Origin of the sequence: Pseudoclavibacter endophyticus, from assembly GCF_008831085.1 — a bacterium.
Taxonomy (GTDB): Bacteria; Actinomycetota; Actinomycetes; order Actinomycetales; family Microbacteriaceae; genus Pseudoclavibacter; species Pseudoclavibacter endophyticus.
The window spans coordinates 2,003,276-2,060,050 of record NZ_WBJY01000001.1 but is presented as its reverse complement, the minus strand read 5'-3'; the positions used below and the strand labels follow the sequence as shown (position 1 = coordinate 2,060,050).

The window sequence follows — 56,775 nt, the reverse complement described above, 5'->3', positions numbered from 1 at the left end:
GCGGGACGCCCCTTTCGCCGCCCGAGCGCGCCTCGGTCCACGGCATCCGGGCGCAGGTGCACCACCATCGCGAGCGGTACGCCGAGGCCGCGGCCGAGCGAGAACGCCAGCTCGAACTGCTCATCGCGAGCGAGGCGTCCCCAGCGCGCGTGGCCGACATCCGCGCTTCGGTTGCATGGGCCCGGTTCAAGTGCGGCGACGCCGAGGCGGCGGCCGCGGCCGCCGGCATTGCCTACATCGAGCGCGAGGTCGAGCTCGGGCGCGACGACCCGAAGACGCTGAGCACCCTGAGCGTCTGGATCTACAGCCTCAATCGCCTCGAGCGGTACGACGAGATGGTTGACCTGGCCGAGGAGCTCTATCAGCGCAGAGTAGCGACGATGCCGGCCGACTCGGCCGAGGTCGTCGACGCCGCGAAGTGGCTCGCGTACGCGCGGGCGAAGGCCGGTGACGCCTGACGCGCGGTCGTGGCCGCGACCGACCTGCGCTACGACCCCTTGATGAGCCGCATCGTCTGGTGTGACAGCAGGCGGCGCACGGCCGGGAGGCGTGAGAGCGTGTCGAGCGTGAGGCGCTCGTAGTCCTCAGTGTCGACCACCTGCACGCGAAGGTAGTAGTCGGGCTGTCCGAGCATGCGCCGTGCCTCGATGATCTCCGGCACCGCGATGACCGCCGCCTCGAACGCCTCGATGGTCTCACGATCGTTGCGCGACAGATCGACGTCGACGATGACCTCGAATCCGCGCCCCGCGAGCCGCTCGTCGACGCGGGCGTGATAACCGCGGATCACGCCGTCCCGCTCGAGGCGCTGCACGCGTCGCAGGCACGGGGCCGCCGTGAGGCCGACCCGGCGCGCGAGTTCCGTGTTGCTCAGCCGGGCGTCGTTCGCGAGTTCAGCAAGAATTTCACGGTCGAGCGCATCTAGCGTTCGTTCGTTGCGCATATCGTCACGATAGCAGTGCGAGAGCGCAATCCCCGCGGGCATCGACCTCTCTATTCTTGCGTCATGACCGATTCCACCGGACCGCAGGCCGTCGTGAACGCTCCGGATGCTCCGACGGGAGCATCCGCTCATGCCACCGGCGCACCGGGGGGCGTCTGGCGCGAGGTCGGGGCCGGCATCCGCGTCGTGCTGCCCGCCTGCGTCGGCGTGATTCCGCTCGGACTGGCGTTCGGCGTGCTCGTGGTCCACACGGGGTTCGACTGGTGGTGGGGGCCGGTCACGGCCGCCTTCGTCTTCGCCGGTTCGCTCGAGTTCCTGCTGATCGGGCTGATCGCGGCGACCGCGCCGCTCGCGCAGATCGCCGTCACGGCGGCGATGGTGAACTTCCGCCACGCCTTCTATGCCCTGACCTTCCCGCTCCATCGCGTGCGGGGCGCGGGCTGGAAGGCCTACAGCACCTTCGCGCTCACCGACGAGGCCTACGCGCTCACCGCGACTCCCGACGCGGCCGGATGGTCGCGCGCGAAGATCCTCGGCATCCAAGCCGGGTTCCATGTTGGCTGGGTCGGCACGGTCGCGGCCGGCGGCCTCGTCGGCACCGTCATTCCCGACTGGATCATCGGCCTTGACTTCGCCGTTACCGCCCTGTTCACGGTGCTGGCGATCGAAGCGTTCAAGGTCCGCCGCTCGCTGCCCCTGCCGGTGCTCGCGCTCATGTGCGCCGTCGTGGCGGCGCTGATCTCACGAGAGAACATGCTCATGATCGGCCTGGCGATGTTCACCGCGGCGCTCGTGGTGTCGTACGTCGTCGGAAAGGCGCGGCGGTCGCGGACGGGCGCGCCCGTTGATGCGGCCGGAGGCCCCGGCGAGGCCGGCGGGCCCGACCGCGGGGAGGATGCTCGTGCCTGAGCTCGGCCCCTCGACGTGGTACATCGTCGCGAGCATCGCCGTCGCGGCGTCGATCACGTGGACGATGCGGGCGGCGCCGTTCGCCATCCTGCGCACCATGCGCAACGGCCAGCTGCTCGCCTACCTCGGCGAGCGCATGCCCGTCGGCGTCATGGTGATCCTCGCGGCGTACACGGTGCGCGACATCGAGCTGGCGGCCGGGCCCTCGGCCGTTCCGGCCGTCGTCGGCCTGGCCGCGACGATCGGGTTGCACCTGTGGCGCGGCAACATGACCCTGAGTATGTTCGGCGGCACGGCCCTCTACGTGGCGCTCGCGTCGGCCCTGGCCGGCATCGGCTGAGCGCGCCGGGCGTCTCGCGCGGTCCCCGTTCGCCGTGACTCACCACGGTTGAGATTCACTGACCGGTTACCTCGGTCGGGCAGTTTGGCGTATCGTTATTCCTTGCTCACTTTCTTGAGCACGGTTTTTCGCGCATCCGCCGAGCCTCTTCGCCGGCGCCTCGCGACTCTTTCCTCGGGAGGCCTCATGACGTCCAGCCACACCGCCGCAATTCCCGTGCAGGGTGCAGACGGCAACACGCGGCCGACCTCGGCGACGCCGGCATCCGGCGGCGAGGCGCGGCACGCGAGTTCAGGCAAGGGCGGCGCCGGCTCCGGGCCGCCCGCGCGGCTCGACACGCGCGACCTCGTGGTCGTCGTCCTGCTGATCATCTCGGCCTTCGTCGCGATCCTCAACGAGACGACCATGGGCATTGCGATCCCGCACCTCAACGCGGATCTCGGCCTGCCGCCCGAGCTCGGACAGTGGCTCACGAGTGCGTTCATGCTCTCGATGGCGGTCATCATCCCGATCACGGGCATCCTGCTTCAGCGCTTCACCACGCGCCAGGTCTACCTGGCGGCGATGATCGCCTTCACGGTCGGCACGCTGATTTGCGCCATCGCCCCCGGGTTCGTGGTGCTGCTCGCGGGCCGCGTCGTCCAGGCGCTTGGCACCGGCATCATGTTGCCGCTGCTGATGACCACGCTCATGAACGTGGTGCCCGAAAAGAACCGCGGGCTCATGATGGGCTTCGTCGGCATGGTCATCTCGCTCGCGCCGGCGGTGGGTCCGACGGTCTCCGGCATTATTCTCGACAACCTGCACTGGCGTTGGGTGTTCGGCCTCGTGCTCCCGCTCGCGATCATCGCGCTCGTCGTGGGCGCGATCTTCATGCGCAACCTCGGCGAGACGCGCAAGGCGCCGATCGACGTGCTGTCGATCTTCCTCTCCGCGCTTGGTTTCGGTGGCGCCGTCTTCGGCCTCAGCCAGTTCGGCAGCCACGGTGGCGCGGCCGAGGGCGGCGACAGCATCGGAGTCTCGCCGGTCGTGCTCGGGGTGACGTCGCTCGTGATCGGCGTCGCGATGCTCGGCCTCTTCGTGTGGCGGCAGCTCGCGCTGCAGAAACGCGAGCGGGCGCTGCTCGACCTGCGCACGTTCCGTTCGCGCAACTTCTCGATCGCCGTCGTCATCATGGCGATCGTCGCGCTGTCGATGTTCGGCACCCTCACGTTGCTGCCGCAGTACCTGCAGAACGTCGTGCAGCTCGACTCCACCACGTCGGGTCTCGTGCTCATGCCGGGCGCGCTGCTCATGGGCGTGCTCGGCCCGGTCATCGGCGCGATCTACGACCGCGTCGGGGCTCGCGTGCTGCTCGTTCCCGGAACGATCATCATCGCCGGCTCGCTGTTCTGCTATTCGATGGCCGGCGCGCACACGCCGGTGTGGATGCTGTTCGCCATCCAGACGGTCATGTCGCTCGGTCTCGCGCTCGCGTTCACGCCGCTCTTCTCGTCGTCGCTCGGCTCGCTCGAGCCGCGTCTCTACTCGCACGGCTCCGCGTCGCTGAACACGCTGCAGCAGGTGGGCGGCGCGGCCGGCGTCGCGGTGCTGCTCGCGGCCTACTCCGGCATCCTGCACGCCGGCGAGGCGGAGGGGCTCGCCACGCCCGAGGCCGGCGAGCCGGCGGCGCAGGCGGCGTTCTTCACCGCCTTCTGCATCGCGCTCGTTCCGGTGGTGCTCGCCTGGTTCGTGCGCAAGCCCGAGGGCACCGCGCCCATCGCGCACGGCGGGCACTAGGAGCGGTCGGCGCCTGGCGTTCGGGGCGCGAGCCGGGGCGGCCCCGGTGCGCCCGGGCGCCTCAGCGCGTGTCCGCGGGTGGTGCCGGCCTGCGGCGCTCCCACCACGAGCCGGCCGCGCCCGCGAGCAGGCTCGCCGCGAAGCACGCGCACATGGCAACCGCCATCGGCACGGCGGTGTGCGGGCCGGCGACGCCGCCGACGGGCGAGATGAGCGAACCGAGCGCGAACTGCGTGAAGCCCATCAGGGCGGCTCCGCTGCCGGCCGCGAACGCGGCCCGGCCGACGGCCAGCGTCGTCGCGTTCGCGAGGATGGCCGAGCCCGCGCCAGAGGCGAGCACGATCGAGATGACGAAGTTCGCGGGGTTGAGGGCACCCGTCGCCGCGAACACGACGAGGGCCGCCGTCGAGGCGATGGCGATGGCCTGGGCGACGACGAGCATCCGCCGCGCGCCGAACCGGGTTGACAGCGGCGCGTTGGCCCAGCTGCCGAGCATGACCGCGGCCGCGTAGCAGATGTAGAGGAGCGAGAAGCCCCACTCATCGGTGCCGAGCACATCCTGCGCGATGAACGAGGAGGCGCTCACGTGCACCGACATCGCGGCGAAGCCGAGGGCCATCGCGAGGGCGTTGCCGACGTAGGCGCCGTCGCCTGCGAGTCGCCGGTAATTGCCGAGGAGCCGGGTGAACCGCACCGGCGTGCGCCGCTCGGGGCGCAGCGTCTCGGGCACCGTCCGCCACGCGACGAACAGGTAGAGCGAGCTGATGACGACGAGCCCGACGAAGATGGGCCGCCAGCCGCCGGCCTGCATGAGCAGTGTGCCGAGGAGCGGGGCGATGAGCGGACCGACCGCGAGCATCCCCATCAAAAGGCTGAACGCGCTGGCCTTCTGGGCTTCGGTCGCGATGTCGGCGACGATGGCGCGGGCGACGACGACGGAGGCCGCGGCACCGAGTCCCTGGACGACCCGGCCGGCGACGAGCAGTTCGATGGATGGGGCGAGGGCGACTTCGATGCTCGCCAGCGTGAGCAGGGTGAGCCCGGCGAGGAGCACCCGGCGGCGGCCCAGACTGTCGGCGAGGGCGCCAACGATGAGTTGGCCGAAGGCGACACCGAGCAGGAAGCCAGTGAGCGCGAACTGGGCGCCCGCGATGGTGGTGCCGAGGTCGGCGGCCATGAGCCCGAGCGCGGCCAGGTACATGTTTGCGGCGACGGGGTTGACCGTCATCAGGAGGCCCAGTACGAGCAGCAAGCCGCGGCCGAGGCCGGGATTCTCGCCGTTCCCCTTCGCTGCGGCCACTGCGGTGCTCCCCGTGTTCGACGCCGCGTCGGCGCGGCCTCCCCAGATCCTACGCACAGCGTTCACGTGAACACACTGCGTACGAAGGAGATGCGGATGCGCTCATCGGTTGCGAGGCGCGCCCGAGCCATACCGCTCGCGCGGGTGATGCCGAGTGTCGGCGGGTGTTGGCACACTGACGTTATGGAGCGGGTGAGGGGCGATGCGGGTGGCGCCACTGCGCCATGGGGCTCGGCGTCCGCGCTGAACACGTCGCGGCGCGTGGGCTTCCCCGTCGACATCGTCTCGGGCATTGCCCTCGCCGCCTTCACGCTTCCCATCACGGTGGCGAGCGTGCTGCAGGCCGCGCGCGACGTCGAAGGCTGGGTGCCTCCGCTCACCATCGGCGTCGCGACGCTGCTGCATGTGGCGTCGCTCGTCGCCTGGCGACACCCGCGCGCCGCGCTCGCCGCCGGAGCGGCCCTCATGCTCATCCTCACGGCGCTGCCGTTCGACGCGGCGGCCTCAGCGGCGATGCTGCCGTCGAGCCTCGCGTTCCTCCTCATCGTCATCGGCGCGGCGCGAGCCACCGATGCCCGACTCGGCCGCGCCGCGCTCGCGGTCGGCCTGCTCGGCGCCGTCGGCATCGTGGCGGCGCACGCGGTCGTCGCACGCGAGGGGCCATTGCGCGACGACCTCGGCATCCGGGCGATCGCCGCCGGCAGCCTCGCGGCCGGCGTCATCGCGGCGTGGGCGCTCGGCAGGCTCGCCCGATTGCGCGAGCAGCGCGAGCGCGAGCGCGAGTCGGCACGCGTGCGTGAGGCGATCGGCGACGAGCGGCGCCGCATCTCACGGGACCTTCACGACGTGATCGCGCACTCGATGACGGTCATGATCGCTCGGGCCGAGGCGGGGGGCGTGGTCGGCCGACGCGATCCCGCTGCTGCGGTGACCGCGCTCGACGACATCGCCGAGCAGGGGCGTGCGAGCATGAGCGACCTGCGGGCCATGCTGCGGGTGCTCGAGTCGCCGGACGACGCGGTATCGCTCGCGCCGGCACCCGGCATCGACGGCATCGCGAGCCTCGTCGAGGGCGCGCGCGGCCCCGAGAGCGAGGGGCCCGCGGTCTCGTACGAGGAGCGGGGGCAGCGGCGGCACATCGCCCGAGATGCAGAGCTCGCGGCCCATCGAACGGTGCAAGAGGCTTTGACGAACGCCATTCGTCACCGGCGCCCGCCACTGCGCGTCGAGGTCATCGTCGACTGGCGGCCGGGCGAGCTCGTGGTCGCGGTGGCCGACGACGGGGGCGGCGGCCCATCCGGCAGCCCTGGCGGCGGTCGCGGCCTGATCGGCATGCGCGAACGGGTGGCTCGCGCCGGCGGCCGCCTCGAGATCGACCGTGGCGCGGGATGGTCGGTGCGAGCGGTCTTGCCCCTCGCCGACGCGACGGAGTCGCGCTCGCGGCAGGCGGACCCGTCGGTGCCGGAAAGGCCTGTGCCATCGTGACGGTGCGGGTACTGATCGCCGACGATCAGGAGCTGCTCCGCGCGTCGCTCGAGACCGTGCTCGGCGCCGACGAGCGCATCGACGTCATCGCGAACGTCGACGACGGCGACGCCGCGATCGAGGCGTGCCGTGCGCACCGCGTCGACGTCGCGCTCATGGATGTGCGCATGCCGCGGGTCAACGGCATCGAGGCGACGCGCGAGATCGTCGCCCTGGCCGCCGAGGGGCGGCTCCGCACGCGCGTGCTCGTGCTCACGACCTTTGATCTCGACGAGTACGTGTTCGCCGCGATCGAGGCGGGCGCCTCCGGCTTCCTCACGAAAGACGCCCGCCCCGCCGAGCTCGTCGACGCCATCTGCCGCGTCCACGACGGCGATGCCGTCGTCGCACCGCGCGCCACGGCGGCACTCCTGCAGCACGTTCGTCGCGCGCACGCCGCGAGCGGCGGCGGGCCCGCGTGTCCGGGCGCACCCGGCGGACCCACCGCCCTGGCCCCGCTCTCGCCGCGTGAGCGCGACGTCGTCTCGCTGCTTGCCGCTGGGGCCTCGAACGACGAGATCGGCGAGCGGCTTTACCTCACGACCAACACGGTCAAGACCCACGTGAAGTCGATCCTCGCCAAGTTGGGGCTTCCCGATCGCATCCACGTCGTCATCTGGGCCTACGAGCACGGCGTCGTCCGGCCGGGTGAGGGCGTGGGGCCGAGCTAGCCGGTCGCTCCACGACGGCGCTCGCGTCCGGGCCACGCGCCGCTCACCCGCGCGAGCGATCCGAGCCGCCCGATCGAGTGAGGCGCGGGCGGTCGAGGCGCGGCCAGCATGTCGCACATGCCCAACACACCCGCCCGTGCCACCGCCCTCGCAGCTCTCGTCGCAAGCGCTCTGCTCGCGGCCCTCGCCGTCATCTGGCTCATGCTTCCCGATCTGAACCCGCTCGCAGCGGCGTCGCCGCCCCTCGTGCGGCTGACGGGGGCATCAACTGGCGCCATCGCGCAGCTCGTACTCGGTGCCGCCGGCCTCGTGCTCGCGGCCATTCGCCTCGCTCACCCGGCGCGTTCGGCCCGCACCCCGGTTGTCGGCGATCGAGTGCTGGGAGACGCTCGCCCCGCGGGCGAATTCCGGTCATCTGCCGGCACTGGATCGGTGACGACCACATCGCTCGCCGCAGACGACGGCGCGGGGCCGGCCCCGCGGTTCCGGCCGTGGTTGCGCGGCTCGGCCTTCGCGATCGCGGTGCTCGCGGGAGTCGGCCTGCTCGGGTTTTCCGGCATCGCCGTCAGCGGCTACACCATGGTGCTGCTCCTGCCACTCGGCGCCGGCGTCGCGCTGGTGCTGTTCGGGACGCGCCGCCCGCTCGCCGCGCTCGGTATCGCAGGCGGAGCATCCGCCCTCGTCGTCCTGGGCGAGACCACCGGGGATGCGCCCGTGGCGCGGCTCTACGGCTCGATGCTCATCTCGATGGGACAGACGCTTCCGCATGCGGTCGAAGCGCTCGTCACGATTGCGTTCGCCGGCGCCTGGCTCCTGGTGGCCGTCGGCGGCACACGAGAGGGACGCCTCGCCGGTGCCGTGCGGCGCGCTCGCGTGCCGATCACGATCGCGGCCGCGGCGTGCAGCCTGCCCTACGTCGTGGCCCGCGTCAGCTGGCTCACGCCGTGGCCACTCTTCGGGTCGCCGGGCCTGATCTCCGAGGATCCGGTCGTGACCGCGATGGGGCTCGCCCTCGGCGCGGCGATGGCCCTCGGCGGCGTGCTCACGCTCGGGCTCGTGTTGCCCTGGGGCGAACGGCTTCCGCGATGGATGGGCCGTCTCGGCGACCGCGAGGTTCCCGTGGGCGCGGCGGTCGTGCCCGCACTCGTCGTCGCGGCGCTCTTCACCTTCGGTGGGGCCGGCCTCGCCATCGACGGCGTGCTCGGCGCAGGCCCGCTCGGCGACCTGACCTGGACGATGGGCCTCGTGTTGCCGTTCTGGCTCTGGGGGCCGCTCCTCGCGCTGGCCGCGTGGGGCTATCGCCTGCACCGACTGCGCGGCGTGGCGGCGGTGAACGCGTCGTCGGCGCGGGAATGCGGCACGATAGGGGTGCCCGCGGGCACGAGGGGATGACGCCCGCCCGGGGCCCGGAACCGTCCGCACCGAAGGAGTTGTGCACGTGCCACTAAGCTCACTGCGTCTCGAAGGCGATCACCTCGATCTCGATTTCGGCGTGTTCGATTGGCTCGACGCCCAGCCCGGGGTGACGCTCCGTGACACGTACGACGCCCGGCTGCGCCTGGTGCGGGAGGCCGAACGGCTCGGATTCGCCCGCTATCACCTCGCCGAGCATCACGCGACGCCCCTCGGCCTGGCGCCATCACCCGCCGTGTTCCTCGCGGCCGCGGCGCGCGAGACGTCGACGATACGCCTCGCCGCAACGACGTTCATCACGCCGTTGTACGACCCGCTGCGGCTCGTCGAAGAGATCGCCATGCTCGACCAGCTGTCGGGCGGACGGCTCGAGATCGGCGTCGGGCGCGGGTCGTCGCCGATCGAGGCCGGCATGTTCGGGCTCGACGCCGAAGCGGCGAAAGCACGCTTTCTCCGCGATTGGCCAGCGATGCTCGACGCGCTCCGCAGCGGCAGGTTCGTGCGCCCTCGCGAGGGGACGGGCGTCGCGGACGGCGGTTCCACCGCCGCGTCGCCGCCGGTCGACCTGTTCGTCCGCCCGCTGCAGACGCCGCATCCGCCCCTCTGGTACCCGACCTCGAACGCGGAGTCGATTCCGCGCCTCGTGACCGAGGGTTATCACGTGCTGTTCGGCTTCGGCTTCTCGTCGCCGCCGCTCGAGGTGATGCGCGAGCACGCGACCGTGTTCCTCCGCGAGAGTGCCGAGGTGGATGCCTCGGTCGCCGCCGCGGGTCCGCGGCGGTTCGGCATGGTCCGCCACGTGTATGTGGGCAGGGACGACGCCGAGGCCGTCGAGACCGCGAGGGAGGCCCTCGCCGTGCATTACGACAGCTTCACGCACCTGTGGCGGGCCGCGGGGAGCGAGCGGTTCACCGGGCCCCTGGACGACCTGGAGGATCTCGTCGATCGCCATCTGCTCTTCGTCGGCTCGGCACCGACCGTCGCCGAGCAGGTCACGCACGCTGTGCGGGAGTCGGGCGTGAACTACGTCGCCGGTGCCTTCGCATGGGGCAGCCTGAGCGAGCAGCAGTCGGCACGCTCGATGCAGCGGTTCGCCCGCGAGGTCATGCCGATCGTGCATGCCGGCCTCGAGCATCCCAAGGTCGATTGACCGGCCTCGAACCTAGTCGGGGAAGATCTGGCCGACCGGAGCTTGTTTCTCGGCCTGGAAGGCCTCCTCTTCGCGGCCGTACGCCCAATACGCCGAGAGCGAGAGCCGTTTGCGATCGATGCCGCGCTCGTCGCCGAGGGTGCGTCGCAGGCGCTTCATGACCTCCCGCTCGCCGTGGGCGAAAACCTGCACATCGCCCTCACGCCAGTCGGGGGACTCGTCGGCGGCCACGGCTGCGACCGCCTCGGCGAGCTGCGTCCTGTCGGGCGTGAAGGGGCCGCCGCGGTGCATCCAGCGCACCTCGATGCCGTCCGGGGCGCGCAGTGCAAGCTCGTCGCCGGGACCGGCGACCTCGACGATCGCGAGGCCGACGGCATCCGGCGCCATGGCTTCGAGTGTCGCCGCGATCGCCGGGATCGCCGACTCGTCTCCCGCGAAGAAGTACCAGTCGGCGTCCGGATCGGGCTCGAACATGCCGCCTGGTCCGTTGAAGCAGAGGCGGTCGCCGGGTTTCGCCGTCGCGGCCCACGGGCCGGCAACGCCCTCGTCTCCGTGCACCACGAACTCGATCTGCAGCGTGCCGGCCTCGGCGTCGACGGACCGCACGGTGTAGGTGCGGCGGACGGGAAGCTGCTTGGGCGCGAGGGTCTCGCGCAGCGCGTTGAGGTCGTACGGCGGCGTGAGGCCGAGTGCCGGGTCGGCGAACAGGATCTTTACGTACTTGTCGGTCGCGGCCTTGTCGACGTAGTCGGCGAAGCCGTCGCCACCGAGTGTGAGGCGCACGAGGTGATCGCTGATCCGCTCGTTGGAGATGACGTCGAGGACGACCTGAGGCCGCGCCTGGCGACCCGGACGCGGTGCCCGGTCGGTCCGGGGGAGAGGGGCGGTCATTGCGGATGGCTCCTTACAGCGCCGGGGACGTCTGGCACTCGAGACACCGCTGCCTGGCGGTGTTAGGGCAACCTTACCTGCATGCAGGGATCGGTCACCTGAGCTGCAGGTGTTTCGCGGCGCCGATGAACTCGCGGATGAGGCCCGGGTCCTTGACGGCTCGGCTCGACTCGACGCCGGACGACACGTCGACGCCCCACGGGTTCGCGACCTCGATCGCTGCTGCCACGTTGGCGGGGGTGAGGCCGCCGGCCAGCAGCCACGGCCCGTCGATGGCCGAGCCGTCGAGCGCGGCCACATCCCAGGTCTCGCCCGAGCCGGGCGTGGCGGCGTCCAACAGCAGGGCCTCCTCGCCGTGCGCTCCGACCTGCAGACTGGGAGCGTCGGCGAGCGACGTCGCGCGCCACACCCGCGGCATGACGTGCAGGGCCTCTCGATACGACGCCTCGCTGTACGCCGGGCCGTGGAGCTGGAGCACGGTGACGCCGAGCCGAGAGGCGACCTCGGCGGCCTCGCGAGCGCCGAGATCGTTCGTGACGAGGACGGTGTCGGCGGCGTCGCCGACGGCGTCGACGATCCGGCGGGCCCGTGCCGCGTCGAGGCCGCGGCTGCTCGAGGCGCTCATGACCACGCCGATCGCGTCAGCGCCCGCCTCGACAGCGACCCGAGCGTTGTCGGCCGTATCGAGCCCGCAGATCTTGACGTACACGCCACCTGCCTGTGATCGTGCGTCGAGTCGACGGTCGGCGAGGGCGGTGTTCATTCGTGCTCCATTCGGCGGTGGCAACTACGTCCGGATGCTGTCGGTACGTCGTCCCGGCCGCGCGACGTTGCGCGGCGATACCCTTCCACGGTACCCCGGGTCACTGGGTGACGCCCGATGCGGGGCGCTCGCGGGCCCCAGGTTACGCGCGGCGACGTCACACCGCGCGGGAGGGGTCGACGTAGGTGCCTCCTTGCGGCGCTGGCGGGTGCGACGCCTGCCCGTGCTGACTCAGGGCGAGGTCGACGAACGCCGCGGCGCGGGGCGAGAGCCGGTGCTCCCGAGACCACGCGAGCACGACGGGGACCACCGGCATCGGGGGATCGACCTCCTTCTCCACCACGGGCAGTCCCTCGTAGCTGCGCTTGTTGTGCGGGCGCTGGACGAGGATGCCGTAGGTGGTGCCGCGTGCGACGAGCGCACGCGTCGTCTCGTACGAGCTCGTGCGGTGCCGGAACGTCGGCACGAGCCCGTGGGCGCCGAACGCCGCCATGACGTAGTCGACGCTCGGCGGGCGGTCGAACAGCACGAGGGGCTCGCGTGCCAGATCGGCGAGCTTGACCGTATCGCGTGACGCGAACGGATGGTCCTCCGCGAAGAACGCGTAGCCGCGAGAGCGGAAGAGCGTGATCCGCTCGAACTCATCGAGCCCGCCGAGGTCATAGAGGATGGCGACATCGACTTCTCCGTCGCGCAGCGAGGCCGTGAGCGAGTCTTGAGCGCTTTCGACGAAGTTGACGGTCACGCCCGGATGCAGGGCCTCGTACTCGTGCAGGAGTCCGGGAAGCAGCGTCGGGGCGAGGGTGAGATAGCAGCCGATCTCGAGCGGGCCGACGATCGCCTCGACTCCCCCCTCGACGAAGTAGCGCAGCTCAGCGGCCTCGCCGAGCAGGGCCCGGGCACGGGTGAGCACCAGCCTGCCCGACGGGGTCAGCAGCACGCCTTGTGCACGTCGGCGGATGCAGAGATCGGTGCCGAGGATGCGCTCGAGCTCCGTGATCGACGCGGCAACCGCGGATGGTGACATGAACAATCGCTCCGCCGCAGCGTTGATCGCCCCCTCCTCCGCGACCGCGACGAAGTGGGAGAGCTGGCGGAGCGAGAACTCGACGCCGTCTCGCTGTCGCCCTCGCTCCATCGCCGGGGCGTCGGCGTCCGGGTTCGATTGCACGAGCGCGCCTCCTCACTGACCGGCATCGGAGTAAAACGACCCAATCGTTCTAGTTCAGCAATTACACGCGTTTGACGGTGGTTTGTCGAGTGCAGAGACTTACTTGCACCGTGAACAACGAGGTACACGGCGGACGGGCCCGACGCCGCACCCCTCCCGAGCGCACAGCAAGCGCGAAAGCGAGTATTTCTATGTCTACCGTGACTCCCGTGGCCCGGCCGACGACCGAGGACGTCGTCCGGATCGCCGAAAACCTGATCCCTGTCCTGCGCGAGCGCGCCGTTCTCGTGGATCGCGAGCGTCGCATCCCCGATGAGACGTACCGCGAGCTCATCGACGCCGGCCTCTGGCGCATCCTCAAGCCGACGAGGTACGGCGGCTACGAGATGAGCGAGGCCGATCACGCCAAGGTGGCCGTCACGCTCGCCGAAGGCTGTGCATCGACGGCGTGGGTGTGGTCGATCCTGAGCTCCGACAACATGGCCATCTGCTCGTTCCCCGAGCAGGCGCAGGAAGACATCTGGGGTCAGAACCCCGATGCCACGCTCGCGGGCAACACAACGCTGAACCTCAAGGCCGCGGCGGAGAAGGTGGACGGCGGCTATCGCGTGACGGGGAAGTGGGGTTTCTGCAGCGGCTCAGACTTTTCCGAGTGGCTGATCTTCCACGCGCCCCTCGGCCCCGAACGGGAGGGGTACATGTTCCTCGTACCCCGCGAAGAGGTCACCACGATCGATGACTGGCATCCGACCGGGCTGCGGGGAACCGGTAGTCGGAGCCAGGCGATCGACCGTGTCTTCGTGCCAGAGCACCGGGCGCAGCGGACGAGTGAGACGGTCGACAAGCTGGCCGAGCGCCGTACCCTGCACCCGACGTTCGACGCGATGTACGCGCCGTACCCGTCGTACGGACGCTTCACGTTCTCGTCGGTCGGCGTCGGCGCCGTCTATGGCGCCGCGAAGTACTTCCTCGACACCGCTTCGACGGCCACTCGCGTTGCGAGCGCCGTCGGTGGGCAGGTGCGGCTCATCGACCAGGACTACGTCGCGACCGAGATCACCGACATCATGGCGCAGCTCGAGACGGCCAAGCTCGTGATCGAGCGTCGCAGTGAGGAGGCATCTGAGCGGGCGAGGCAGCATCGCGAGTCGAGCGAACAAGACCTCGCGCGCGAGAACCGCGACAATGCGTTCGTGGCCCGAGTCGCCCTGCGCAGCGCGCAGCGGCTCTCGTCACTCGTCGGGTCGAAGTCGGGGTTTCCCGACCACCCCGTCTCGCGCGCACTGCGCGATGCGGAACTCGTGTCGCACCACGTCACGCTCAATTGGCGCCAGGCAGGCGTGCGCTATCTCGCATCGCGAGCGGCCGTGTAGATCGCATCCACCGGGGCCGGATGCGCGAGCCGCAAGGCAGCGGTCATGCATCCGGCCCGCACCCCCGCGGGTCTGCAACGTGCGCGACCCGCGCACACCGACGGCGGCAACGCCGAAACCGATGCTCAATGAGGAGAATCGACATGTCACACGAACCCCCCGTGGTCACGAGATCGATGCAGCGCAGGGTCGCCTTCACCAGCACCCTCGGCACGACGATCGAGTGGTACGACTACTTCATTTACGCCGCCGCGGCAGCGCTCGTCTTCGCGCCGCAGTTCTTCCCGTCGGAGGACCCCGTTACGGGCCTGCTCGCCTCGTTCGCGACCTTCGCCGTCGGGTTCATCGCCCGGCCGATCGGCGGTCTCGTCATGGGGCACTTCGGTGACCGGGTCGGCCGCAAGTCGATGCTCGTCCTGTCGGTGCTCCTGATGGGCGTCGGCACCGTCGGCATCGGCCTGCTACCGAACTATGAGGCCATCGGCGTGCTCGCGCCGATTCTGCTCGTCTTTCTCCGCCTCGTGCAGGGCTTCGGCGTCGGCGGGGAGTGGGGCGGGGCGGTGCTGATGACCGTCGAGCACGCGCCACGAGCCAAGCGCACCTTCTACGGGTCGCTCGTGCAGATGGGGGTGCCGCTCGGCATCATCCTGTCGAACCTGGCCTTCATCCTGGTGCTCAACGTCATCGAGCCGGACGCCTTCGCCGCGTGGGGCTGGCGACTGCCGTTCCTCGTGAGCGCGCTGCTCGTCGTCGTCGGGCTCGTGATCCGGCTCAGGGTGACGGAGAGCCCGACGTTCGCCAAGCTGCGGGACACGCAGGCGGTCAAGCGCTTCCCGTTGCTGGAGATGCTGGCGCGTCACTGGAAGCCGCTGATTCTTGCCTCGTTCGCCTCGATTGCGGCCCCGGCGCTCGGCTACCTCGTGCTCGTGTACATGATCACCTACGGCACGACGCAGCTCGAGCTGCCGCAACTGACCATGCTGTGGCTGGTCGTCGGCGGCGCCGCGTGGTGGACGATCGTGATCGGGCTTTCGGCGCAACTCGCCGACAAGATCGGCCGGAAACCGGTCTTCGCGGGTGGCGCCCTCCTCGTGATCGTCACGGCCTTCCCCTTCTTCTGGCTCGTCGACACGGGGAGCCCTGGCCTCATCCTGGTCGCGTTCCTGCTGGCGACGACGGCCGTCGGCGGCATGGCGGGGCCCCAGGCCGCGCTGGTCGCGTCGCTCTTCCCGTCGAGCGTGCGCTACAGCGGGGCATCGACCGCGTACCAGGTCGGATCGATCCTTGGCGGGGCCATCGCGCCGCTCGTCGCCACGGCGCTCCTCGAGTGGTCGGGAACGTCCATGTCGATCGCGACGTACATGGCGGTGATCGGGCTGGTGAGCTTCGTGGCGATCCTCTTCGTCCGGAACGGAGCGATGCGCAGCTTCGATGACGACGAGGTGGCGGTGCCGGCGATGACCGACGCGCGCGCGTAGGTGGTGCGCGGGCCGGTCGGCGCCCAGCGCTCGGCCGCGCCCCGCATCCGTTACCGTGCGTCGGGCCGGGCGAGGCCAGGAAAACCCCACGCGATCAGGCCCGTGATCGCGCAGACGACCACGCCCGTGAAGAGGGTGGGAGATCCGCGCGAGCGTGGGCATGTTGACGGCGTGAGTCGCGGGGTCGAGACCGGCCAGGTTGCCGCCCAGGCGGGGCCCGATTCCCGCAAACGCGACGCCCCACAGCACTCGATGTACGGTCAGGCACCGTCAACAGGGCCAGGCCGAACCCGCGGCCTCAGCGTGGCGGCTGGGCTGGCAACGGGGGAAGCGCGTCACGGCCGGGCTCTCCGGGGACCCGGGCGCTCGTACTGAACGACGATGCAGTGCGGGTCGTCGCGGAGGCTCGCACGGGCCGCGAAGCGGTCGCGCCAGCCGGGAAACATCGTCCCGACGTCGTGCTCATGGACCTCCGGATGCCGGACGACAGCGGTATCGAGGCGACCCACGCGATCAGAGCGGATGCAACGCTCGCCGCCACGCGCATCCTGGTGCTGACGGCCTTCGGCGATCTCCGCGCATCGGGCCGACCTCCGCGGCTAGCGCAGCTGGGCCGACATGGGACATGCCCACGGATCGCGGGCGGAGAGCCCCACCTCGTTGAGGTAGCGGATCACGATGGCGTATGACTGCAGCACCGTCGTCTCGGTGTACGGCACGTTGTTGCTCTGGCAGTAGTCGCGCACAATCTCTCTGGCGCGCGCGAGGTGAGGCCGGGCCATAGCCGGGAAGAGGTGATGCTCGACCTGGTGATTGAGCCCGCCGTACATTGCGGTGGCCCACCAGCCTCCCGAGATGTTGCGCGACGTGCGCACCTGCTTCGAGAAGAAGTCGAGCTTGGCGTCGGGCGCGATGATGGGCATGCCCTTGTGGTTGGGGGCGAATGAGGCGCCCATGTACACGCCGAACACGGCCATCTGCACGCCGATGAAGGCGAAGGCCATGCCGAGCGGCAGCATGAGGAAGACGGGGATGAGCAGGATCGCGAAGTGCGCGGCGATGAGCCCGAGCTCGATCCACCGGCCGGGCCGCGGCTCACGGGACACGAGGTGCTTGATGCTCAGGAAGTGCAGGTTGAGCCCCTCGAACATCAACAGAGGGAAGAACAGCCAGCCCTGGCGCCGCGTGATCACGGCGAGCAGGCCCTTCGAGCGCGCCGCGTCTTCGGCGAGGAACGAGATCGTGTCGACCTCGATATCGGGGTCGCGGCCAACGCGGTTCGGATTGCGGTGGTGCGCGTTGTGCTTGTCGTCCCACCACGACATGCTCATGCCGATCACGCCGCCGAGGATTCGCGCGAGTCGCTTGTTGGCAGGCCCTGTGGCCATGATCTGCCCGTGCGACGCCTCGTGCGCCAGAAACGCGGCCTGCGTGAAGACGATGCCGAGCGCGGCGGCCATGAGAAGTTGCAGCCAGCTGTCGCCCAGCAGCACGAAGCCGGCGCCGATGCCGCCCAGCGCGAGCGTGAGCACGATGCCGACCCCGAGGTAGAAGCCACGGGCGCGACGCATGAGGCCGGATTCGCGCACGACCTGCGCGACGGATGTGTACGCATTGGCCAAACGAGGAATCTCGTCGGTGCCGGCGTAGGTGGTCCGCACGGGTCCGAGGCCGGACGGAGCCGTGCCTCGGCGATCGTTGCGGGTCGAGAGCGCTTCGCGTTCCGAGCGCTCGTGGTTATTCGAGATCGAGGGGGCGTTCGAAGAAGTAATGAGTACTGCCCTTGTGTGTTCATCGGCAGTGGCGAATCCGTACGCTTCGGCGTCCTGGAGATTGTTGCCTACTACCTGGTCAAGCTCGAGGCAAGTCGCCGTTCGCTGCGTTCAGGTTAGCCGCCCCGGCTGAGTGAAGTCCTTAGGAGACCTGTCAAACGAGGCGAAGGCATGACCGACCCGGAAGAGCCGGGGCAAAACGGCGAACGCCGGCGCGGCGACGTCGACGATTGTCGTCGCGTCGCGGCACCGGCGTAGTTCGCGGGGCCGTCTTGGGGCGCCCGCGAGGCCGAGGGCTGCTTAGATCGCGCGAATGTTCGCGGCCTGCAGGCCCTTCTGTCCGCGCTCGGTGTCGAACTCGACGCGCTGGTTCTCTTCGAGATTGCGGTGCCCCGAGCCGTCGATCGCGCTGAAGTGCGCGAACACGTCGTCAGAGCCGTCATCGGGTGCGATGAAGCCGTAGCCTTTTTCGGAGTTGAACCATTTGACGGTGCCAGTGGCCATATCGTCATTCCTTCGGTGTTGTGGACCACGGGCGTGATCCGGGTGACCGCATCGGCGACGCCGACGCGGGGTCTTGAGGCGCGGCTGCTGCTCGCGGAGAGCAGGAGCCGGGCGCGTGGTCGCCGCGCACACGCAGCCGGGCAGCGACGACGGGCCCGCGTCGGTCGACGCGAACGCAGCGGCTGAGCTCGCGGCGACGTGGTGGCGCAGCAGTTCGTCGCGGGACGCGTCGAGCTCGGCGAAGCTGCCGAGGCGCTGTCCCTGCGGGCCGAATGCGGCGAAGCGGCGAGTGTCGGCGGGGCCGACGACATGGCCGGCGAATTCGCCGTCGATGGTGGCGACGTGCACGTCTGGGGCGGCTTGGCGCCACGAGAGAGGGCCGCACGGTCGATAATCGGCCGGGCGGGCGGTGGTTTTCGGTCGTGCTGGGGATTTCGGCCGTACAGCGGGAAGTGCGAGAAAGATCAGTCTTCGTTTCGTTCGTCTCGACCGCCGCCGTCATCGGCGGTCGGTCGGAATGTCGTGAGGCGCGAAGTGTCGCGCTGGCCTATCGGGCGACGAGCGGCAGCAGAGGTGCTGCCTGTCGCGTGCGGTTCGTTTGGCCGGCGTTAGACGCGGCCGTCGAGTTTGGAATCTCTCGAAGCCTAACGCATCGCGCTCGAATATGTACACATGAATCGCGGTGCCTCCGCGCGTCACCGGACTGCGCTGCCGTTCCGACACGGTGAAGCCACCGATCGCGGACGGATACTGACCGTATTGCGGAAGAATCTGGTGCCATGTCCGATACGACGGCCCGTGCGCTCGAATTGCTGAACCTGCTGCAGACCCACCGACACTGGCCGGGTCCGGAGCTCGCGGAGCGGCTCAGGGTGACCGAGCGAACTGTGCGTCGCGATGTCGAGCGGCTGCGTGAGCTCGGGTATCGCATCGAGTCGTCACCCGGCTCGGCCGGTGGCTACCGCCTCGAAGCGGGCGCGGCCGTGCCGCCACTGCTCCTCACCGATGAGGAGGCCATCGCGATGGCGATCGGGCTGCGCATCGCCGCATCCGGTCGGCTCGTCAGTGGTGCCGAGACGACGCTCACCGCACTCGCGAAGCTCGAGCGAGTCCTCCCCTCGCCCCTGCGACGCCGCGTGAACGCGCTGGCCGACGCGGTCCTGCCCGCCGGCATCCAGGCCGGCGCAGCGGTCTCGAGTGAGGTGATCGGCGAACTCGCGCTCGCGTGTCGTGATCATGAGCGTGTCCGTTTCGCCTACACGGCGGCGTCCGGAGCGGCGACGCGGCGCCGGGTCGATCCCCACGCGCTCGTGCCCGCCGATCGACACTGGTATCTCCTGGCGTGGGATCTCGATCGCGCCGACTGGCGCACCTTCCGCGTTGACCGGCTCGAGCGCGTGGAGCACACGCGCGTGCTGTTCGAGCCGCGCCCCATCAGCCCCGAGGAGATCGAGGCGCGCGTGCTCGCCGCGCGCGGCTACTTGCGTACTCCCGCGGCGGCCGAGATCGTGATCGATCTGCCGCTCGACCGGGTGCGCGAGGCGTTCGGGCCGTGGGCGCAGGGGGCGGTCGCTGAGGGTGAGCAGCGCACGCGGTGGCGGGCCGGCGGGCACGACTGGCGCGACGTCATGTACGCGTGCTCCTGGGTGCCGGAGGGGGTCACCTACAGGGTCGAGTTCGGCGCGGGCGGCCCGGATGAGATGCGTGAGGCGCTCGAGCGGATGCTCGCCGCCGTTTCGTGACCCGTTCGGTGTCCCGCTGCATCCCGGGAATAACCGGCGTCTTCGAGCGTTCACTATCTATGCATACGCATGAACGTGATACCGTCCCTGCGAACGCCCTCAGCACGCTCGCCGCAGCACCCGCACGTTAGGAAGCAGCCCATGCAGTTCGGCCTCATGTCCGTGAGCGACGTCACCCGCAACCCCGTCACCGGCGAGACGCCGAGCGAGGCGGAGCGCATCGACGCCGTCATCCAGATCGCCAAGAAGACGGAAGAGGTCGGCCTCGACGTCTTCGCGATCGGCGAGCACCACAACCCGCCGTTCTTCTCGTCATCACCCACGACCCTGCTTGCGGCGATCGCCGCGAGCACGTCGCGGCTCATTGTGACGACCTCGACGACCCTCATCACGACCAACGACCCGGTACGCATCGCGGAGGAGTACGCGATGCTGCAGCACGTGTCGAAGGGGCGCATGGACCTCATGCTCGGCCGCGGCAACACGGCGCCCGTCTACCCCTGGTTCGGGCAGGACATCCGCCAGGGTCTGCCGCTCGCGATCGAGAATTACGACCTGCTGCACCGGCTCTGGCGTGAGGACGTCGTCGACTGGGAGGGGAGGTTCCGCTCGCCACTGCAGGGATTCACCTCGACGCCGCGCCCGCTCGACGACGTGCCGCCGTTCGTGTGGCACGGGTCGATCCGCACGCCCGAGATCGCCGAGCAGGCCGCCTACTACGGCAACGGGTTCTTCGCCAACCACATCTTCTGGCCCACGCAGCACTCCCTGCGCCTGATCGAGTTCTACCGGCAGCGGTTCGAGCACCACGGTCACGGCACCGCGAAACAGGCGATCGTCGGGCTCGGCGGGCAGACCCACATCGCGCGCAACTCGCAGGACGCCTACCGGGAGTTCCGCCCCTACTTCGACGAGGCCCCCGTGTACGGCCACGGGCCGTCGCTCGAGCAGTTCAGCAGCCAGACGCCCCTCGCCGTCGGCAGCGTGCAAGAGGTGATCGACAAGATCCTGACCTACCACGATGCGTTCGGCGACTACCAGCGCCAGCTGTTCCTGCAAGACCACGCGGGCCTGCCCCTCGGCATCGTGCTCGATCAGCTCGAACTGCTCGGCGGCGAGGTGGTGCCGGTCGTGCGCAAGGAGCTCGAGTCGCGGCGCGACCCCGAGTCGGCGCCCGCGCCGACGCACGAGCGCCTCGTGCGCGCCAAGTACGGCGACACGACTCCCCGCCAGCCGCGGCCGCAGGCCAACCGCGGCGACAACGTGACGGGCGGCTCGCCCTACCTCGACACCGACGAGGTGCGGGCGGCGCGCGAGGCGGAGTCGGCGGGAGCTGCGCGGACGGGCGCTGAGGGCGCCGACCCGGAGGCGGGCGCTGCGAGCGCCGGGGACTGAGCGGACGAGCGAGAATGACCACCGTCGCATCCGCCGAGCCCGTGCGGCGCGCCGTCGTCATCGGCGCCGGCCAGGCGGGGCTCGCCGCGGCGCACCACCTGCGGCGCCGCGGTTTCACACCCGGTGTCGACCTCGAGATCCTCGACGCCAACCCGACACCGGGCGGTGCATGGAGCCACCGGTGGGACGCGCTCACCTTCGATGACGCGCACGGCATCCACGATCTGCCGGGTTTCCCGGTCGGCGAGGTCGATCCGTCCGAGCCCGCGCGCGAGGTCGTCAAGCGCTACTACGGCGACTACGAGGCGCGCGAGGGACTCCGCGTCCGCCGGCCCGTGCGCGTGACGGCCGTCGAACGGCGTGAGGGCGGCGGTTTTCTCGTCCGGGGCGTGTCCCGCGGCGAGGGCGGAGCCGTGTCCGGGGGGTCGACCGCCGACGGCGCCGGGGGAGTGACGCTCGGGTCGGAGCGGGACGCCGTGATCGTCATCTCGACCGACGTGGTCATCAGTGCGACCGGGACGTGGGACAGCCCGTTCGTCCCGTCGCACCCAGGACGATTCGAGGGGCGTCAGCTCACGACGCGAGACTTCGTCTCGCCCGACGAGCTCATGGGCGAGCGGGTGCTCGTGGTCGGTGGAGGCGCGTCGGCCGTGCAGTTCGTGCTCCTGCTCGAAGCGCACGGCGTCGACACCGTGTGGTCGACGCGCCGGCCGCCCCAGTGGATCGACGCGTCGTTCAATCCGGAGTGGGGCCGTGGCGTCGAGGAGCGCGTGCGGGTTAAGACGCATCGCGGCCTGCCGTCGGGTTCGGTCGTCTCGAACACCGGGCTCGCGCTGTTGCCGCGTTACCGCGCGGGCATCGAGCGGGGCGTGCTCGTCTCGCGCGGGCCGATCCGGCAGCTCACCTCGGGCGGGGTCGACTTCGCCGACGGCTCGCACGAGGAGGTCGGCGCGATCCTCTGGGCGACGGGCTTCCGCCCATCGCTCGGCCATCTCGCCCCGCTCCGCGTGCGCGAGCCGGGCGGCGGCCTCCTCGTCGGGGAAGACGATGTCACGGTCGTGCGCGAGCCCGGCCTCTTCGTGGTCGGCTACGGTGCGAGCGCGTCGACGCTCGGCGCGACACGAGCCGGGCGCCGGGCGGCGCTCGCGGCGGGCCGCATCACGGCGCCCGCCGCCGCGTGACCGATCTCGGTGGGCGTCGCGCACACGAGTCCGAGGAGTGGGCCGTGGGGCAATCGTCCACGGGATCGGTCAGCTCGTCGCCGCCGCCTGTGACCGCGTCGCGCCCGTGCTAACGTGTCCGGCACTGCACGGGAGCCCGGTGAGCTGGGCTGAGAGGGAGTACTCGAACTCCGACCGTTGAACCTGATCCGGGTCATGCCGGCGAAGGAAGCGAGCTCAGGCGCGTCCACGACCCTCGTGGCGTCCTTCCGTGTAGCGGGTGCACCGGCACCGCCGACACACGGGAGGAACCATGACCGACACCGCCACAACCGCCGCGGCGGCCGATCCGACGCCGGAGCAGCTTCAGGCCGACCCGCTGCGATTCGGCGTCGGGGCGCGCATCACCGTGGCCGTCATGACCGACGCGTATATCGAGACCATCACCGATGCGCTCGGCGCACTGGACACGCAGGGCCTCGTCGTCGAGACCGGCGACGTGAGCACGTATCTGGGCGGCGATGAGGCGAGGCTGTTGCGCGCCGTGACCGATCTTGCCGAGTCCATCGCCGCATCCGGCCATCACGCCTCGGTCGCCCTGCACCTCTCGCGCGGCTGCCCCGGCGAGGCCGTGTGCGAGGCGCCGGGCGGGGCCGGAGCCAGGTCCGTCGAGGCTCCGGCGCCCCGGGAGACGGGGCGGTATGCCGCGGCGGAGTGGGCGCTGTACCCACTCGCCGATCAACCGGTCGCCGACGGCGTCGAGCCGGACCACATGCGAGACATCTCCGCCGCGATCGAGCTCGCGCGCGACAACGGCACGTTCCGCGGCTCGGCGCACTTCGTCACCCGTCTCGAAGGCGACCTGGGCACCGTGCTCGGCACGATCTTCGCGGGATGGACGATGGTGGGTCGCACGGTGCAGCACGTCACCTGCCACGCCACCATCTCGCTCAACAGCCCGAGCCACACGGAGGCGTCGGCATGACCCGCCTCGCGGGACGCGCGCCCCGCCTGCAGCTGCGCGATATCGTGCTCATGGTCATGCTCGGCGCCGTCTTCGGCTTCCTGTACTGGGCGCTCGTGCAGGCGTGGAACGCGCTCGCGGTCGCCATGGGGCCGGCCGGCGACCTCGCCCAGCACGTCGTCTTCGGCGGATGGTTGCTCGTCGCCCCGATCGCCGTGGCGATCATTCGCCGCCCTTTCGTCGGTGTCATCGCCGAGGTGATCGCCTCGATCATCGAGGTGGTCTTCCTCGGATCGCCCGTCGGCGCTCCCCTCCTGCTCGCCGCTCTCCTGCAGGGCGTCGGCAGCGAGCTTCCGTTCGCGGTCACACGGTACCGGCGCTTCTCGTGGCTCCTGTTCGCGATCTCGGGAGCCCTCGGCGCGTTGCTGGTCTTCGGGTACTCCGCGGCGCGCTACGACTGGTGGGGACAGGACATCCTGCTGCTGCGCCTCGGCATGCAGATCGTTTCGGGCATCGTGCTCGGCGGGCTGCTCGCCAAGGTCATCGTCGACGCGCTTGCCCGCACGGGGGTGCTCGACGAGTTCGCCATTGGCCGGGCCGGCCACACGCCCCGCACCACCGCCCGGCGCGGCGGCCAGGCGAGCGCGAGCTCGAGGCGCGCCGAGGCCGCGGCCGAGGTCGCTGAGGCCGAGACCGCGATCGGCGCGGAGGCGGAATCGGGCGACTCGGCGGCCCCGCCCCGCCCCGTGGGCCCCGCCGCGAGCGCGGACGATGCGGCGGACCGGACCCTGCGTGATGGGCGATAGCTCGGTGCCCGTCTCGGCGCCGACGCAGCGCGAAGCGGTGGCAATCGAGGGGCGCGAGCCGCCCGTCGCGGCGATCGACACCCGCGGTGCATGGGCCGAGTTTGCGTCGGGCGACGGCGTCGGCCCCGTTTCGTTCTCACTCGCACCGGGTGAACGGATGCTTGTGCTCGGTCCGTCGGGATCGGGCAAATCGACGCTGCTCCGGATGCTCCACGGCGCCGTCCCGCATGCGATCGCGGCGGAGACGGGTGGGTCGGTTCGCCTCGTGGGGCGCGACGTGGGCGCGGTGACGGTCGCCGGGCTCGCCGACGTGCTCGGCGTCGTCGCGCAGGATCCCGAGTCGGGCGTCTGCCTGCCCGACGTCGACGACGAAGTCGCCTTCCCACTCGAGAACCTCTCGGTCGACCCGGCGAGCATCGGGCCGTCCGTTGACGCGGCGCTCGAGATGGCGGGCGCGCGCCACCTCGCCGGCCGTCGTACGGGGGAGTTGTCGGGGGGCGAGCTCCAACGCATCGCGCTCGCGGCCGCGGTCGCGGCGACGCCCGAGGTGCTGCTCCTCGACGAACCCACCTCGATGCTCGACGCCGAGGGCATCGATGCGGTCCGCGCCGCCATCGATTCGGCCTGCGTCACGACGGGTGCGAGCTGTGTGCTGGTCGAGCATCGCCTCGATGAGCTGGCGGGCGACGCCGGCATCGAGGCGCTGCCGAATCGCTGGCTCGTCATCGGCCGCGACGGGCGCGTGCGCTTCGACGGGCCGGCTCGCGAGCTGAAGGCCGAGACGGCCCGCGAGCTCATCCGTGACGGATGCTGGGTTCCCCTCGAGCTCGAGCTGCCGGCGCTGCTCGGCGCGTCGGATGCGGCGGGGCTCGCCGATCGGCTCAGGTCCCTCGCCTCGACTGAGGCCGCGGCTGGCGATTCGGGCGAGGACGTCGGTGGCGCGTCTCGCGCCGGTGCCGCCGCGGGCGTTGCCGCTGGTGGCACGTTCCGCCGCCCGACCGCGGCACTGCGGGCAGCATCCGTGTCAGTCGCCCGTGGCCCGCGCCGGGCACGTGCAACGGTGGTGGCGGGCGTGGACCTCGAGCTGCGGACCGGCGAGGTCGTCGCGCTCGTCGGCGCGAACGGCACGGGCAAGTCGAGCCTGCTGGCCTGCCTCGCGGGGCTCGAACGCCCCGCGGCCGGCACGGTCACTGGACCCCGGGCCGGAATGGTGTTCCAGCATCCGGAGCACCAGTTCGCCGCCACGACGGTGCGCGCCGAGCTCGCCCACGGCCTGCCGACCGGTCAGCACACCGATGCGCGCGTCGACGAGCAGCTGCGCCGATTCGATCTCGATGACCTCGCCGACCGTCAGCCGCACCGTCTCTCGGGCGGGCAGCAGCGGCGCGTGAGCCTCGCCGCGATGCTGCTGCACGACCGCGCGTTCCTGCTCGCTGACGAGCCGACGTTCGGGCTCGATCGTCGGGCGCAGATCGGGGCGATGCGCGCCCTCGTCGCCGCGGCCGAGGAGGGGAGGGGCGTGTGCTTCTCGAGTCACGATCTGCGTGCGGTCGCGGCCTACGCCGACCGCGTCGTCGTGCTCGGCGAGGGGCGGGTGCTCGCCGATACGACGCCGGCTCGACTGGTGCGCGACCACCGGCTGCTCGAGCGCGCCCGGCTGCGGTTGCCGCGGCTGCTTCGCTGGCTCGCGGAGCCCGGCGGGGTCCTGGGGGAGCGCGACCCGGACGCATCGAACGGGGTACCCCGGATTCTGAGGGCGCTCGACGACCTCGCCCTCGCGCTCGCGGGAGATGCCGCGTGACCGCCGAGCGGGCGGCGACGCGGGTCCGTTCGCGCGGTCTCGCCGCCGAGCCCGCATCGGCCCTTCCCGCGGGCGCGGTACGGCGGGATCGCGAGCCGAGCCGGGGGTCCTGGCTCGCGTGCTGCAACCCGACCGTGAAGTTCGCGGTGCTCTTCGTCGCGTCGATCGCGGTCATGGTGCTCTTCGATCCGGTTCCCGTGCTCGTGCTCTACGCGGCGGCACTCGTCGCGGCACTCGCGTCCGCCCGCGTCTCGCCGCGGACGCTCGCGGTCGGGCAGCTGCCGTTCGTCGCGTTCGCGGTCGGCATCGTGTCGGTCAACGCACTCAGCAGGCCGGGCACCGAGCTGTGGCCCGACCTCCCGGTGCGCATCACGGTTGAGGGGGTCACCATCGGGCTCGCGCTCGCGCTTCGCGCGATGTTCATCGGCGTGCTGGCGATCTCGTTCCTCGCGACCACGCCGCCGCGCGACCTTCTGGTCAGCCTCATGCTGCACGCCCGCCTGAGCCCGCGCTACGCGCACGCCCTGCTCGCGGGGCACCGGATGCTCGAGGCCATGCCGCAGCGATGGGCCACGATCAGGGCCGCCCAATCGGTTCGCGCTCCGCTGCGCCGAAACGGCAGGCCCCGCTTCGGGCCCGTGGATGCCGCGCGCGCCGCCTTCGCGCTGCTCGTCGCTCAGGTGCGTGCGTCTGAGCGCATTGCGCTCGCGCTCGAGTCGCGCGGCCTCGGCGACGGGCCGCGCACCGTCTGGCGACCGGTACCGCTCGGCGCGCGCGACATCGTGCTCGTGGTCGTCGTCGTCGCCGCGCTCGCGGTGGTACTCGTGGCGTCCGCGACCGGATGGCTCACGATCGCCGCGCTCGTCGAGCCCTCCGTCTTCATTCACGGCGGCCGCCGTGCGTGACGCACCAAGATCGGTCACGCTGGTCGGCATGGCAACGCCGCCCACGGGGCAGTACGCCGCGAGCTGGATGCACCCGGAGGCGCGAAGCGACTGGCTCGATGCGACGTACTGGATCGACACGGCGCGCGCCCTCGAGGTGGGCGGCTTCGACCTCATGTTCTTGCCGGACGCGCTCGCGGTGCCCGAAGATCGGGAGGGCAGCTTCGAGACGACCCTCGAGACGGGCGGCAAGGGGGCCGTGTACCTCGACCCCGTCGTCACCCTCGCGACCGTGGCCGGCGCGACCAGCACGATCGGGCTCGGGGCGACGGTGTCGACGAGCTTCGCGCCGCCGTATCTGATCGCGCGCTCGCTCCTCACGCTCGATCACCTCTCGGGTGGGCGTTGCGCCTGGAACATCGTGACCTCGACGACCGACGCCGAGGCCCGCAACATGGGTGGCGAGCGCATCGCGCCGAAGGCGGAGCGCTACGATCGCGCCGATCGCGTGGTCGACGAGGTCGTGGAGCTCATGCGCTCGTGGGAGCCGGGCGCGCTGCTGCTCGACGCCGATGGGGGCCGGTTCGCCGATCCGTGCCGCGTGCACCGAGCGGCTCGAGGCGGCGAGACAACCGACGGTCGCGGACACCGACGCGCCATGGGCCCGTTGACGGTTCCGCGCAGCCGCCAGGACCATCCGGTGCTGATGCAGGCGGGCGCCTCCGATCGTGGCCTCGAGTTCGCGGCGCGGTGGGCCGAGATCGCCTTCATCTGGGCGGAGGATCGCGAGACCGCCGCCGCGGCCCGCGCCGACCTGCGTCACCGCGCCGCCGCGATCGGGCGAGACCCGGACGGATTACGCGTCTGCGTCGGCGTCCAGCCCATCGCCGCCGCGAGCGACGAGGCGGCGCGGATGCTCGTCCGCGATCTCGAGGATCGACTCGATCCCGAGCTGACGATGCGGGCGCTGGCGCGCATCTTCCACGCGGATGCGACGGTCATCGATCCGGCGGAACCGGCGACGGAGTTCCTCGACCGGCATCGCGGCGCGACCGGCGCCGAGGGCTTCGAGCGGATGCTGCGCCGCCGTTGCGAGCGCGAACGGCTCACGGTCGGTCGCTTCGCCACACTGCAGTCGATGACTCAGCTCGCGCCGCAGTTCGTCGGTGCCGGCGCGAGCATCGCCGATGAGCTCTGCGAGTGGGTTGACTCGGGCGCGTGCGACGGGTTCGTCGTCACTGCGGCCGTGCACAACGCGAGCCTGCTGGCGTTCGCTGAGCACGTCGGTCCGGAGCTTCGGCGGCGCGGTCGTCTGCGCGGGGCCAGGAGACCGGAACCCGATCACCCGCACCGCGAGACGCTGCGCGAGCGGCTCGGCATGGTGCCTTCCGAGACGCCGGGGGCGATCTCGCGCGTCGTGTGAGCGCTTCGGCTCAGTGATTGCGGAGCTTGTCGATGAGCTCTGACTTGCGGAGCCGCGAATAGCCCGTCAGGCCGAGCTCCTTCGCCCGCTCACGCAGCTCGGCGACGGTGCGGTCGTCGTAGCTCTCCGCCTCGCCGCCTTTGCGCCCAACGTTCGTGCGGCCACGGGCGGCCGAGGCGTTCGCGATACGCGCGGCCTTCTCCTTCGACGCGCCGTCCTCGCGAAGCTCCTCGTAGAGTTCGTCGTCCTTGACGCTGGGGCCGGGGTCGCCCTTCGAGCGCTTCGAAGACGACTTCGATTTCGACGTTGCCATCGTCGTTTCCTCCACTGCTTGCTGGTTCGTGGCGTGCCGATGCCTGCGAGCCGGCACGTGGGCGGATGCGCGCTGGCTGCATCCGCCCGCCAACCCTCTCGCAGACCCCGACGGGCCCGCGAGCATTCGCACGATATCGTCGGGTTCGTTTCGGCCGCGCCTAGGATGGGAATTGCCAAACTGCAACACGAGTTGCGCGAGCGCGCGAGTCGGCTGAAGCATGACGGCATGACCAACGACGCAGCCGTTTCGCACTCGAACCATGCCCTCCGGCACGGCACCGCCGGCCCCCGACCATTCGGGGAAGGGTGGCCGACGGAACCCCGCGAGTTCTGGGAGCACGCCTACGTGAACGCGGACAACGGCCGGCAATGGTCGGGGCGCGCCAACCTCGTCCTCACGCAGGTCGCGGCCGGACTCGCGCCCGGCACGGCGCTCGACCTGGGCTGCGGTGAGGGCGCCGATGTCATCTGGCTCGCGCTGCGAGGTTGGCGGGCGAGCGGCGTCGACATCTCGCCGACCGCGGTAGCACGGGCGCAGCGCGCCGCTGCGTCGGCCGGCGCGGCGACCGCGCGGTTCATCGCGGGTGACATCGCCGAGGCAATCAGCTCAGCCCGTGTTGGCGCGCTCGCGGTGGGCCGCCACGCCGACGCTGCCGGCACCGGCACCGGCACCGGCACCGACGCGGCCGTCGCCGATTCCGACGTCGCCTTCGACCTCGTGTCCGCTTCCTTCTTTCATGCGCCACCGACCGTGGAACTGCCACGAACGCTGCTCCTGCGGCGGGCGGCCGAACTCGTGACCCCGGGCGGCCTGCTGCTCATCACGAGCCACGCCGCGCCGGCGCCGTGGGCGGACGGAGTTCCAGAGGGGTACCGATTTCTCACTCCCCAGGAGGAGCTCGCCGAGCTCGCCCTCGACGAACGCGAGTGGACCATCGAGGCGTGCGAGCTGCGGCAGCGCGAGGTGAACGACCCCGACGGTGGACCCGCCCCGCTCGACGACGGTGTCGTGCTTGCGCGCCGACGCGACTGAGGCATCGCCATCACGGACCCGGTGACCGTTGCGGACGGTCGCCCCGAGCGACGCACGTGAACCGTCCTTGACCTTGACGTAACGTCAACTCGTACCGTCGTTCTCGAGCGGCACGGCACCCGAACCGCGGGGCCGGTCGTCAGGTGAGGGAGGAATCGTGGAGCACGCCGATCGGTCCGACTCCGAGTGGTCGATCACGCAGGTCGCGAAGGCCGTCGGAACGACGAGCCGCACGCTGCGCCACTACGGCCAGCTCGGCTTGCTCGAGCCGTCGCGCATCGGGCCGAACGGATACCGCTTCTACGGCCGCCACGCACTCGTGCGGCTGCAGCGGATCCTGCTGCTGCGCGAGCTCGGGCTCGGGCTCGGCGTGATCGCCGAGGTGCTCGAGCGCGAGACCAACGAGCAGCGTGCCCTGCGCGATCACGTGCGCTGGCTCGAGGCCGAGCGCGATCGGCTCGGCCGGCAGCTCGTCGCCGTGCGCTCCACCCTCACCGCCCTGGAGAGCGAAGAGGAGATCACCATGAACGACATGCTCGATGGATTCGACCACTCGCAGTACGAGCACGAGGTCGCCGAGCGCTGGGGTGCCGATGCGGCGAAGCGCGGCTCCGACTGGTGGGCGGCCCAGTCGCCAGACGAACGTGCGGCCTTCGCGCGCGAGGTCGAGGCGCTGAATCGCGCGTGGGGCGACCTGCACGCCGCCGGCGCTGACCCCGCGGGCCTCGACGCCCGGGCGGTGGCGGAGCGTCACGTCGCGTGGCTTGGCCGCGTGCCCGCGACGCCCCGCGGCCACGCCTCCGGCGAGGCCTCGCACGAGTACGTGCTCGGCCTTGCCGACATGTACGTCGCCGATGAGCGCTTCGCCGCCAACTACGGCGGGACCGAGGGAGCAGCCTTCGTCCGCGAGGCCCTCAGGGTGCACCTCGGTGCGGGCGGCACCGCCGCCTCATAGCCCGCGGAGTCGATGGAAGTCCGACGCGGGCCTGAGTGGTGCCGAGCAGGGTGCCGATGGAGGGGGTGGGCTACCGACCACGCTGCTCGCGGGTCACGGTGGGCCCTCCCCCTCACAAGGCGGCGATCGAGGTCGCCGTTACTCCGCGGTGCCCCGCTCGGCGTCGGGGGACGCCCCGGTCGTCGCGTCGGCGTTGCCGGTGTGTGGGCGGCGCCGCACCGCGAACACGATCGCCGCTGCCACGACGATCACGGCGACGACGATCAGCACGATGATCCACGGGCTGAGGCCGGCTCCGGCATCGCTCGCCGCGTCATCGGTCGAGACATCGTCACCGCTGAGACCGGCGGTCGCTGCGGGCGTCGCCGTCGCGCCGGCGAGGCCGTCCGCGCCGGCCGTGTCGGGCTCGGCGTCGCCGTTCGTCGCGCCCGGCGTCTCGGCCGAGGCGTCGTCGACGGTAAAGGGGATGACGCCGCTGACCGGGTGGCCGTCGGCCGACACGACCTGCCAGTGCACCTCGTAGCTGCCGGCGGGCATGTCCGCCGAAAGCCCGACAGTGACGGTCGGGCCCGTGAACGTGAGCTCGCCGTCGCTCCAGTCGGTCTCGTCGGCGTCGACGACCTCGATCGCGCCGCCGTAGTCGATGAGGTCTTCGTTGAAGGTGAGCGAAACCTCGGACGGCGGCGTGTCGAGGGAGTCGTCGCTCGCGGGGCTCGATGACACGAGCTGCGAGTGCGCGCTCGCGGGCGAGGCGCCGAGGGTGGTAAATGCGGCGATCACCGCGGCCAGGAGTGCGGCCGCGAGGGTGATCGCCAGGCGTGCGAGCCGCGACGAGGGGGCTGCTGCCACGTGGATCGATCGCGCGGTCGCGCTCGCGCCGGCGGTTGGTGCTGTGATGATGCGCATGGATGCGCCTTTCTGCTGACGTGCATGGTCGCGGCTGGTGGTGCCGCGGAAAAGGGGCGGACCGCTCTGCGGGCCGGGTTGTGCGATGCAGCTGGGTGGCCGGTCAGGCCACGGCGGGCAGCGGCGGCCCGCGCCTGGTTCCCGGCCAGGCGCGCAGCAGTTCGTCGGGTTTCGCGGGCGACGCCCACGCGTGCGCGATCCGCGTCGCGGGCGCCGGGGTTGGGAGGTCGCCGACGATGCCGACGAGCACGCGGAGACCGCGCCAGGCGCTCCGCGCGGCCTCGGCGAGGCGCTCCACGATGCGCTCGCCGCAGTGCAGCGCGAGGAGCGTGAGCGCGCCGGCGATCGCGTGCGCCGCGACCATCGGCGGGGTCACGTGGAGACCATGCGAGATCTCGCCGGCGAGGGCGACGACCGCGTGACCCTCGTGGCCGGGTGCGGGTACGAGGACCAGCGCGGCCCCGGTCGGCTCGGCGAGGAGGAAGAACAGGTGAAAGAGGGCCTGGCTCGCGATGACCACGCCCGTCAGGCGGAGCGGCGAGACGGCGCGGCCGCTGAGGGGCAACGCGACGAGAACGGCGAGCGCGACGGCCGCTGCGACGACGATAAGACCGGGCGCGGCGGCACCGCCGGCGACGTGTGCAACGAGCGTTCCGGCGGTCGCGACGACGGCCGTGAGGGCCGCTTTCGCCGTGCGATCGCCGCTTGCGAGCGGCTCGAGGGCGTGAGATGCGGGTGCGGCGGCCCGTTGCGCCCGGCGTCCACCGCCTGCGTCCACGCGCGCCTCCCTGGTCCGTTTGCCTCGCCGGCAACGGGTACAGGATAAGCCGTCACGCCTCCGGGCCGACGCCATGGCCGTTCTCGGAATGCTCCCCGCGGTTCGCCGGGCGGGGCGGTGGCGGGTCCACGGGCGAGCTGCCGCGACGCACGACCTCGCGCTCGTCCGCCGTGTCCCACGGCACGGTCCATCCGGCGGCGTCGAAGAGCCGGTCGAGCAGCATCGCGGTGAACCCCCACACGACCAGGCCGTCGATGTCGAAGGCAGGGCCCCTGAAGGCGCGGGTTCCGAAGCGTACGACCGTCGTGAAGCGAGCCCCGGGGTTGAGCAGTTGTGCGACGGGCACGCGCAGCACTTCGACCGTTTCGGCGTGGTCGACGGCGGCGACGCGTGTCGGAGCCGTCCACCAACCGAGCACGGGCGTGACGCGGTGATTGCTCGCGAGCAGCGGTGCATCCGGGAGCGTCGCGAGCACCTCCACGCTCGTCGGGTCGAGCCCGGTCTCCTCTTCGGCCTCGCGCAGTGCGGTGGCGGCGGCATTCGCGTCAGTGGGCTCCCGCCGGCCGCCCGGAAACGAGATCTCCCCCGGATGCGAGGCGAGCGTCGGTGCCCGTCGCTGCAGCAGGACGTCGAGGTCGCGGGCCACGGCCGCGTCGGGCGTCATGGCGGGTACGCGGTCGAGCACGCCGAACAGCATGAGCACGGCGGCCTCGCGGGCGGCCTCGACGTCGGGGAGCTCCGGCAGCCGGCCGCGCCAATCGAGGGCGGCGGTAGCCGCGGCCAATTGCCGCCTCGCCCCCTCCGTCTGCGGTTGTGGATGCTGGTGCTCGGTCACGCCCGCGAGCGTACCGGGGGAGGGGGCGCGGTTCGTGCCGAGGGACCGGTTGCCGACTGACGTCACCGTGCCCATCGACGGCCCGGCCGACGCTCGCCAACGGTGCGCTGCGAGGCCCCGGTGAGGCACACTGGCGAAATGACCGCTCCACAGGAGAACGTGTGGCTCGCCGCCGTCCGCAACGACCCCGACCACGCCGAGAACTACGCGCGGCGCTGGCGCAGCCTCGTCGCGCAAGGCCGCGACATCCATGGCGAGGCCCGGCTGATCGACGCGATGGCCGATCGCGGCAGCAGCATCCTCGACGCGGGGTGCGGCACCGGCCGAATCGGCGGCTGGCTCGCCGAGCGCGGGCACGAGGTCGTCGGCGTCGACCTGGACGCACACCTTGTCTCGGTCGCCCGCGAGGACTACCCGAGCGTCGAGTGGATCGTCGGCGACCTCGCGGCGCTCGACCTCGCGGACGGGGCCGGCGAGCGGCGCCGGTTCGATCTGATCGTGTCGGCAGGCAACGTCATGACCTTCCTCGCGGAGTCCGAGCGGCTGCCCGCGCTGCAGCGGCTGCGCCAGCATCTCGCCCCGGCCGGCCGGCTCGTCGTCGGATTCGGCGCCGGCCGCGGCTACGACGTCGCGGCGTTCGGTGCGGATGCCGACCGAGCGGGGCTTCGCCTCGAGCAGCGCTACTCGACGTGGCAGCTGCATCCGCCCGCTGACGACTTTCTCGTCGCGGTGCTCATTTCCGCGACGCCGGGCGACGAGGCCGTGTGACGCGCCGCCTCCGGGCGCGGCAGCAGGACCCTACGGCTTGTCGACGATCCGCTTGCCGAGCGGCAGCAGGGCGACCGGCACCATCTTGAAGTTGGCGATGCCGAAGGGGATGCCGATGATCGTGACGCACAGGGCGAGACCGCTGACGATGTGCTCGATGGCGAGCCACCAGCCGGCGAGAACGACCCAGACGATGTTGCCGAGGGTGGCCCCGAGTCCGGACGTCGGCCGCTCGACGACGTCACGGCCGAAGGGCCACAGCGAGTACAGCCCGATGCGGGCGGCGGCGATGCCCCAGGGAATCGTGACGATGAGCACGAACATGATGAGCGCCGCGAACATGTAGCCGAGGAACAGCCAGAACCCCGACAGCACGACCCAGATGATGTTCAGCAGCGTCTTCACGCGACCATGATGGCAGCCGCCGTCGACAATCGCCCCGGCGACGTTCGCGGCGGCGCGCTCCGCGCCACGGCCTACCCTGGGCTCGTGCGATTCGTTGCGGCATTCAGGGCATCGAGACGAGCGCCGCTGCTGCAGGTCGGCAAGTCGGCGGTCGCCATCGGGCTGTCGTGGCTCGTCGCGTCGCTCGTGCTGCAGGTTCCGCTTCCGATCTTCGCGGCGATCGCGGCCCTCCTCGTGGTGCAGCCGAGCGTCAACCAGTCGCTGTCGAAGGGCGTCGAGCGTTCGATCGGCGTCGTCATCGGCGTCGCCGTCGCGTCACTCGTCACGATCGTCATCGGCGCCGCGTCGTGGGTCGTGCTCGTCGCCGTCGCGATCGCCCTCGCCGTCGGCTGGTTGCTCAAGATCACAGCCGGTACCTCGAATCAGGTCGCCATCAGTGCGATGCTCGTGCTCGCCCTGAGTTCGGACGATCCGAACTACTCGCTCTACCGAATCATCGAGACACTCATCGGGGCCGTGCTCGGCATCGTCGTGAACGCGCTCATCGTGCCGCCCGTGCACCTTGAGCCGGCCCGCGGCAAGCTCGCGCTGCTCGGTGGCGAGCTCGCGGCGTCGCTCGTGCGGCTCGCCGACGCGCTCGAGTCGCCGCGCTCGAGGGCGCAGCTGGAGCAGCTCATGATCGAGGCGCGGCTGCTGCGGCCGATGCGCGACGCGGCCGAGAGCGCCATCGCCGACGGCCTCGAGTCGTTGACGCTCAACCCACGCCGCTCGCGGCACCGAGACGAGCTGCTCGGCATGCAGCAGCTGCTCGAGGCCCGGCTGACGCCCATCGTCACGCAGGTCACCGGCATGACGCGCGCCTTCATCGACCGGTACGACGACTCGTTGGTCGACGAGCCCGCGGTCGCCGACATCGCCGAGCAGTTGCGGCGCGCCGCGCACGACGTCCGCCTCGCAGTGCACCTGGCCAACGTCGAGCCCGAGCCCATCACCTCTGCCATCCCGGCGCTCACGAAGCCCCTGCGCGTCGAAACGCCCGAGTCGGGCCACTGGGTGCTCATCGGCTCGCTGCTCGAAGATCTGCGGCGCATCCGGCTCGAGCTCGTGAGCGAGTTGCCGCCGCCGGAGACCGCCCACATCACAACGGTCGACCGCGTGGACGGGGGCGGCGGCCTCGGGTTGCTCGGTCGCCTTCGCCGAAGCCGTCGCCGACGCCGCGACCGCGACGAAGACCTCGAGTGAGGCGGACGCCACCGCATCCCGTCGCGCCGGGGTACCTGCCCGATCGCGCACGTGTTCACCCTCGCGACACCTGGTGCGGTGAGGCGCGTCACTTGGGCGCCCTACGGTCACGACGTTCGCCCGCCGCACTACGGAGGGGCACGTCAGCAGGGAACGGGAGCGACATGCCGAACGAGGCCGGTGGCTCAGCACTGCGCGGGCGGCGCCGATCGGCCGAAGCCGCGCCGAACGCCGATGTCAGGCGGGCCCGGCGTTCCGCGCGGGCGAGGAACTGGTCGCTGTTCGTGCTGTTCACCGGCCCGAACATCCTGCTGATCCTCGCCTTCACCTACTGGCCGCTCATCTCGAACGTCTACTACTCGACCCTGAACTGGCGTCTCGGCTCCTCGAACGCCACGTTCGCGGGCCTCGACAACTACGTGCGGTTCTTCACGTCACCAGGCGGTCTGGAGGTGTGGCGGATCACGATCACGTTCACGCTCGCGACGGTCGTGGGCTCGATGGTCATCGGCCTGCTCGTCGCACTGGTGCTCAACCGACGCCTGCCGGGGCGCACGATCGCGCGCACCGCGATCTTCGCGCCGTATGTTCTCTCCGGCGTCGGTGTCGGGCTCGTGTGGCTGTTCATCTTCGACCCCAACCTCGGCCTGCTGAGCCACGTGTTCCGCTTCTTCGGCGAGGCATCGCCGCAGTGGTTCATCGACCCGGACCTGGCCCTCGTGATGGTCATCGTCGTCTATGTCTGGAAGAACCTCGGCTATTGCGCCGTCGTGTTCCTCGCGGGGCTGCAGTCGATTCCGAACGACCTCATGGAGGCCGCAGAGCTCGACCGCGCGAAGCCGCTCACGCGGTTCTTCCGCGTCACCCTGCCGCTGCTCAGCCCCACCGTCTTCTTCTTGACCGTCACGACCATCCTGAGTTCCATGCAGGCCTTCGACCTGCTGCGCATCATGACGCCGACGGGCAACGGCACCAACATGATCATCTTCGAGGTGTGGCTGCAGTCGTTCGGCGCCTACCAGCGCGCCGGCTACTCCGCCGCCATCTCGGTCGTGCTGTTCCTCACCATGCTCGTCATCACGTCGGTGCAGATGCGCTTCGTCGAGCGGAAGGTGCACTACGCATGAGCCACGTCCGGACGAGCGAGCACGATCCTGTGCAAGGAACCCAGCACGACACCGATCGCGGGACGCAGCACGACACCCCGGAGGACACGCCGGTCGCGTCGCCGAAGCCCCGTGCCCGGTCGCGCGGGCGGAGCGACTGGGCAGAGGCCTTCGCCCCGCGCAACCTCACCGCGACGATCGTCGCCGGCTACCTCCCCATCCTGCTCGCGCTGCTCATCATCGTCCTGCCGCTGCTGTGGATGGTCATCTCGTCGTTCAAGCCGAACCCCGAGATCATCACGCTGGCGCCCACGTTCTGGCCGCAGAACCCGACCGTCGGCAATTACGAGTACGTCGCCGACCGGGTGCCGCTCGGACGGGTGCTGATGAACAGCGTCATCACGACGTCGGTGGGGGCCGCCGTCAAGGTGTTCCTCGCCATCACGACCGCGTACGCCCTCGTGTTCATCAACGTGCCGTTCAAGAACGTCATCTTCCTGGGCATCCTCGTCGCCCTCATGGTGCCGCCGGAGGTCTCGATGCTGCCGAACTACCTGACGATCGCGGGCCTCGGCGGGCTCAACACCCTGTGGGGCATCATCCTGCCCGGCCTCGGCACCGCGTTCGGCACGTTCCTCCTGCGGCAGCAGTTCAAGACCCTGCCGAGGGAGCTCATCGAAGCGGCCGAGCTCGACGGGGCCGGCCACTGGAAGCGGCTGTGGCGGATCGTCGTGCCGGTCTCGGCCCCGACGATCGCGACGGTCGCGCTCGTGACGATCGTCGGCGAGTGGAACGACTTCCTGTGGCCCATGCTCATCACCGACGACCCCAACGTGATGACCCTCCCCGTCGGGCTCAACCTCCTGCGCTCGATCGAGGGCGCGACCGGGACCTACGGCGTGCTTATGGCGGGTGCCGTGCTCGTCATCGTGCCCGTGCTCGTCATCTTCGCCGCCCTGCAGCGCTACATCGTCGCGGGCCTGACGCAGGGCGCCGTGAAGTAGCCGTCGCCGCAACCTCTCATCACCGAAGCTCCGTCGACCCGACCCGCTCCACCGAAAGGACGCACATGTTCCGTTCCAACTCCCGCCGAGCCCTCGGGGGCGTGTCGCTCGCGGCCGCCGCCGCGCTCGCCCTGACCGCCTGCGGCCCCGCCGTCGGCGGTGACGACGCCGCGGCCGACACCGCCGACCTCTCGGGCGTCGAGCCGGCCGACTCGATCACGTTCTGGACCAACCACCCCGGCGGCTCCATGGACATCGAGGCCTCGCTCATCGAGTCCTTCACGGAAGAAACTGGCATTGAGGTCGAGCACGTGACCGCCGGCTCGAACTACGAGGAGGTGGCGCAGCGCTTCCAGAACGGACAGACCTCCGGCGATGTCGGCGACGTCGTCGTGGTGTCCGACGCGACGTGGTTCCCCGCCTACCTCAACGGCTCGCTGGCACCGATCGACCCGCTGTTCGAGCAGGCCGGCGCCGACTCGGCCACGTACCAGGAGACGCTCTTCAACGACTACCTCTACGAGGGCAGCCACTACGCCGCTCCCTACGCGCGCTCGACGCCGATCTTCTATTACAACAAAGACCAGTACGAGGCGGCAGGCCTCGAGGTCGCCGGCCCCGCGACGTGGGACGACGTGAAGGCCAACAGCGAGGCGCTCGTCGCCGCCGGCGCCGCCGACACGGGCTTCGTCTTCCCCGAGGAGTCGGAGTATCCGGCCTGGACCATGGCGAACCTCGTGTGGGGCTATGGCGGCGCGTGGAGCGACGAGTGGGACTTCTCGCCACTCGACGGCGAGGGCACGGTGAACGCGCTCACGTTCGCGCAGTCCGCGGTCACCGACGGCTGGGCGCAGGTCGCCTCGGGCGACCCGGGAACGGCCTTCGCATCGGGCGCCACGTCGCAGGTGATCGCGTCGACCGGATCGCTCACGACCATCCTTGAGAACGCCGACTTCGAGGTCGGCGTCGGCTTCCTCCCCGGCGGCCCGGAGGCCGACACCGGCATCGTCCCGACCGGCGGCGCGGGGCTCGCCGTCGCTTCGGCGTCGTCGCCCGAGAAGCAGGTCGCCGCGGCCATGTTCGTCGACTTCGTCACGAACGCCGAGAACACGGCCACCTACTCGGCAGGCACCGGCTACCTCCCCGTTCGCACCGACGCCGACATGAGCGACGTTTACGCCGAGACGCCGGCCTTCGAGGTCGCCGTGCAGCAGCTCGAGGCCACGCGCAGCCAGGACTTCGCCCGCGCGTTCCTCCCGGGCGGCGACCTGCGCCTCGCGCAGACGCTCCAGCAGCTCCTCACCGGGAGCGACGACGTGCAGACAACGCTCACGTCGCTGCGCGAAGAGTTCGAGGGCGTCTACGAGACCGACGTCGCGCCAGAGCTCGAGGGCTAGCGCGACCCCCCGCCCTCCGCGCCCGAACAGGCGCGGAGGGCGGGGCCCGCGTCGCACCGACCCTGAAGCCAGCGGCACCGGGATTACCGCCCCAGGCGCATCCGGCGATTCCGATTTCGTCCCAGACCCCCCGAGGAGTACCGCAATCGTGGTAGGCATCACCCTTCGCGACGTCACGTTGACCTACGAGAAGGCCGAGCGGCCGGCGGTCGAGGGACTCGACCTCGAAATCCGCGACGGCGAGTTCCTCGTCCTCGTTGGGCCCTCCGGCTGCGGCAAGTCGACGACGCTCCGGATGCTGGCGGGCCTCGAATTGCCCGACAGCGGTCAGATCCTCTTCGGCGACCGCGACGTCACAGCCGTGCCCGGTCGGGGACGCGATGTCGCGATGGTGTTTCAGAACTACGGCCTCTACCCCCATATGACCGTCTCGGACAACATGTCGTTCGCCCTGAAGAACCTGCGCGTTCCGAAGGCGGAACGGGCGGCGCGCGTGCTCGAGGCCGCGCGCATGCTGGACATGGATCAGTACCTCGATCGCAAACCGCGTGAACTGTCGGGGGGTCAGCGGCAGCGCGTCGCCATGGGGCGGGCGATCGTGCGTCAGCCAGAGGTATTCCTCATGGACGAGCCGCTCTCCAACCTCGACGCCAAGCTGCGGGTGCAGACGCGGGCCCAGATCTCGGCGCTGCAGCGGCGCCTCGGCGTCACGACCGTGTACGTGACGCACGACCAGACCGAGGCCATGACGATGGGTGACCGCGTCGTCGTCATGAACGGCGGCAGGATCGAGCAGATCGGCACGCCGCGCGAGCTGTACGACAATCCGCGCACGCTGTTCGTCGCGGGCTTCATCGGATCGCCGATGATGAACCTGCTCGCGGCCACGGTCGAAGACCCGGGCACCGTCGTCGTGGACGGGCTTCGGCTCCCGCGCCCACGCGGCGTCGCGGATGACGCCGAGCTCATCGTCGGCATCCGGCCGGAAGACCTGCGCGTCGCACCGGGCGGCGCGGATGCTCCGGGCATCGCGCTCGAGGTCGCGGCCATCGAAGACCTCGGGGCGGACTCGTACGTGCACGCGACGCTCGTGACGACGATCCCCGCCGACGGGTCGGCGGCCGAGGTGCTCGACGACGGCGCCGACGCTACTGATGACGGGGGAGAGACGGTGACACCGACGACCAGCACGACCATGATCGTGCGATTCGACAAGGGGTCGCCGGTCGTTGTCGGCGACCGAATCGTCGTGACGGCCGATCCGTCGTCCGTTCGCTTCTTCGATGCCGCGACGGGGCTGGCGGTCGTGCCGGCGCCGGCGGACGCCGTGGGCGCCGGTCAGCCCTGATCTCGCGAGGGCTGCGCGCGGGATCGAAGCGGTGGCCGGACCGCGACGAGCTCGCCGTGCGGGCGCGCGCCGGGGTCGTGGCGTGTCGACGACCGCGTGACCTCGAGCCCGTGGGGCGCGAGTCGCTCGGCGAGCGACTCGGCACGCCACGACCACGCCGCGGCGACGGCGTGGTCGAACGGCGCAGCGGGCTCGCCGTCGACGAAGCCAAGCAGGACCGAGCCGCCCGGCGCGAGCACGCGAGCGAACTCGGCGAAGACGGCCCCGAGCTCGTCGGGGACTGTGTGGATGACCGAGTACCACGCGAGAACGCCGGCGACCGAGGCGTCGCCGACGGGGAGCGCGGCCAGGTCGCCGACGCGGACGTCCAGGTGCGGGAATCGCTCGCGCGCGGCGTCGACGAAGCGCCGCGAGGCGTCGACGCAGACGACCGCGCGTGCCGGCTGCGGGAAGGTGGCGCGCACACCCGGAGGGCGCGTCCTGCTGAGCTCGTCGGCCCAGTGCCCTGGACCGCACCCCGCGTCGAGCACGGCCCCGGGGATCCCGCCGCCCCATTCCGCGATGGTGGCACGATCGAGGGGCGAGAGCAGGGCGACATCGCCGAGCAACTCGACGTAGTCGTCGGCACGGGCATCGTAGGCGGCTCCGACGGCATGCGTGCTCACGCCGGGAGCCTAACGCCGACCGGCGCCACAGACTTCCGTGTGGTCTCGCCGCCCCCGTTCCATCGCTACGTTGGGGGCGTGCGAATCGACGTTGGCGCAGCCCTGTCCACTCCCGTTTCCGGCGTTCGCCCGTGAGCGGCCGCCGAGTACTCCTGCTCGGGTGGCCGTCCGTTCTACACGGGGAGGCCACGGCCGGGGACGTGCTGGCTATGCGCACCGTGGGCGCCGCCCTCACGGATGCCGGCATCCGGTACGAAACCGCCTGGAGCCCGGTCATGCGCCCGCCAGGGGGACTGACCCTTGACGACATCGATGCCCAGGCGTACACGCATATGGTCTTCACCTGCGGACCGGCCACTGGAACCGCCATCGCCGAGCTGCACGCCCGCTTCGCGCACTGCACCAGGATCGCCATCGGCGTGAGCGTCATCAACCCGGCCGACCCGGTGGTGGCGGGGTTCCACCGGGTCATCGCCCGAGACCACCCGCACTCCGAGCCCCGCCCCGATTTGGCCGCTGTCGCACCCCTTGCATCGGCCGACGATCTCCCTCCCGTGATCGGGGTCTTCCTGACCGCCGGCCAACAGGAGTACGGGCCCCGTCGGCGGCACGATGCGCTGATCGACACCGTCCGGCACTGGCTGACCGGGTTCGACGCCGCCCGCCTGGATCTGGACACCCGGCTCGACCCGCGAGACTGGCGCCTGCCCGCGACGCCGGAACAGCTGCAGTCGGTCATCCGTCGACTCGACGCGGTGGTCACCATGCGCATGCACGGCCTGGTCCTCGCCCTGAGATCCGGCGTGCCGGCCCTCGCGCTCGATCCCGTGGACGGCGGAGGGAAGGTGACCGCGCAGGCGCGGGCCCTGGGCTGGCCCGCCGTGCTGGCGGCCGATGCCGTCAGCGAGGCGAGCCTGCACGCGCACTTCGAGTGGTGCCTCGCGGATGGGCGAGCTGCGGCGAGCCGTGCGTCGTCACAACTGGACCCGGGTGCGCTGGTCCAGGGCGCCTTGGAGGAGCTGCTCGACTGTCTGGTGGCGCGCTGACACGTCGTGTCGCACCCTCGGATTCGTCGAGACCACCGTGTGTAAGACTGACCCGGTGCGCTACTTGGGTATCAATGCAACGTTCCATGACCCCGCCGCGGTCGTAGTGCTCGACGGCAAGGTCGTGGCCGCCTCCGAGGAGGAGCGGTTCTCGCGACGCAAGCACGGGAAGCGGCCAGTGCCCTTCTCGGCGTGGGAGCTGCCGGAGCAGTCCATGCGCTGGGCATTGGCCGAAGCCGGCGTGAGCCCCGATGAGCTCGACGGGGTCGGGTATTCCTTCGACCCGGCGATCGCGGCGGAGATCCCCGATGACCCGTACGACCACATCCGGCTGGATTACGTCCGTCGCGCCCCCGGCTTCATCGCCGAGGCACTTCCCGGTCTGGACCCGTCGAAGGTGTCCTACGTCGAGCACCACGTCGCGCACGCCGCCTCGGCCGGTCTGGCCGGCCCGTACCGCACCGGCGCGGTTCTCGTCTCCGATGGGCGCGGTGAGCGGCACTCGCACCTTGCCGGCCAGTACGTGGACGGGGAATTGACCATCCTCGCGCGCCAGGAGCTTCCGGATTCCCTCGGACTCGTCTACGAGTCGCTCACCGACCACCTCGGCTTCCTCCGCTCGTCAGACGAGTTCAAGGTCATGGCCCTGGCCTCCTACGGCACCCCCCGTTTCGTGGACGAGCTGCGCCAGTTCGTGCACGCCACCGGAGACGGCGGCTTCACGGCACGTGCGCCCGAGTGGGAGCGGTTCGCCCCCCGGCGCATCGACGACGGGACCTGGGGCGGTGCCCACGCCGACCTCGCCGCCTCCGTCCAGTGCGTCGTCGAAGAGACCCTGGTTGAGCTCGCCCGGTGGCTGCGCGAGCAGACCGGCCAGCGCGTCCTCACGATGGCCGGCGGGACGGCACTGAACTGCGTCGCCAATTCCCGCATCTGGCGCGAGGCCGGCTTCGACGACGTCTGGGTGCAGCCCGCGTCAGGAGACTCCGGGACCGCATTGGGCGCCGCCCTGACCCTCGCTCAACGGGACGGCGATCTCGCCGATCCTGAGCCGACGGCGGCCCTCGGGCGCAGCTGGACCGACGACGAGCTGGCCAGGTGGCTCACCACGGCGCAAGTTCCCTTCACGACGCCCGGATCCCGGGAGGCGCTCGCCAGCGAGGTCGCCGAGGTCCTCGAAGAGAACGGCGTCGTCGCCTGGTTCGACGGCCGCAGCGAGTTCGGCCCCCGGGCCCTCGGCCACCGCTCCCTGATCGCGAATCCAATGCTCGCCGAGAACCTCGAGCGGCTGAATGACGTCAAGGGCCGGGAGCAGTTCCGACCCGTGGCCCCCATGGTGCTCGAGGAGCGCGCCGCGGAGATCTTCCGCGGAGGCCCAATCCCGAGCCCCTACATGCTCTTCACGCACGAGGTGCTCCCGGAGTGGCGGGAGCGCATTCCCGCCGTCACGCACGTGGACGGCTCTGCCCGGATTCAGACGGTCAGCGATGAGGGGAATGCGGGCATCGCGGCCCTGCTCCGGGCGTTCGGCGAGCGCACCGGGGTGCCCGTGGTCGTCAACACCAGCCTCAACACGGCGGGACGGCCCATGGTGGACGACCCCCGTGACGCCCTTGAACTGTTCGGCTCGGCACCCGTGGCCGCGCTGGTGCTCGGACCGCACCTTGTCCGCCGGGCGGGATTCTTCGCGCGATGAGGACGCAACACTCGTTCGCCATCGTCATCCCATCCGTCGGCCGGCCCTCACTGGACCGTCTCCTCGACACGATTGCCGCGCTGGCGACCGACGAATGGCATCCGGGACCGGTCGACATCGTCATCGTGGATGATCGACGTGCGCCCGCGGAGGGCGAAGCGCCACTCGCCGCGTTGACGCCAGCCGTGGGCGGCGCGCCCGTGCGCGTCGTGCGCGGCTACGGTCGCGGGCCGGCCGCCGCCCGGAACCGCGGCTGGCGCGCCATCGACCCGTCGGTGGAGTGGATCGCGTTCCTCGACGACGACGTCGAGCTCCCCGCCACGTGGGCACGGGAACTCGCGGCTGATCTGGCGGCGTGCCCGCCCGAGGCCGGAGCCAGCCAGGGCCGGATCGTGGTTCCCCTGCCCGAGGGCCGCCGGCCAACCGACTGGGAACGCAATACGGCCTCGCTGCAGGACGCCGAGTGGGCCACGGCAGACATGGCCTACCGCAGGTCCGCGCTCGACAGGGTCGGGGGATTCGACGAGCGGTTCCCGCGGGCCTACCGCGAGGACGCCGACCTGGCCGTCCGCGTGCGTCGCGCCGGATACCGGCTCGAACGCGGCAACCGGCACATCCTCCATCCCGTTCGCCCGGCGGACGACTGGGTGAGCCATCGCGTTCAGGCCGGCAACGCCGACAACGCACTGATGCGCCGGCTCCACGGCCCGCAGTGGCGCGAACTGGCCCGGGCGCCGGGAGGAGCATTCGGATGGCACGTGGCCACGACGGTGGCCGCCGCCGTCGCGGTGGCGGGCACCCTGGGCGGGCTGGCCGGACGGCGCGGTGCCGGTCGCCTGGCCGGCGCCGGCGCGCTCGCGTGGGCCGGGCTGTACGGACGGTTCCTGCGCCTGCGGATGGCACCGGGCCCCCAGCCCGGCGACCCGGAGTTCCGCCCGGAACTGCGCCGCATGTCGATGACCAGCGCGACCATTCCGCCGGTCGCGGTGTGGCACCGTCTGCGCGGTTGGCTTCGGCACCGGGCGACCGGCCCGTGGCCGGTGCGCCCGCGGGCCGTGCTCTTCGACCGAGACGGCACGATCGTCCACGACGTCCCCTACAACGGCGATCCCCAACAGGTGCGGCCCGTCGACGGCGCGGGCGAGCTGGTGCAGCGCGTGCGGGCGGCGGGCTTGCGCACCGCCGTCATCACGAATCAGTCCGGAGTGGCGCGCGGAATCGTCACGCGCGATCAGGTGGACGCCGTGAACGCACGGGTGGATGACCTCCTCGGGCCCTTCGACTCGTGGCAGATCTGCCCGCACGGGCCGGCGGAGCACTGCGCCTGCCGCAAACCGCAGCCCGGCATGGTGCTCGCCGCCGCCCACGCCCTGGGCGTGCGACCGGAGGAGTGCGTGGTCATCGGCGACATCGGTGCGGACGTCGAGGCCGCGCAATCGGCCGGCGCCCGCTCGGTGCTGGTGCCGACGCCCGTGACCCGCCAGGAAGAGATCGCGGACGCCCCGGTCACCGCGCCCGACCTGGCGACGGCCGTGGAGCTCGTTCTCTCGTGGGCGAGCGGCGTCGCCCAGCCACCGTCCCGCCCCCGGGACGGTGATCGGTCATCCATATGACGCGCATCCTGGCGGTACGACTCGATTCCGACGGCGACGTTCTGCTGACCGGCCCCGCCATCCGCGCACTGTCGCGGATCGGCACCGTGGACCTCCTCGCCTCACCCTCCGGCGCGGCCGCCGCGCGGCTGCTGCCGGGCGTCGACGCTGTCCTCGAGTTCGACGCACCCTGGTCTGGCCTCCGGCCGCCGTCGGTGGACACCCGAGCCGTACATTCGCTGATCGAACGACTGCGTGATGGGGGCTACGACCAGGCCGTGATCTTCACGTCCTTCCACCAGAGCCCGCTGCCGGTGGCCCTGCTGGCGAGAATGGCCGGCATCCCGCACGTCGTGGGCACGAGCGTCGACTACCCCGGATCGTTGCTCGACGTACGGCTGAAGCGATCCGACCCTCCCGGCGGCGGCCACGAGGTCGAGGCCGCCCTGGAAGCGGCCGTCGCTGCGGGTGCCCCGCGACCGGATCGACCTCGCCTGGACGTGCGGCGCCCACTGCCGCCCCTGCCTGATCGCGTGCCCGTCGAGGTGCGGTCGCGGGGATACGTGGTGTTGCACCCCGGCGCCTCAGTTCCGGCGCGGGGCCTCCGGGCCGAGCACGCCGGCTCGCTCGCCTCGGCGCTGGCCGCCGCCGGGCATGCCGTCGTCCTGACGGGAGGTTCGTCCGAACGCGAGCTGGTCGCCGCGACCGTGGAGCGCGCTCGCCGTGAATGCCCGGACGCGACGGTGCTCGACCTGGCCGGGAGCACGGACCTCGCCGGCCTCGCCGCCGTACTGGAGGCCGCGGACTGCACGGTCGTGGGCAACACCGGACCGGCGCACCTTTCGGCCGCCGTCGGAACGCCCGTCGTGTCGTTGTTCTCGCCAGTGGTCCCGGCGGAACGCTGGCGGCCGTACGGGGTCCCGGTTCGCCTGCTCGGCGACCAGGGCGCGCCGTGCCGGGACAGCCGCGCCCGGGAATGTCCGGTGCCCGGCCATCCGTGCCTGAGCGAGATCAGCGGGGCCGCGGTGGTCGCCGCGGTCGCCGAGCTCGCCGGCCGAACCGTCGCCGCCCGATCCACCGACGACGACGTCGTCAGACACCTGCACACACCCGGAGGGGACAGATGAGAATCCTGATGTGGCATGTCCACGGGTCCTGGATGACGGCCTTCGTGCAGGGTCGGCACGAGTATCTGCTGCCGATGGACGACGAGCGAGGACCCGACGGCCGCGGCCGGGCCCAGACGTGGGACTGGCCCGCGTCGGCGCGCGAGCTGACCGCCGGCGAATTGGCCGGAGAACGCCCCGACCTGGTGATCCTGCAGCGGCCCCACGAGGCACAGCTCCTGGAGACGTGGACCGGGCTGCGGGCCGGCATCGACGTGCCCGCCGTGTATCTGGAGCACAACGCGCCGACCGGAACGGCATCCGCCTCCCGCCATCCGTACGCCGACCAGACCGCGATTCCGGTCGTGCACGTCACGCACTTCAACCGGATGATGTGGGACACCGGTACGGCTCCCACCGACGTCATCGAGCACGGCATCTGCGACCCCGGCCACCTGTACACGGGGGAGCGGCCCTCGCTCGCCGTCGTCGTGAACGAGCCGGTGCGCCGCACCCGCGTCGCCGGCACCGACGTGATGCTGAAGCTCTCCCGCGAACTACCCGTCGACGTCTACGGCATGGGCATGGACCAGCTGGCGGATGCGGCGCCCTGGCTGGACGGGCGCCTGCACGAGAACTTCCGGCAATCCGAGCTGCACCGGGCGATGGCCGCGCACCGTGCGTACTTCCACCCGTACCGGTGGACAAGCCTCGGATTGGCGCTGCTTGAGGCGATGACCCTCGGGATGCCCGTGCTCGCACTGTCGACCACGGAGGCCCCCCGTGCCGTGCCCGCCTCGGCCGGGCTGCTCAGCAACGATCCCGCCGAGTTGCAGCACCGCGGCCGGCAGTGGCTCGACGACCCGGGCCTGGCCGCCGACGCCGGCGCGGCCGCGCGCGCCCACGCCCTTGATCGGTACGGCCTCGAACGCTTCCTCGCCGACTGGGACGCCTTGACCGAGCGGGTGGTCGCATGACGGGACCGATGGATATCGCTCTGGTCTCGGAGCACGCCTCGCCCCTCGCCGCGCTCGGCGGGGTCGATGCGGGCGGGCAGAACGTCTTCGTGGCATCCCTGGCCACGCAGCTGGGGCGCCGCGGCCACCGGGTGCGGGTCTACACCAGGAGGGACGACGCAGCACTGCCGGAGACCGTCGAGGCGGCGCCCGGCGTGACCGTCGTGCACGTGTCGGCCGGGCCTCCGACGACCCTGCCGAAGGATGAGCTCGAGCCGTACATGGGCGAGTTCGCACGGTGGATGTCGGCGGACTGGCGCCGGAACGGCGTCCCGGACCTCGTGCACGGTCATTTCTGGATGTCGGGAATGGCGGCGACGGCCGCCGCGAGGGCCGCGCGCATCCCTGCCGTCCAGACCTTCCACGCCCTCGGCTCGGTCAAGCGCCGATACCAGGGCTCGGCCGACACGAGCCCGGCGAGCCGCCTCGCGACCGAAGCGCTCCTTGTCTCCGACAACCAGCTGGTGCTGGCGACCTGCCGCGACGAGGTCGACGAGCTGATGGGCCTCGGTGCCGATCCGGACCGCATCCGGATCGTCCCCTGCGGCGTCGACGCGGAAGCGTTCGCCCCGGCGGCCGCAGGGCGGCCCCGGCGGAATCCGGATGAGCCCGCCCACGTCGTGGCGCTCGGACGGCTCGTCGAACGCAAGGGCGTCGACGTCGTCGTGCGGGCGCTCGCTCAGGTGCCCAACGCGCGGCTGACCGTGGCCGGAGGCCCCGACCGCCGCGAACTGGGCGAAGACCCCGAGGCGGTTCGCCTCACGGCCCTGGCCGAGGAGTACGGCGTGGCCGACCGGGTCGAGCTGGTCGGACGCGTCGACCGCGATGACGCCGCGCGGCTGCTGGCCTCGGCCGACCTCGTGACCTGCACGCCGTGGTACGAGCCCTTCGGCATTGTGCCGCTCGAGGCCATGGCCTGTGGCCGGCCAGTGGTCGGCTCCGCCGTCGGCGGCCTGCTAGACAGCATCGACGACGGGACGACCGGTGTGCTCGTGCCGCCGCGGGATGTGGGCGCAACGGCTGGCGCCATCCGACGCCTCGCAGACGACCCCGCGCTTGCCGATCGCATGGGTCGCGCCGGCAGGGAGCGAGTGCAGCAGTGCTTCACCTGGGAACGCGTCGCCGAGCTGACCGAGGCGGCCTACCACGAGGCCCGCGCCGGGTACGCCGAGCAGCGTCCGAGCCGGCCCGACGCCACACGTCGGCGGCTGGCAGAGCACCGCATCGAGCTCGATCGCGTCCTGGCGGAGGTGGAAGCGGAGGCCGGACTCCTGGACCGCTGGGGACGGCGCCTGTACGAGCTGCTGCGCGACGGGGGTCGGGTGCTCGCCGCCGGCAACGGCGGCAGCGCCGCCGAGGCGCAGCACTTCACCGCCGAACTCGTCGGTCGCTTCCGGAACGAGCGGCGGCCCCTGGCCGCCGTCTGCCTGTCGGCCGAGACGTCGTCACTGACGGCCATCGTCAACGACTACGGCGCCGACGAGGTCTTCGCCCGGCAGGTCGAGGCGCATGGTCGCCCGGACGACATCCTGCTGCTGCTGTCCACGAGCGGTACGAGTCCCAACGTCCTTGAGGCGGCCCGGCGGGCCAGGCGGCATGGCCTGCACGTCTGGGCCCTGACCGGCCCGGGGCCGAACCCGCTTGCCGAGCTCGCGGACGAGGCAGTGTGCGTGCCGGGCGGCTCGACGTCCGTGGTCCAGGAGGCCCATCTCGTCCTGTTGCACGCGGTGTGTGCTGTGATGGACGAAGGTTTCGATCACTGCAGGTCGGATCCGGCGCATGCGCCGGACGGGGACAGGAAGGGAAAACCCTGAACGTGCGCATCGTCGTGGTGGGGGACGTGATGCTGGACCGCGACGTCACCGGCAGATCGGAGCGGCTCAGCCCAGACGCTCCCGTGCCCGTCGTGGACGTCGAGCACATCCACGCGAGCCCCGGAGGCGCGGGGCTCGCCGCCCTGTTGTGCGGCGGCCGCGCCGGAGGACTGCCGGGCGAGCCCCCCGACGTCGTCCTGGTGACGCCCCTGGCCGAGGACGCTGCCGCCGCGGAGATCCGGACCGCCCTGGCGGGCATCGAGATCCATGCCCTCGGGCACGAGGGCGGCACGCGCACCAAGACCCGCATCCGCAGCTCCGGCCAAACCCTGGTGCGCGTTGACGAGGGCGGGCCCGGTGCGCCGGTGCACGTCGACCCGGCGCGGCTGTCCGCAGCACTGGACGGTGCCGAGGTCATCCTGGTCTCCGACTACGGGGGCGGGGTCACCCGGGACCCGGTGGTCCGGCGGGCACTGGCGGAAGCCGCCGTCCGGGTGCCGGTGGTGTGGGACCCGCATCCCCGCGGCGGAAACCCGGTCCCTGGATGCACCGTGGTCACGCCGAATCTCGCGGAGGCCCGCGCCGCATTGGCCGCCATGGGCCCGGCCGGGCCCGCACGCGACGAGACGGCGGATGACGAGCTCGCAGAAGCGCTGCGTACGGGGTGGGACGCTCGCTCCGTGGCGGTGACGGCCGGGGCTCGCGGGGCCTTCCTCGCCACCACGGGCACTGCCGAGCTGTTGCCGGCAGTTCCGGTCGACTCGTCGGATCCCTGCGGCGCCGGCGACCGGTTCGCGGCCGCCGTCGCCGTCTCGCTGGCCTCCGGTGCGTCGGTGCACCGGTCGATCGGCGCGGCCGTGGCGGCCGCCGCCCAGTGGGTGGAGGCCGGCGGTGCCGCGGCCTTCCGGGACGGCAGGATCGGCCCGGAGGGGCCCGCTGCGGCCCGACGCACCGCGGAGCGCCCGCTCTCGGAGGACCCATACGAGGCGGCCATCCACACCGTCGCCGCCACCAGGGCGCGCGGCGGCACGGTGGTTGCCACGGGAGGATGCTTCGACCTCCTGCACCCCGGGCACCTGGAGACGCTGCGCCAGGCGAGAGCCCTGGGCGACACGCTCGTGGTGCTCCTGAACTCCGACGACTCGGTCCGGCGGCTCAAGGGTCCCGCGCGCCCGGTGGTCGGGCAGCTCGACCGCGCGGCCCTGCTCATGGGCCTGCGCGACGTGGATGGCGTGATCGTCTTCCATGAGGATGATCCCCGCGCCGCGTTGGACCGGTTGCGCCCGGAGGTCTGGGTCAAGGGCGGCGACTACCGTCCGGAAGACCTGCCCGAGGCGCCCCTGGTGCGGAGCTGGGGCGGTCGCGTGGAGGTGCTGCCGTACCTGCCGGGTCGTTCCACCACCGGCATCGTCGAGCGGATGACCGCGGGAAACGTGGATGCCCACTGAGGGCCCCGAACCGTACACGGCCGACTGGCTGGCCGCCGCCGGACGCCTGGGAGACGCGCCGGGGCCCGCGGAGGGCCGGGGCGACCGGGCGGGGCCGGCGCTGGCCCCCGCCGACATCCTGGTGCTCCGTGCCCTGGGACTGGGCGATGCGCTGACGGGCGTCGCCGCCCTGCGGGGACTGCGGCGAGGGTATCCGGGCCGTCGTCTCGTGCTGGCCGCGCCGACCGCATCGGGTGGGTTGCTGCGCGAATTGGGCATCGTCGACGAGGTGCTTGCCGTGCCGGGGCTCGTGCCACTGCCAGAGGTCTCACCGGGGCTCGTGGCCGTCAATCTGCACGGCCGGGGTCCGGCGAGTCACCGACTGCTGCAAGCAGCCCGTCCGTCGCGGCTGGTCGCGTTCGCGGCGCCGGAAGCGCAGCATCCCGGGCCGGAATGGCGAGAAGACGAGCACGAGGTGGACCGCTGGTGCCGCCTGGTCCGGGACGCCGGGGCGGAGTGCTCTCGGGAGGACCTGCGACTGCGGCCTCGCGCCGTCGCCGATCAGGCACGACGACGCCGAGCCGGATCCGCGACCGTGCTGGTCCACCCTGGGGCCGCTTCGGCGTCGCGACGCTGGCCCGTGGACCGCTGGAGGCAGGTGTCGGCCGCTCTTTCGGACGAAGGGCACCGCGTCGTGGTGACCGGTGCGGCCGCCGAGGCCCCCCTGGGCCGCGCGGTGGCGGAGGGACTCCCCGGCGTCGAAGATCACACGGGGCGCTACCGGCTGTCCGACCTGTCCGACCGGGTGAGGGACGCCGACCTGGTGTTGAGCGCCGACACCGGTGTCGCCCATCTCGCCACCGGATGGTGCGTTCCGTCGGTCGTGCTGTTCGGCCCCGTTCCGCCGGCGCGGTGGGGACCGGCCATCGATGCCGGCCTGCACAGCGTGCTCTGGCACGGCGATCCGGATGCCGGCGAGTGGGGCGATCCGCACGGCGACGCCCTCGACCCGCTGCTGGCCCGGATCTCCGTCGACGAGGTGGTGCGCGCCGCACAGGCACAACTCTCCGCCGTACCCGTTCCCGAAAGGATGCACCGTGAACCGTGAGCACCGACCAATCGACGCCGGCACCGGGCGAAACGAGCGGAGCATCCGCCGCGCCGTGGTCACCGGCGGGGCGGGCTTCCTCGGCAGCCACCTCTGCACCGAGCTCCGCCGGCGTGAGGTCGAGGTGGTCTGCCTGGACAACTTCCTCACCGGAAACGCGGGCAACATCGAGCACCTGATCGGCGATCCCTGGTTTCGGCTCGTGCAGTGCGACGTGACCGACTATGTCCACGTCCCCGGCGACGTCGACCTCGTCTTGCACTTCGCCTCGCCCGCCTCGCCGATCGACTACCTGAAGCTGCCGATCCAGACCCTCAAGGTCGGTTCGATCGGCACGCTGCACGCCCTCGGCCTGGCGAAGGAGAAGGGCGCCCGGTTCGTCCTCGCCTCCACCTCGGAGGTCTACGGGGATCCGCAGGTGCATCCCCAGCCCGAGGACTACTGGGGTCACGTGAACCCGGTCGGACCGCGGGGCGTCTATGACGAGGCCAAGCGCTTCGCGGAGGCCATGACGGTGGCCTACCGCGGCCAGCACGGCGTCGACACGGCGATCGCGCGCATCTTCAACACCTTCGGTCCCCGGATGCGGCCGTACGACGGCCGCGCCATCCCCACCTTCATCCGGCAGGCACTGGCGGGAGAGCCGCTGACCGTCGCCGGCGACGGCTCCCAGACGCGTTCGGTCTGCTACGTCTCCGACCTGGTGCGCGGGATCCTCGCCCTGGCCTGGGACGGGCACACCGGCCCGATGAACATCGGCAACCCGCACGAGCTGTCGGTACTGCAGATCGCCCAGGACGTGGTGGCCGCGACGGGGTCCGATTCACCGATCGAGTTCATCGACCGTCCGGTCGACGACCCTATGGTCCGCCGCCCGGACACCTCGTTGGCCGGGCGCGTGCTGGACTGGTCACCGGAGGTCTCCTGGGCCGAGGGGCTGGAGCGCACCGTGGCGTGGTTCCGCACGGCCGTCGACGAGGACAACCTGGAGACGGCCGCCCGTCACTCGTGATGCGGCGCTGGTCGCCGTCGCCCCCGCCGGCGCAACGGCGACCGTTCCGTCAGCTGACGTACTGCCGGGCCTTGCTGCTGCGCTGCGACTCCTCGAGCGCGAGGAAGCGCCGTTCGACGTGCGGCGGCAGCACTCGTCGTTCCCGCAGCACCCATCCGGCGCCCCGGAGCGCATCGACCACGCCCGCCGCGGTGATCCGGTCACGGGGCGCCGTGGCCAGCACATCACGGGTGCGGCGCATCGCCGCACCGATCGGTCGGCGCAACCAGATGAACCACAGCGTGTTGCGGAGGCCGTGGCGGCGACGCAGGTGCGGATCGCGGGCCGCCGACGCCTGATGGTGCACGACGAGGTCGGGAAGGTGGCAGAGCTCCCACCCGGCCGTTGCGAGGTCGGCGGCCATCAGCTCCTCTTCGCCGCCCAGCCACAGTCGGCGACTGAATCCACCGACGTCACGGAACGCACGGGCACGCATGACGGAGGCGCCGGCGAGGAAGCTTCCGAGCGCCGGGCCCGGCAGCCAGTCGGGGCCGGTGACGGGGGAGTGCTCCAGCTCCGCGTTGATGGGGTCCTCGCGGCTGCCCGGCTCCACCAGGATCTTGCCGGTGAGCACGCCCAGCCTGGGATGCGCGGAAAGCACGTCGGCGGCCGTGTCGAGAGCACCGGGCTCCCACCACGTGTCGTCATCGCAGAAGGCGACGAACTCCGTGTTGACCTGCTCCATGGCGAGGTTGCGCCCGACCGCGCCGAGGTTCTCCTCGCTCGCCACGAGCGTCACCTGGCCGTCGCCGACGAAGCGTGCCCGGATGGCCTCCGCGGTCCCGTCCGTGGAGCCGTTGTCGACGACCACGACGGGCGGCCGGTCCGGCAGGGCCACGAGCCGCTCGAGCGACTGAAGGGCCTCCTCCCGGCGGTTGTAGGTGATCATCACGACCGAGACCCGACGGTTCAACGAGGGCCCGGTGCCGTCGTCTCCGGGACCTCCCATGACCCGCGCGGACCATGCGAGCCGGGCGAGATCCGCCTCGACCGCCTCCGAAACGGGCCGGCGCCTGACCGCGGCCGCCGGAATCCGGGGGAGGGCCGAAAGGAGGGCGCGCCGGCCTCGCGAGCCGGCGGCCCAGAGGCTCCGGACGCGCGCGGCCACGACGTCCCACGGGCGCCGCATGACGGCGGTCAGTAGGCCGCTGCGGAGCATCTCCCGCTGACGCGTCTCGCCCGGCTCGCGATGCGTTGACGGGTGGTGGTGCACGAGCAGCTGGGGCGCATAGACCATCTCCCAATCGGCCTCGGCGAGGTCGAGCGCAAGCCGCTCCTCCTCACCGGGAAAGCGCACGACGGTGTCGAAGCCGCCGACGGCGAGGAAGGCAGACCGGCGGACGATCGCCGCGCAGGCCACGAACCCCAGCAGCCGCGGGCCGATGCCGGACCGGGACGGGCCGAGCGGCGAGTCGGCGAGGACGGCGTTGATGGGGTCAGGACGTTCCTCGGGGCCGACCGCGATCGACGCGGCGAGCAGCCCCACGCCGGCGTGGCCATCGAGCAGGTCCTCCGCGGCCGCGAGGGCTCCGGGCGCCCACCACGAGTCATCATCGGCGAAGGCGACGTAGTCGGTCGCCGCGAGCCGCGCACCGATCGTGCGCCCGACGGCGCCCACGTTGCGGCGCAGTCGCACCACCCTCACCTCGGGGTACGCGGCTTCCACCGCCTCGGGTGACCCGTCGGTGGAGGCGTTGTCGACGACGATCACCGGCGCCTCGTGGCGGCTGAGGTGCTGGAGGAGCTCCGCCCGACGGTTCCGGGTAGCGATGACCACCGTCGTCCGTGCGCCTCGGGTCGAAGAACCCGCCGGCGCCTGTGTCGATTCCGTCGTCACCGTCACCCCCGGGCCGGCGGCATCTCGACGTGCACGACCTTGACCTGCGTCATTTCGTCGAGCAGCTCGGGGCCGTACCCGAACCCGGCACCGCTGTCGCGACGCGGCTGCGCAGAACCGCCCGGAGCGCCGCCGAAGACGTTGTTGATCTTGACCGTGCCAACAGCGAGTTCGGCGACGGCGCGCTGGGCGTGCGCGATGCGGCCCGTGAGGACCGTCGCGGCCAGACCATAGCGATCGGCGGCGGCGAGTCGCAGGCCCTCGGCGAAGCTCTCGACCACCGCCACCGGCGCGACCGGACCGAACGTCTCCTCGCGCATGACCTGCATCCGCTCGGTGCAGTCGCGCAGCACCGTGGCCGGATAGAACGACCCCGGGCCGTCGGGCACCACACCGCCCTCGAGCACGGTGGCCCCGTCGGCGACGGCGGCGGCGACGTGCCCCTGCACCGTTTCGCGCAGGCGGCGGTCGACGAGCGGCGCCAGCATCGTGTCGCGATCCCTGTTGCGTGCACGGGCCTCGGCGGCGAGCGCCTCCAGGAAGGGCTCGGCGATCTGCCGGTGGACGTAGACCCGCTCCACGGAAGTGCAGATCTGGCCGGCGTTGGTGAATGCCCCGATCGCGGCCTGCTCGGCGGCCCACGCCGGATCGACGTCGTCGTCGATCACGAGGGCGTCGTTGCCGCCGTTCTCGCGGATCACGTGCGCGCCGGTCTGGGCGGCCGCGAGGGCGATGGCGCGGCCGGTGGCGCTCGATCCGACATGCGCGACGGCATCGACCTCGGGCAGCTGCGTCAGCAGGCGCCCCGCCTCCGGGCCGCCCGTGACGGTGACGAGCACACCCTCCGGCAGCACCTCCGCGAGGATCTCGCCGAGTCGGGCACCGGTGTGCGGGCAGCGTTCGCTCGGCTTGTGCACCACCGCGTTGCCCGTGACGATGGCCGCACCGAGCAGGCCGGCCGCGACGGCCACGGGATCGTTCCACGGCGTGAGCGCCACGACGACCCCGCGCGGCTCGGCCACGGTCCAGTCGGCGGCCAGCACGCCGCCGCGCAGGCTGTGCCCTCGGTGCACCGGCCCGAGCTCTGCGTATTGCCGGAGGGTCCCGACGCCCGCCATCACCCCGCCGAGTGCCTCCTGGGCGAGCTTGCCGGTCTCCCGGGTATTGAGCTCGGCGAGCTCCGTTGCATGCTGCACCAGCGCCTCAGCCGCGGCGCGGAGCATCCTGCCTCGCTCTTCTGGGTCGGTGCGGGCCCAGTCGCTGGCCGCGGAACGAGCCGCGGTGAGGGCTCCGCGGATCTCGTCCTCGCCCGCGCAGGGCAGCGAGCCGACCAGCGTGCCGTCGTGGGGGTTCAGCACGGTGATCTCGGATGTCGTGGGCGCTCCAGTGGTCATGGATGTCCTGTCGCAGTCGAATGGCAAGAGACGGTCACGAACGACCCGGGCGAGCGGCCAGGAGGCGACGCACCCGCCCGGTCGAGCATACTGACGGGACGCGATCCCCCCTGGGCATGCCCCGGGTGCCCGTCCGTGGCGGCAACGGGGAGTGCGTGTGGTGGTTGTTTTTCGATGAGAGGACTTTGCATGAACCCTCAGCCCACCGGCATCGGCCGGGTCCTGATCACCGGCGGCGGCTCGGGCCTGGGCGCGGCGGTCGTGGCCGCGGTACGCGACAGCGGCGGAACCCCGATCGTCCTGGACCGCGACATCAGTACGCTCGTCGGCGTGACCGCCTACGAGGTGGACGTCGCGGACACGGCGGCGGTCACCGATGCCGTGACCCGCGCCGCCGCGGAAGCGGGCGGGCTCGATGCCGTGGTGACCGCTGCGGGGATCGACCGCTGTGGTCGCCTCGAGGACGTCTCGGTCGACGACTGGGAGCTCGTCGTGCGGGTGAACCTCTTCGGCACCGTCTCGACGGTCCGCGCGGCGTTGCCGGCGCTCAAGGCCTCGAGGGGGCGCGTGATCACGGTGGCCTCCACGCTCGCGCTGAAGGGTGTCTCGGACGCCACCGCCTACTGCGCCTCCAAGTTCGGCGTGCTCGGGTTCACCCAGGCGCTCGCGGCCGAACTCAAGGGCGAGGTCGGCGTCACCCAGCTCATCCCCGGAGGGATGAAGACGCGGTTCTTCGACGATCGGACCGAGCAGTACAAGCCCCACGACGACTCGC

General features: G+C 71.4%; 52 protein-coding genes, 1 pseudogene and 1 riboswitch (2 of these 54 only partly in view). Of the genes and pseudogenes, 38 read left to right on the top strand and 15 right to left on the bottom strand.

All coding sequences use genetic code 11. From position 1 onward, the window contains the following. Window positions 1–458, top strand: the 3' portion of a protein-coding gene (locus F8O04_RS09220) for a hypothetical protein (protein ID WP_158028929.1). It extends 100 nt beyond the left edge of the window; only the last 458 of its 558 coding nucleotides appear in the window; its start codon lies off the left edge, out of view; it ends in the stop codon at window positions 456–458. A 29-nt stretch (window positions 459–487) separates the two neighbouring features. Here F8O04_RS09220 and F8O04_RS09215 read toward each other — a convergent pair whose 3' ends face one another. Further along, window positions 488–943, bottom strand: a complete 456-nt coding sequence (locus tag F8O04_RS09215) for an Lrp/AsnC family transcriptional regulator (protein ID WP_158028928.1) — start codon at window positions 941–943, stop codon at window positions 488–490. A 63-nt stretch (window positions 944–1,006) separates the two neighbouring features. On the opposite strand from F8O04_RS09215, the gene F8O04_RS09210 reads away from it, so the two are divergent. The 3 genes from F8O04_RS09210 (at window position 1,007) to F8O04_RS09200 (ending at window position 3,971) form a co-directional block, all read left to right on the top strand. Further along, a complete protein-coding gene (locus tag F8O04_RS09210) occupies window positions 1,007–1,852 on the top strand; it encodes an AzlC family ABC transporter permease (protein WP_158028927.1) in 846 nt (281 codons plus the stop codon). After that, window positions 1,845–2,192, top strand: a complete 348-nt coding sequence (locus tag F8O04_RS09205; protein ID WP_225734942.1) for a branched-chain amino acid transporter permease — start codon at window positions 1,845–1,847, stop codon at window positions 2,190–2,192. Before F8O04_RS09210 ends, F8O04_RS09205 begins: the two co-directional genes overlap by 8 nt. A gap of 186 nt (window positions 2,193–2,378) precedes the next feature. After that, window positions 2,379–3,971, top strand: coding sequence for a DHA2 family efflux MFS transporter permease subunit (locus F8O04_RS09200; RefSeq protein WP_158028925.1), 1,593 nt, complete (start codon window positions 2,379–2,381; stop codon window positions 3,969–3,971). Window positions 3,972–4,032: 61 nt separating this feature from the next. Here the strand turns inward: F8O04_RS09200 and F8O04_RS09195 are convergent, their stop codons facing one another. Then, complete coding sequence (locus F8O04_RS09195; RefSeq protein WP_158028924.1) at window positions 4,033–5,337, bottom strand: Bcr/CflA family efflux MFS transporter; 1,305 nt, start codon at window positions 5,335–5,337, stop codon at window positions 4,033–4,035. A gap of 117 nt (window positions 5,338–5,454) precedes the next feature. Here F8O04_RS09195 and F8O04_RS09190 point away from each other — a divergent pair, with 117 nt between their 5' ends. The 4 genes from F8O04_RS09190 (at window position 5,455) to F8O04_RS09175 (ending at window position 10,029) form a co-directional block, all read left to right on the top strand. Then, window positions 5,455–6,756 carry a sensor histidine kinase gene (locus F8O04_RS09190; protein ID WP_158028923.1) on the top strand — a complete coding sequence of 434 codons (1,302 nt, stop codon included), beginning with the start codon at window positions 5,455–5,457 and terminating at the stop codon, window positions 6,754–6,756. Then, window positions 6,753–7,466 (top strand): response regulator transcription factor, encoded by a 714-nt coding sequence (locus tag F8O04_RS09185; RefSeq protein WP_225734941.1) that lies wholly within the window; start codon window positions 6,753–6,755, stop codon window positions 7,464–7,466. The genes F8O04_RS09190 and F8O04_RS09185 overlap by 4 nt, the downstream gene beginning before the upstream one ends. Before the next feature lie 117 nt (window positions 7,467–7,583). Then, on the top strand, window positions 7,584–8,858 hold the full coding sequence (locus F8O04_RS09180) for a hypothetical protein (protein WP_158028921.1): 1,275 nt from the start codon (window positions 7,584–7,586) through the stop codon (window positions 8,856–8,858). A 46-nt stretch (window positions 8,859–8,904) separates the two neighbouring features. After that, window positions 8,905–10,029, top strand: a complete 1,125-nt coding sequence (locus F8O04_RS09175) for an LLM class flavin-dependent oxidoreductase (RefSeq protein WP_188726190.1) — start codon at window positions 8,905–8,907, stop codon at window positions 10,027–10,029. A gap of 12 nt (window positions 10,030–10,041) precedes the next feature. Here F8O04_RS09175 and F8O04_RS09170 read toward each other — a convergent pair whose 3' ends face one another. The 3 genes from F8O04_RS09170 to F8O04_RS09160 all read right to left on the bottom strand — a co-directional run bounded on the left by F8O04_RS09170 (window position 10,042) and on the right by F8O04_RS09160 (window position 12,854). Further along, window positions 10,042–10,920 carry a siderophore-interacting protein gene (locus tag F8O04_RS09170; protein ID WP_158028919.1) on the bottom strand — a complete coding sequence of 293 codons (879 nt, stop codon included), beginning with the start codon at window positions 10,918–10,920 and terminating at the stop codon, window positions 10,042–10,044. A gap of 94 nt (window positions 10,921–11,014) precedes the next feature. Then, window positions 11,015–11,683, bottom strand: a complete 669-nt coding sequence (locus F8O04_RS09165) for a phosphoribosylanthranilate isomerase (RefSeq protein WP_225734940.1) — start codon at window positions 11,681–11,683, stop codon at window positions 11,015–11,017. A gap of 157 nt (window positions 11,684–11,840) precedes the next feature. Then, complete coding sequence (locus F8O04_RS09160; RefSeq protein WP_225734939.1) at window positions 11,841–12,854, bottom strand: LysR substrate-binding domain-containing protein; 1,014 nt, start codon at window positions 12,852–12,854, stop codon at window positions 11,841–11,843. Window positions 12,855–13,063: 209 nt separating this feature from the next. Here F8O04_RS09160 and F8O04_RS09155 point away from each other — a divergent pair, with 209 nt between their 5' ends. The 3 genes from F8O04_RS09155 (at window position 13,064) to F8O04_RS09145 (ending at window position 16,394) form a co-directional block, all read left to right on the top strand. Beyond that, window positions 13,064–14,227, top strand: a complete 1,164-nt coding sequence (locus tag F8O04_RS09155; RefSeq protein WP_188726191.1) for an acyl-CoA dehydrogenase family protein — start codon at window positions 13,064–13,066, stop codon at window positions 14,225–14,227. 143 nt (window positions 14,228–14,370) lie between these two features. Then, complete coding sequence (locus tag F8O04_RS09150; protein ID WP_225734938.1) at window positions 14,371–15,705, top strand: MFS transporter; 1,335 nt, start codon at window positions 14,371–14,373, stop codon at window positions 15,703–15,705. Window positions 15,706–16,076: 371 nt separating this feature from the next. Further along, entirely contained in the window at window positions 16,077–16,394 is a 318-nt protein-coding gene (locus F8O04_RS09145; RefSeq protein ID WP_158029184.1) for a response regulator, read from the top strand. Here the strand turns inward: F8O04_RS09145 and F8O04_RS09140 are convergent. Next, entirely contained in the window at window positions 16,305–17,366 is a 1,062-nt protein-coding gene (locus F8O04_RS09140) for a fatty acid desaturase family protein (protein WP_158028916.1), read from the bottom strand. The genes F8O04_RS09145 and F8O04_RS09140 overlap by 90 nt on opposite strands. A gap of 411 nt (window positions 17,367–17,777) precedes the next feature. After that, window positions 17,778–17,981, bottom strand: a complete 204-nt coding sequence (locus F8O04_RS09135; protein WP_158029183.1) for a cold-shock protein — start codon at window positions 17,979–17,981, stop codon at window positions 17,778–17,780. 779 nt (window positions 17,982–18,760) lie between these two features. Here F8O04_RS09135 and F8O04_RS09130 point away from each other — a divergent pair. From F8O04_RS09130 to F8O04_RS09095, 8 genes are all read left to right on the top strand, one after another. After that, on the top strand, window positions 18,761–19,723 hold the full coding sequence (locus F8O04_RS09130; protein WP_158028915.1) for a helix-turn-helix transcriptional regulator: 963 nt from the start codon (window positions 18,761–18,763) through the stop codon (window positions 19,721–19,723). A gap of 141 nt (window positions 19,724–19,864) precedes the next feature. After that, the gene (locus F8O04_RS09125) at window positions 19,865–21,118 is read left to right on the top strand and encodes a CE1758 family FMN-dependent luciferase-like monooxygenase (protein WP_158028914.1); all 1,254 of its coding nucleotides are present in this window, start codon (window positions 19,865–19,867) and stop codon (window positions 21,116–21,118) included. A gap of 14 nt (window positions 21,119–21,132) precedes the next feature. Beyond that, the gene (locus F8O04_RS09120; RefSeq protein ID WP_158028913.1) at window positions 21,133–22,299 is read left to right on the top strand and encodes a flavin-containing monooxygenase; all 1,167 of its coding nucleotides are present in this window, start codon (window positions 21,133–21,135) and stop codon (window positions 22,297–22,299) included. Window positions 22,300–22,417: 118 nt separating this feature from the next. After that, window positions 22,418–22,526, top strand: a riboswitch (TPP riboswitch). Window positions 22,527–22,591: 65 nt separating this feature from the next. After that, complete coding sequence (locus F8O04_RS09115) at window positions 22,592–23,263, top strand: YkoF family thiamine/hydroxymethylpyrimidine-binding protein (RefSeq protein WP_158028912.1); 672 nt, start codon at window positions 22,592–22,594, stop codon at window positions 23,261–23,263. Next, window positions 23,260–24,048, top strand: a complete 789-nt coding sequence (locus tag F8O04_RS09110; protein WP_225734937.1) for an ECF transporter S component — start codon at window positions 23,260–23,262, stop codon at window positions 24,046–24,048. Before F8O04_RS09115 ends, F8O04_RS09110 begins: the two co-directional genes overlap by 4 nt. Continuing rightward, window positions 24,038–25,849 (top strand): ABC transporter ATP-binding protein, encoded by a 1,812-nt coding sequence (locus F8O04_RS09105; protein WP_188726192.1) that lies wholly within the window; start codon window positions 24,038–24,040, stop codon window positions 25,847–25,849. Before F8O04_RS09110 ends, F8O04_RS09105 begins: the two co-directional genes overlap by 11 nt. Beyond that, window positions 25,846–26,754, top strand: coding sequence for an energy-coupling factor transporter transmembrane component T family protein (locus F8O04_RS09100; RefSeq protein WP_158028910.1), 909 nt, complete (start codon window positions 25,846–25,848; stop codon window positions 26,752–26,754). The genes F8O04_RS09105 and F8O04_RS09100 overlap by 4 nt, the downstream gene beginning before the upstream one ends. 28 nt (window positions 26,755–26,782) lie before the next feature. Further along, window positions 26,783–28,156, top strand: a complete 1,374-nt coding sequence (locus tag F8O04_RS09095; RefSeq protein WP_225734936.1) for an NtaA/DmoA family FMN-dependent monooxygenase — start codon at window positions 26,783–26,785, stop codon at window positions 28,154–28,156. A 10-nt stretch (window positions 28,157–28,166) separates the two neighbouring features. Here F8O04_RS09095 and F8O04_RS09090 read toward each other — a convergent pair whose 3' ends face one another. Beyond that, window positions 28,167–28,469: a Rho termination factor N-terminal domain-containing protein gene (locus tag F8O04_RS09090; RefSeq protein WP_158028908.1), complete on the bottom strand. Its 303-nt coding sequence runs from the start codon at window positions 28,467–28,469 to the stop codon at window positions 28,167–28,169. A gap of 228 nt (window positions 28,470–28,697) precedes the next feature. Between F8O04_RS09090 and F8O04_RS09085 the strand changes: the two genes are divergently transcribed. Together F8O04_RS09085 and F8O04_RS09080 are read left to right on the top strand one after the other, a co-directional pair. Continuing rightward, a complete protein-coding gene (locus F8O04_RS09085; protein ID WP_158028907.1) occupies window positions 28,698–29,504 on the top strand; it encodes a class I SAM-dependent methyltransferase in 807 nt (268 codons plus the stop codon). A gap of 157 nt (window positions 29,505–29,661) precedes the next feature. Beyond that, complete coding sequence (locus F8O04_RS09080; protein WP_158028906.1) at window positions 29,662–30,459, top strand: MerR family transcriptional regulator; 798 nt, start codon at window positions 29,662–29,664, stop codon at window positions 30,457–30,459. Between the two features lie 138 nt (window positions 30,460–30,597). Here the strand turns inward: F8O04_RS09080 and F8O04_RS09075 are convergent, their stop codons facing one another. From F8O04_RS09075 to F8O04_RS09065, 3 genes are all read right to left on the bottom strand, one after another. Continuing rightward, window positions 30,598–31,365 carry a copper resistance CopC family protein gene (locus F8O04_RS09075; protein ID WP_158028905.1) on the bottom strand — a complete coding sequence of 256 codons (768 nt, stop codon included), beginning with the start codon at window positions 31,363–31,365 and terminating at the stop codon, window positions 30,598–30,600. Window positions 31,366–31,468: 103 nt separating this feature from the next. After that, window positions 31,469–32,143 carry a hypothetical protein gene (locus F8O04_RS09070; protein WP_158028904.1) on the bottom strand — a complete coding sequence of 225 codons (675 nt, stop codon included), beginning with the start codon at window positions 32,141–32,143 and terminating at the stop codon, window positions 31,469–31,471. A gap of 52 nt (window positions 32,144–32,195) precedes the next feature. Further along, window positions 32,196–32,978, bottom strand: a complete 783-nt coding sequence (locus tag F8O04_RS09065) for an NUDIX hydrolase (RefSeq protein ID WP_225734935.1) — start codon at window positions 32,976–32,978, stop codon at window positions 32,196–32,198. 138 nt (window positions 32,979–33,116) lie between these two features. On the opposite strand from F8O04_RS09065, the gene F8O04_RS09060 reads away from it, so the two are divergent. Next, window positions 33,117–33,746: a class I SAM-dependent methyltransferase gene (locus F8O04_RS09060; protein ID WP_158028902.1), complete on the top strand. Its 630-nt coding sequence runs from the start codon at window positions 33,117–33,119 to the stop codon at window positions 33,744–33,746. Window positions 33,747–33,776: 30 nt separating this feature from the next. On the opposite strand, the gene F8O04_RS09055 is transcribed toward F8O04_RS09060, so the two are convergent. Then, window positions 33,777–34,151 (bottom strand): YccF domain-containing protein, encoded by a 375-nt coding sequence (locus F8O04_RS09055; RefSeq protein ID WP_158028901.1) that lies wholly within the window; start codon window positions 34,149–34,151, stop codon window positions 33,777–33,779. 84 nt (window positions 34,152–34,235) lie between these two features. On the opposite strand from F8O04_RS09055, the gene F8O04_RS09050 reads away from it, so the two are divergent. The 5 genes from F8O04_RS09050 (at window position 34,236) to F8O04_RS09030 (ending at window position 40,248) form a co-directional block, all read left to right on the top strand. Continuing rightward, window positions 34,236–35,393, top strand: coding sequence for an FUSC family protein (locus F8O04_RS09050; RefSeq protein WP_158028900.1), 1,158 nt, complete (start codon window positions 34,236–34,238; stop codon window positions 35,391–35,393). A gap of 164 nt (window positions 35,394–35,557) precedes the next feature. After that, entirely contained in the window at window positions 35,558–36,520 is a 963-nt protein-coding gene (locus tag F8O04_RS09045; RefSeq protein WP_158028899.1) for a carbohydrate ABC transporter permease, read from the top strand. Further along, window positions 36,517–37,503, top strand: coding sequence for a carbohydrate ABC transporter permease (locus F8O04_RS09040; protein ID WP_158028898.1), 987 nt, complete (start codon window positions 36,517–36,519; stop codon window positions 37,501–37,503). The genes F8O04_RS09045 and F8O04_RS09040 overlap by 4 nt, the downstream gene beginning before the upstream one ends. A 65-nt stretch (window positions 37,504–37,568) precedes the next feature. Next, window positions 37,569–38,900 (top strand): extracellular solute-binding protein, encoded by a 1,332-nt coding sequence (locus F8O04_RS09035; RefSeq protein ID WP_158028897.1) that lies wholly within the window; start codon window positions 37,569–37,571, stop codon window positions 38,898–38,900. A 148-nt stretch (window positions 38,901–39,048) separates the two neighbouring features. Further along, complete coding sequence (locus tag F8O04_RS09030) at window positions 39,049–40,248, top strand: ABC transporter ATP-binding protein (RefSeq protein WP_158028896.1); 1,200 nt, start codon at window positions 39,049–39,051, stop codon at window positions 40,246–40,248. Here F8O04_RS09030 and F8O04_RS09025 read toward each other — a convergent pair. Next, entirely contained in the window at window positions 40,239–40,913 is a 675-nt protein-coding gene (locus F8O04_RS09025) for a class I SAM-dependent methyltransferase (protein WP_158028895.1), read from the bottom strand. The two genes, F8O04_RS09030 and F8O04_RS09025, sit on opposite strands and share 10 nt — an antisense overlap. 218 nt (window positions 40,914–41,131) lie before the next feature. Here F8O04_RS09025 and F8O04_RS09020 point away from each other — a divergent pair, with 218 nt between their 5' ends. From F8O04_RS09020 to F8O04_RS08980, 10 genes and pseudogenes are all read left to right on the top strand, one after another. Continuing rightward, complete coding sequence (locus F8O04_RS09020) at window positions 41,132–41,959, top strand: polysaccharide pyruvyl transferase family protein (protein ID WP_225734934.1); 828 nt, start codon at window positions 41,132–41,134, stop codon at window positions 41,957–41,959. Window positions 41,960–41,996: 37 nt separating this feature from the next. Beyond that, window positions 41,997–43,655: a carbamoyltransferase family protein gene (locus tag F8O04_RS09015; RefSeq protein ID WP_225734933.1), complete on the top strand. Its 1,659-nt coding sequence runs from the start codon at window positions 41,997–41,999 to the stop codon at window positions 43,653–43,655. Further along, the gene (locus F8O04_RS15235; protein ID WP_158028893.1) at window positions 43,652–45,268 is read left to right on the top strand and encodes an HAD-IIIA family hydrolase; all 1,617 of its coding nucleotides are present in this window, start codon (window positions 43,652–43,654) and stop codon (window positions 45,266–45,268) included. Before F8O04_RS09015 ends, F8O04_RS15235 begins: the two co-directional genes overlap by 4 nt. Further along, complete coding sequence (locus F8O04_RS09005) at window positions 45,265–46,374, top strand: glycosyltransferase family 9 protein (protein ID WP_158028892.1); 1,110 nt, start codon at window positions 45,265–45,267, stop codon at window positions 46,372–46,374. The genes F8O04_RS15235 and F8O04_RS09005 overlap by 4 nt, the downstream gene beginning before the upstream one ends. Continuing rightward, window positions 46,371–47,330, top strand: coding sequence for a glycosyltransferase (locus F8O04_RS09000; RefSeq protein WP_158028891.1), 960 nt, complete (start codon window positions 46,371–46,373; stop codon window positions 47,328–47,330). The genes F8O04_RS09005 and F8O04_RS09000 overlap by 4 nt, the downstream gene beginning before the upstream one ends. A gap of 8 nt (window positions 47,331–47,338) precedes the next feature. Further along, window positions 47,339–48,538, top strand: a pseudogene (locus F8O04_RS08995) (glycosyltransferase); the annotation flags it as partial. Window positions 48,539–48,577: 39 nt separating this feature from the next. Then, window positions 48,578–49,183, top strand: coding sequence for a D-sedoheptulose-7-phosphate isomerase (locus F8O04_RS15340; protein WP_450091383.1), 606 nt, complete (start codon window positions 48,578–48,580; stop codon window positions 49,181–49,183). 2 nt (window positions 49,184–49,185) lie between these two features. Then, a complete protein-coding gene (locus F8O04_RS08990) occupies window positions 49,186–50,631 on the top strand; it encodes a PfkB family carbohydrate kinase (RefSeq protein WP_158028889.1) in 1,446 nt (481 codons plus the stop codon). Continuing rightward, window positions 50,621–51,718 (top strand): glycosyltransferase family 9 protein, encoded by a 1,098-nt coding sequence (locus F8O04_RS08985; protein ID WP_158028888.1) that lies wholly within the window; start codon window positions 50,621–50,623, stop codon window positions 51,716–51,718. Before F8O04_RS08990 ends, F8O04_RS08985 begins: the two co-directional genes overlap by 11 nt. Next, complete coding sequence (locus F8O04_RS08980) at window positions 51,708–52,730, top strand: UDP-glucuronic acid decarboxylase family protein (protein ID WP_225734932.1); 1,023 nt, start codon at window positions 51,708–51,710, stop codon at window positions 52,728–52,730. The genes F8O04_RS08985 and F8O04_RS08980 overlap by 11 nt, the downstream gene beginning before the upstream one ends. Before the next feature lie 49 nt (window positions 52,731–52,779). Here F8O04_RS08980 and F8O04_RS15070 read toward each other — a convergent pair whose 3' ends face one another. Then, window positions 52,780–54,546 (bottom strand): glycosyltransferase family 2 protein, encoded by a 1,767-nt coding sequence (locus F8O04_RS15070; RefSeq protein ID WP_225734931.1) that lies wholly within the window; start codon window positions 54,544–54,546, stop codon window positions 52,780–52,782. Between the two features lie 62 nt (window positions 54,547–54,608). After that, window positions 54,609–56,000 (bottom strand): aldehyde dehydrogenase family protein, encoded by a 1,392-nt coding sequence (locus tag F8O04_RS08965; protein ID WP_158028887.1) that lies wholly within the window; start codon window positions 55,998–56,000, stop codon window positions 54,609–54,611. Between the two features lie 189 nt (window positions 56,001–56,189). On the opposite strand from F8O04_RS08965, the gene F8O04_RS08960 reads away from it, so the two are divergent. Further along, window positions 56,190–56,775 carry the 5' portion of an SDR family oxidoreductase gene (locus tag F8O04_RS08960; protein WP_158028886.1) on the top strand. It continues 116 nt past the right edge of the window, so the window shows 586 of its 702 coding nt (coding positions 1–586); the start codon lies at window positions 56,190–56,192; the stop codon falls past the right edge of the window.

What these genes read in the sequence shown, in the direction of transcription:
- F8O04_RS09095 (WP_225734936.1), top strand. Translation starts at nt 26,783, where the DNA reads ATGGCAACGCCGCCCACGGGGCAGTACGCCGCGAGCTGGATGCACCCG.
- F8O04_RS09105 (WP_188726192.1), top strand. Translation starts at nt 24,038, where the DNA reads ATGGGCGATAGCTCGGTGCCCGTCTCGGCGCCGACGCAGCGCGAAGCG.
- F8O04_RS09165 (WP_225734940.1), bottom strand. Translation starts at nt 11,683, where the DNA reads ATGAACACCGCCCTCGCCGACCGTCGACTCGACGCACGATCACAGGCA.
- F8O04_RS08965 (WP_158028887.1), bottom strand. Translation starts at nt 56,000, where the DNA reads ATGACCACTGGAGCGCCCACGACATCCGAGATCACCGTGCTGAACCCC.
- F8O04_RS09110 (WP_225734937.1), top strand. Translation starts at nt 23,260, where the DNA reads ATGACCCGCCTCGCGGGACGCGCGCCCCGCCTGCAGCTGCGCGATATC.
- F8O04_RS09190 (WP_158028923.1), top strand. Translation starts at nt 5,455, where the DNA reads ATGGAGCGGGTGAGGGGCGATGCGGGTGGCGCCACTGCGCCATGGGGC.
- F8O04_RS09115 (WP_158028912.1), top strand. Translation starts at nt 22,592, where the DNA reads ATGACCGACACCGCCACAACCGCCGCGGCGGCCGATCCGACGCCGGAG.
- F8O04_RS09130 (WP_158028915.1), top strand. Translation starts at nt 18,761, where the DNA reads ATGTCCGATACGACGGCCCGTGCGCTCGAATTGCTGAACCTGCTGCAG.
- F8O04_RS09005 (WP_158028892.1), top strand. Translation starts at nt 45,265, where the DNA reads ATGACGCGCATCCTGGCGGTACGACTCGATTCCGACGGCGACGTTCTG.
- F8O04_RS09090 (WP_158028908.1), bottom strand. Translation starts at nt 28,469, where the DNA reads ATGGCAACGTCGAAATCGAAGTCGTCTTCGAAGCGCTCGAAGGGCGAC.
- F8O04_RS09045 (WP_158028899.1), top strand. Translation starts at nt 35,558, where the DNA reads ATGCCGAACGAGGCCGGTGGCTCAGCACTGCGCGGGCGGCGCCGATCG.
- F8O04_RS09085 (WP_158028907.1), top strand. Translation starts at nt 28,698, where the DNA reads ATGACCAACGACGCAGCCGTTTCGCACTCGAACCATGCCCTCCGGCAC.
- F8O04_RS09040 (WP_158028898.1), top strand. Translation starts at nt 36,517, where the DNA reads ATGAGCCACGTCCGGACGAGCGAGCACGATCCTGTGCAAGGAACCCAG.
- F8O04_RS09170 (WP_158028919.1), bottom strand. Translation starts at nt 10,920, where the DNA reads ATGACCGCCCCTCTCCCCCGGACCGACCGGGCACCGCGTCCGGGTCGC.
- F8O04_RS09060 (WP_158028902.1), top strand. Translation starts at nt 33,117, where the DNA reads ATGACCGCTCCACAGGAGAACGTGTGGCTCGCCGCCGTCCGCAACGAC.
- F8O04_RS09000 (WP_158028891.1), top strand. Translation starts at nt 46,371, where the DNA reads ATGAGAATCCTGATGTGGCATGTCCACGGGTCCTGGATGACGGCCTTC.
- F8O04_RS09035 (WP_158028897.1), top strand. Translation starts at nt 37,569, where the DNA reads ATGTTCCGTTCCAACTCCCGCCGAGCCCTCGGGGGCGTGTCGCTCGCG.
- F8O04_RS09135 (WP_158029183.1), bottom strand. Translation starts at nt 17,981, where the DNA reads ATGGCCACTGGCACCGTCAAATGGTTCAACTCCGAAAAAGGCTACGGC.
- F8O04_RS09180 (WP_158028921.1), top strand. Translation starts at nt 7,584, where the DNA reads ATGCCCAACACACCCGCCCGTGCCACCGCCCTCGCAGCTCTCGTCGCA.
- F8O04_RS09200 (WP_158028925.1), top strand. Translation starts at nt 2,379, where the DNA reads ATGACGTCCAGCCACACCGCCGCAATTCCCGTGCAGGGTGCAGACGGC.
- F8O04_RS09210 (WP_158028927.1), top strand. Translation starts at nt 1,007, where the DNA reads ATGACCGATTCCACCGGACCGCAGGCCGTCGTGAACGCTCCGGATGCT.
- F8O04_RS09125 (WP_158028914.1), top strand. Translation starts at nt 19,865, where the DNA reads ATGCAGTTCGGCCTCATGTCCGTGAGCGACGTCACCCGCAACCCCGTC.
- F8O04_RS15235 (WP_158028893.1), top strand. Translation starts at nt 43,652, where the DNA reads ATGAGGACGCAACACTCGTTCGCCATCGTCATCCCATCCGTCGGCCGG.
- F8O04_RS08985 (WP_158028888.1), top strand. Translation starts at nt 50,621, where the DNA reads ATGCCCACTGAGGGCCCCGAACCGTACACGGCCGACTGGCTGGCCGCC.
- F8O04_RS09150 (WP_225734938.1), top strand. Translation starts at nt 14,371, where the DNA reads ATGTCACACGAACCCCCCGTGGTCACGAGATCGATGCAGCGCAGGGTC.
- F8O04_RS09075 (WP_158028905.1), bottom strand. Translation starts at nt 31,365, where the DNA reads ATGCGCATCATCACAGCACCAACCGCCGGCGCGAGCGCGACCGCGCGA.
- F8O04_RS09120 (WP_158028913.1), top strand. Translation starts at nt 21,133, where the DNA reads ATGACCACCGTCGCATCCGCCGAGCCCGTGCGGCGCGCCGTCGTCATC.
- F8O04_RS09215 (WP_158028928.1), bottom strand. Translation starts at nt 943, where the DNA reads ATGCGCAACGAACGAACGCTAGATGCGCTCGACCGTGAAATTCTTGCT.